The sequence below is a fragment of the Nocardioides montaniterrae genome (assembly GCF_054782655.1).
The window spans coordinates 112,476-166,464 of record NZ_BAAGSB010000005.1; the positions used below are offsets into that span (position 1 = coordinate 112,476).

The 53,989-nt window shown below is 70.7% G+C and carries 55 protein-coding genes (2 of these 55 only partly in view); 34 read left to right on the forward strand and 21 right to left on the reverse strand.

All coding sequences use genetic code 11. The features are described from left to right. Positions 1-1,082: the 3' portion of an ATP-binding protein gene (locus ACYVJ3_RS10125; RefSeq protein WP_460852837.1), read on the forward strand. It extends 655 nt beyond the left edge of the window; the window shows 1,082 of its 1,737 coding nt (coding positions 656-1,737); its start codon lies beyond the left edge, outside the window; its stop codon occupies positions 1,080-1,082. Further along, the gene (locus ACYVJ3_RS10130; protein ID WP_460852838.1) at positions 1,079-1,294 is read left to right on the forward strand and encodes a KTSC domain-containing protein; all 216 of its coding nucleotides are present in this window, start codon (positions 1,079-1,081) and stop codon (positions 1,292-1,294) included. The genes ACYVJ3_RS10125 and ACYVJ3_RS10130 overlap by 4 nt, the downstream gene beginning before the upstream one ends. 541 nt (positions 1,295-1,835) lie before the next feature. On the opposite strand, the gene ACYVJ3_RS10135 is transcribed toward ACYVJ3_RS10130, so the two are convergent. Beyond that, on the reverse strand, positions 1,836-2,987 hold the full coding sequence (locus ACYVJ3_RS10135; RefSeq protein ID WP_460852839.1) for a DUF4238 domain-containing protein: 1,152 nt from the start codon (positions 2,985-2,987) through the stop codon (positions 1,836-1,838). Between the two features lie 324 nt (positions 2,988-3,311). Here ACYVJ3_RS10135 and ACYVJ3_RS10140 point away from each other — a divergent pair, with 324 nt between their 5' ends. Further along, a complete protein-coding gene (locus ACYVJ3_RS10140; protein WP_460852840.1) occupies positions 3,312-3,605 on the forward strand; it encodes a DUF1330 domain-containing protein in 294 nt (97 codons plus the stop codon). 5 nt (positions 3,606-3,610) lie between these two features. After that, positions 3,611-4,477, forward strand: a complete 867-nt coding sequence (locus ACYVJ3_RS10145) for a DUF4262 domain-containing protein (RefSeq protein ID WP_460852841.1) — start codon at positions 3,611-3,613, stop codon at positions 4,475-4,477. A 22-nt stretch (positions 4,478-4,499) separates the two neighbouring features. Here the strand turns inward: ACYVJ3_RS10145 and ACYVJ3_RS10150 are convergent, their stop codons facing one another. Continuing rightward, positions 4,500-4,982 (reverse strand): MarR family winged helix-turn-helix transcriptional regulator, encoded by a 483-nt coding sequence (locus ACYVJ3_RS10150; protein ID WP_460852842.1) that lies wholly within the window; start codon positions 4,980-4,982, stop codon positions 4,500-4,502. 85 nt (positions 4,983-5,067) lie between these two features. Between ACYVJ3_RS10150 and ACYVJ3_RS10155 the strand changes: the two genes are divergently transcribed. Next, entirely contained in the window at positions 5,068-5,439 is a 372-nt protein-coding gene (locus ACYVJ3_RS10155; RefSeq protein ID WP_460852843.1) for a DoxX family protein, read from the forward strand. Position 5,440: 1 nt separating this feature from the next. Next, on the forward strand, positions 5,441-6,304 hold the full coding sequence (locus ACYVJ3_RS10160) for a DODA-type extradiol aromatic ring-opening family dioxygenase (RefSeq protein ID WP_460852844.1): 864 nt from the start codon (positions 5,441-5,443) through the stop codon (positions 6,302-6,304). A gap of 9 nt (positions 6,305-6,313) precedes the next feature. Here ACYVJ3_RS10160 and ACYVJ3_RS10165 read toward each other — a convergent pair whose 3' ends face one another. Then, complete coding sequence (locus ACYVJ3_RS10165) at positions 6,314-7,387, reverse strand: class I SAM-dependent methyltransferase (protein WP_460852845.1); 1,074 nt, start codon at positions 7,385-7,387, stop codon at positions 6,314-6,316. Between the two features lie 20 nt (positions 7,388-7,407). Beyond that, entirely contained in the window at positions 7,408-7,638 is a 231-nt protein-coding gene (locus ACYVJ3_RS10170) for a hypothetical protein (RefSeq protein WP_460852846.1), read from the reverse strand. Between the two features lie 65 nt (positions 7,639-7,703). Here ACYVJ3_RS10170 and ACYVJ3_RS10175 point away from each other — a divergent pair, with 65 nt between their 5' ends. After that, a complete protein-coding gene (locus ACYVJ3_RS10175; protein WP_460852847.1) occupies positions 7,704-8,102 on the forward strand; it encodes a hypothetical protein in 399 nt (132 codons plus the stop codon). Positions 8,103-8,148: 46 nt separating this feature from the next. Here ACYVJ3_RS10175 and ACYVJ3_RS10180 read toward each other — a convergent pair whose 3' ends face one another. Genes ACYVJ3_RS10180 through ACYVJ3_RS10200 form a run of 5 tightly spaced genes read right to left on the reverse strand, consistent with a single transcriptional unit; the run spans position 8,149 to position 12,487 of the window. Continuing rightward, positions 8,149-8,892, reverse strand: a complete 744-nt coding sequence (locus tag ACYVJ3_RS10180; protein ID WP_460852848.1) for a hypothetical protein — start codon at positions 8,890-8,892, stop codon at positions 8,149-8,151. A gap of 1 nt (position 8,893) precedes the next feature. Continuing rightward, positions 8,894-9,793, reverse strand: coding sequence for an alpha/beta hydrolase (locus tag ACYVJ3_RS10185; protein ID WP_460852849.1), 900 nt, complete (start codon positions 9,791-9,793; stop codon positions 8,894-8,896). Continuing rightward, positions 9,790-10,761, reverse strand: coding sequence for an enoyl-CoA hydratase/isomerase family protein (locus ACYVJ3_RS10190; RefSeq protein ID WP_460852850.1), 972 nt, complete (start codon positions 10,759-10,761; stop codon positions 9,790-9,792). Before ACYVJ3_RS10190 ends, ACYVJ3_RS10185 begins: the two co-directional genes overlap by 4 nt. Further along, on the reverse strand, positions 10,758-11,588 hold the full coding sequence (locus ACYVJ3_RS10195; protein WP_460852851.1) for an alpha/beta fold hydrolase: 831 nt from the start codon (positions 11,586-11,588) through the stop codon (positions 10,758-10,760). Before ACYVJ3_RS10195 ends, ACYVJ3_RS10190 begins: the two co-directional genes overlap by 4 nt. Next, positions 11,585-12,487 (reverse strand): SDR family NAD(P)-dependent oxidoreductase, encoded by a 903-nt coding sequence (locus ACYVJ3_RS10200; RefSeq protein WP_460852852.1) that lies wholly within the window; start codon positions 12,485-12,487, stop codon positions 11,585-11,587. Before ACYVJ3_RS10200 ends, ACYVJ3_RS10195 begins: the two co-directional genes overlap by 4 nt. 91 nt (positions 12,488-12,578) lie before the next feature. Here ACYVJ3_RS10200 and ACYVJ3_RS10205 point away from each other — a divergent pair, with 91 nt between their 5' ends. From ACYVJ3_RS10205 to ACYVJ3_RS10215, 3 genes are all read left to right on the forward strand, one after another. Further along, positions 12,579-13,175, forward strand: coding sequence for a TetR/AcrR family transcriptional regulator (locus ACYVJ3_RS10205; protein ID WP_460852853.1), 597 nt, complete (start codon positions 12,579-12,581; stop codon positions 13,173-13,175). Next, complete coding sequence (locus tag ACYVJ3_RS10210) at positions 13,172-14,176, forward strand: NADP-dependent oxidoreductase (protein ID WP_460852854.1); 1,005 nt, start codon at positions 13,172-13,174, stop codon at positions 14,174-14,176. Before ACYVJ3_RS10205 ends, ACYVJ3_RS10210 begins: the two co-directional genes overlap by 4 nt. Positions 14,177-14,265: 89 nt before the next feature. After that, complete coding sequence (locus tag ACYVJ3_RS10215; protein WP_460852855.1) at positions 14,266-15,429, forward strand: N(5)-(carboxyethyl)ornithine synthase; 1,164 nt, start codon at positions 14,266-14,268, stop codon at positions 15,427-15,429. A gap of 52 nt (positions 15,430-15,481) precedes the next feature. Here ACYVJ3_RS10215 and ACYVJ3_RS10220 read toward each other — a convergent pair whose 3' ends face one another. Then, positions 15,482-15,895, reverse strand: a complete 414-nt coding sequence (locus ACYVJ3_RS10220; RefSeq protein WP_460852856.1) for a hypothetical protein — start codon at positions 15,893-15,895, stop codon at positions 15,482-15,484. 77 nt (positions 15,896-15,972) lie between these two features. On the opposite strand from ACYVJ3_RS10220, the gene ACYVJ3_RS10225 reads away from it, so the two are divergent. Next, on the forward strand, positions 15,973-16,626 hold the full coding sequence (locus ACYVJ3_RS10225) for an RNA polymerase sigma factor (protein ID WP_460852857.1): 654 nt from the start codon (positions 15,973-15,975) through the stop codon (positions 16,624-16,626). Beyond that, positions 16,623-16,841, forward strand: a complete 219-nt coding sequence (locus tag ACYVJ3_RS10230; protein WP_460852858.1) for a hypothetical protein — start codon at positions 16,623-16,625, stop codon at positions 16,839-16,841. Before ACYVJ3_RS10225 ends, ACYVJ3_RS10230 begins: the two co-directional genes overlap by 4 nt. Positions 16,842-16,849: 8 nt before the next feature. On the opposite strand, the gene ACYVJ3_RS10235 is transcribed toward ACYVJ3_RS10230, so the two are convergent. Continuing rightward, positions 16,850-17,149 carry a hypothetical protein gene (locus ACYVJ3_RS10235; protein WP_460852860.1) on the reverse strand — a complete coding sequence of 100 codons (300 nt, stop codon included), beginning with the start codon at positions 17,147-17,149 and terminating at the stop codon, positions 16,850-16,852. 100 nt (positions 17,150-17,249) lie between these two features. Between ACYVJ3_RS10235 and ACYVJ3_RS10240 the strand changes: the two genes are divergently transcribed. Beyond that, the gene (locus ACYVJ3_RS10240) at positions 17,250-18,023 is read left to right on the forward strand and encodes an SGNH/GDSL hydrolase family protein (RefSeq protein ID WP_460852861.1); all 774 of its coding nucleotides are present in this window, start codon (positions 17,250-17,252) and stop codon (positions 18,021-18,023) included. 3 nt (positions 18,024-18,026) lie between these two features. Here ACYVJ3_RS10240 and ACYVJ3_RS10245 read toward each other — a convergent pair whose 3' ends face one another. Continuing rightward, on the reverse strand, positions 18,027-18,827 hold the full coding sequence (locus ACYVJ3_RS10245) for a class I SAM-dependent methyltransferase (protein WP_460852862.1): 801 nt from the start codon (positions 18,825-18,827) through the stop codon (positions 18,027-18,029). Positions 18,828-18,986: 159 nt separating this feature from the next. Between ACYVJ3_RS10245 and ACYVJ3_RS10250 the strand changes: the two genes are divergently transcribed. Then, positions 18,987-19,766 (forward strand): helix-turn-helix transcriptional regulator, encoded by a 780-nt coding sequence (locus ACYVJ3_RS10250; RefSeq protein WP_460852863.1) that lies wholly within the window; start codon positions 18,987-18,989, stop codon positions 19,764-19,766. Between the two features lie 33 nt (positions 19,767-19,799). Here the strand turns inward: ACYVJ3_RS10250 and ACYVJ3_RS10255 are convergent, their stop codons facing one another. Beyond that, the gene (locus ACYVJ3_RS10255) at positions 19,800-20,498 is read right to left on the reverse strand and encodes a TetR/AcrR family transcriptional regulator (protein ID WP_460852864.1); all 699 of its coding nucleotides are present in this window, start codon (positions 20,496-20,498) and stop codon (positions 19,800-19,802) included. Between the two features lie 116 nt (positions 20,499-20,614). Here ACYVJ3_RS10255 and ACYVJ3_RS10260 point away from each other — a divergent pair, with 116 nt between their 5' ends. The 8 genes from ACYVJ3_RS10260 to ACYVJ3_RS10295 all read left to right on the forward strand — a co-directional run bounded on the left by ACYVJ3_RS10260 (position 20,615) and on the right by ACYVJ3_RS10295 (position 30,189). After that, positions 20,615-21,817 carry a lipid-transfer protein gene (locus ACYVJ3_RS10260; protein WP_460852865.1) on the forward strand — a complete coding sequence of 401 codons (1,203 nt, stop codon included), beginning with the start codon at positions 20,615-20,617 and terminating at the stop codon, positions 21,815-21,817. A gap of 55 nt (positions 21,818-21,872) precedes the next feature. Further along, positions 21,873-22,307, forward strand: a complete 435-nt coding sequence (locus ACYVJ3_RS10265) for a type II toxin-antitoxin system Rv0910 family toxin (protein WP_460852866.1) — start codon at positions 21,873-21,875, stop codon at positions 22,305-22,307. A 14-nt stretch (positions 22,308-22,321) separates the two neighbouring features. Beyond that, a complete protein-coding gene (locus ACYVJ3_RS10270; protein ID WP_460852867.1) occupies positions 22,322-23,194 on the forward strand; it encodes a MaoC/PaaZ C-terminal domain-containing protein in 873 nt (290 codons plus the stop codon). Positions 23,195-23,346: 152 nt separating this feature from the next. Continuing rightward, positions 23,347-24,216 carry an SDR family oxidoreductase gene (locus ACYVJ3_RS10275; protein WP_460852868.1) on the forward strand — a complete coding sequence of 290 codons (870 nt, stop codon included), beginning with the start codon at positions 23,347-23,349 and terminating at the stop codon, positions 24,214-24,216. 11 nt (positions 24,217-24,227) lie between these two features. After that, on the forward strand, positions 24,228-25,523 hold the full coding sequence (locus ACYVJ3_RS10280) for an acyl-CoA dehydrogenase family protein (protein ID WP_460852869.1): 1,296 nt from the start codon (positions 24,228-24,230) through the stop codon (positions 25,521-25,523). 42 nt (positions 25,524-25,565) lie between these two features. Further along, the gene (locus ACYVJ3_RS10285) at positions 25,566-27,788 is read left to right on the forward strand and encodes an acyl-CoA dehydrogenase (RefSeq protein ID WP_460852870.1); all 2,223 of its coding nucleotides are present in this window, start codon (positions 25,566-25,568) and stop codon (positions 27,786-27,788) included. Then, positions 27,788-28,588 carry an alpha/beta fold hydrolase gene (locus ACYVJ3_RS10290; RefSeq protein ID WP_460852871.1) on the forward strand — a complete coding sequence of 267 codons (801 nt, stop codon included), beginning with the start codon at positions 27,788-27,790 and terminating at the stop codon, positions 28,586-28,588. Before ACYVJ3_RS10285 ends, ACYVJ3_RS10290 begins: the two co-directional genes overlap by 1 nt. Then, complete coding sequence (locus tag ACYVJ3_RS10295; protein WP_460852872.1) at positions 28,585-30,189, forward strand: AMP-binding protein; 1,605 nt, start codon at positions 28,585-28,587, stop codon at positions 30,187-30,189. Before ACYVJ3_RS10290 ends, ACYVJ3_RS10295 begins: the two co-directional genes overlap by 4 nt. Before the next feature lie 60 nt (positions 30,190-30,249). Here the strand turns inward: ACYVJ3_RS10295 and ACYVJ3_RS10300 are convergent, their stop codons facing one another. Beyond that, positions 30,250-31,356, reverse strand: a complete 1,107-nt coding sequence (locus ACYVJ3_RS10300; protein ID WP_460852873.1) for an alcohol dehydrogenase catalytic domain-containing protein — start codon at positions 31,354-31,356, stop codon at positions 30,250-30,252. A gap of 4 nt (positions 31,357-31,360) precedes the next feature. Continuing rightward, on the reverse strand, positions 31,361-32,875 hold the full coding sequence (locus tag ACYVJ3_RS10305) for an adenylate/guanylate cyclase domain-containing protein (RefSeq protein WP_460852874.1): 1,515 nt from the start codon (positions 32,873-32,875) through the stop codon (positions 31,361-31,363). A 141-nt stretch (positions 32,876-33,016) separates the two neighbouring features. Between ACYVJ3_RS10305 and ACYVJ3_RS10310 the strand changes: the two genes are divergently transcribed. From ACYVJ3_RS10310 to ACYVJ3_RS10325, 4 genes are read left to right on the forward strand one after another with little or no spacing between them, the layout of a single operon-like run. Further along, complete coding sequence (locus ACYVJ3_RS10310; protein ID WP_460852875.1) at positions 33,017-33,604, forward strand: TetR/AcrR family transcriptional regulator; 588 nt, start codon at positions 33,017-33,019, stop codon at positions 33,602-33,604. Between the two features lie 15 nt (positions 33,605-33,619). Continuing rightward, positions 33,620-34,288 (forward strand): enoyl-CoA hydratase/isomerase family protein, encoded by a 669-nt coding sequence (locus tag ACYVJ3_RS10315; RefSeq protein WP_460852877.1) that lies wholly within the window; start codon positions 33,620-33,622, stop codon positions 34,286-34,288. Further along, entirely contained in the window at positions 34,285-34,692 is a 408-nt protein-coding gene (locus tag ACYVJ3_RS10320) for a CBS domain-containing protein (protein ID WP_460852879.1), read from the forward strand. Before ACYVJ3_RS10315 ends, ACYVJ3_RS10320 begins: the two co-directional genes overlap by 4 nt. Continuing rightward, entirely contained in the window at positions 34,689-35,456 is a 768-nt protein-coding gene (locus ACYVJ3_RS10325) for an alpha/beta fold hydrolase (RefSeq protein WP_460852880.1), read from the forward strand. Before ACYVJ3_RS10320 ends, ACYVJ3_RS10325 begins: the two co-directional genes overlap by 4 nt. A 3-nt stretch (positions 35,457-35,459) precedes the next feature. On the opposite strand, the gene ACYVJ3_RS10330 is transcribed toward ACYVJ3_RS10325, so the two are convergent. The 3 genes from ACYVJ3_RS10330 to ACYVJ3_RS10340 are packed head-to-tail and all read right to left on the reverse strand — an operon-like array spanning position 35,460 to position 37,607. After that, a complete protein-coding gene (locus tag ACYVJ3_RS10330; protein WP_460852881.1) occupies positions 35,460-35,705 on the reverse strand; it encodes a hypothetical protein in 246 nt (81 codons plus the stop codon). Positions 35,706-35,725: 20 nt separating this feature from the next. After that, positions 35,726-36,781, reverse strand: coding sequence for an oxygenase MpaB family protein (locus ACYVJ3_RS10335; RefSeq protein WP_460852882.1), 1,056 nt, complete (start codon positions 36,779-36,781; stop codon positions 35,726-35,728). Positions 36,782-36,794: 13 nt separating this feature from the next. After that, on the reverse strand, positions 36,795-37,607 hold the full coding sequence (locus ACYVJ3_RS10340) for an SDR family NAD(P)-dependent oxidoreductase (protein WP_460852883.1): 813 nt from the start codon (positions 37,605-37,607) through the stop codon (positions 36,795-36,797). 107 nt (positions 37,608-37,714) lie between these two features. Here ACYVJ3_RS10340 and ACYVJ3_RS10345 point away from each other — a divergent pair, with 107 nt between their 5' ends. Next, positions 37,715-38,353: a TetR/AcrR family transcriptional regulator gene (locus ACYVJ3_RS10345; protein ID WP_460852884.1), complete on the forward strand. Its 639-nt coding sequence runs from the start codon at positions 37,715-37,717 to the stop codon at positions 38,351-38,353. A 10-nt stretch (positions 38,354-38,363) separates the two neighbouring features. Here the strand turns inward: ACYVJ3_RS10345 and ACYVJ3_RS10350 are convergent, their stop codons facing one another. Further along, a complete protein-coding gene (locus tag ACYVJ3_RS10350; protein WP_460852885.1) occupies positions 38,364-39,083 on the reverse strand; it encodes a lysophospholipid acyltransferase family protein in 720 nt (239 codons plus the stop codon). A 190-nt stretch (positions 39,084-39,273) separates the two neighbouring features. Between ACYVJ3_RS10350 and ACYVJ3_RS10355 the strand changes: the two genes are divergently transcribed. Beyond that, positions 39,274-40,746, forward strand: coding sequence for a DEAD/DEAH box helicase (locus tag ACYVJ3_RS10355; protein WP_460852886.1), 1,473 nt, complete (start codon positions 39,274-39,276; stop codon positions 40,744-40,746). A 49-nt stretch (positions 40,747-40,795) separates the two neighbouring features. After that, entirely contained in the window at positions 40,796-41,887 is a 1,092-nt protein-coding gene (nemA, locus tag ACYVJ3_RS10360; protein WP_460852887.1) for an N-ethylmaleimide reductase, read from the forward strand. Here nemA and ACYVJ3_RS10365 read toward each other — a convergent pair. Further along, positions 41,884-43,326 carry a flavin-containing monooxygenase gene (locus ACYVJ3_RS10365; protein ID WP_460852889.1) on the reverse strand — a complete coding sequence of 481 codons (1,443 nt, stop codon included), beginning with the start codon at positions 43,324-43,326 and terminating at the stop codon, positions 41,884-41,886. The two genes, nemA and ACYVJ3_RS10365, sit on opposite strands and share 4 nt — an antisense overlap. A gap of 148 nt (positions 43,327-43,474) precedes the next feature. Here ACYVJ3_RS10365 and ACYVJ3_RS10370 point away from each other — a divergent pair, with 148 nt between their 5' ends. The 5 genes from ACYVJ3_RS10370 to ACYVJ3_RS10390 all read left to right on the forward strand — a co-directional run bounded on the left by ACYVJ3_RS10370 (position 43,475) and on the right by ACYVJ3_RS10390 (position 50,783). Beyond that, complete coding sequence (locus ACYVJ3_RS10370) at positions 43,475-45,391, forward strand: hypothetical protein (protein ID WP_460852890.1); 1,917 nt, start codon at positions 43,475-43,477, stop codon at positions 45,389-45,391. Between the two features lie 118 nt (positions 45,392-45,509). Next, on the forward strand, positions 45,510-46,994 hold the full coding sequence (locus ACYVJ3_RS10375; protein WP_460852891.1) for a malate:quinone oxidoreductase: 1,485 nt from the start codon (positions 45,510-45,512) through the stop codon (positions 46,992-46,994). Between the two features lie 145 nt (positions 46,995-47,139). Continuing rightward, positions 47,140-48,414, forward strand: coding sequence for a choice-of-anchor P family protein (locus ACYVJ3_RS10380; protein WP_460852892.1), 1,275 nt, complete (start codon positions 47,140-47,142; stop codon positions 48,412-48,414). 134 nt (positions 48,415-48,548) lie between these two features. After that, the gene (locus ACYVJ3_RS10385) at positions 48,549-49,820 is read left to right on the forward strand and encodes a choice-of-anchor P family protein (RefSeq protein ID WP_460852893.1); all 1,272 of its coding nucleotides are present in this window, start codon (positions 48,549-48,551) and stop codon (positions 49,818-49,820) included. 78 nt (positions 49,821-49,898) lie between these two features. Beyond that, a complete protein-coding gene (locus ACYVJ3_RS10390; protein WP_460852894.1) occupies positions 49,899-50,783 on the forward strand; it encodes an SDR family oxidoreductase in 885 nt (294 codons plus the stop codon). On the opposite strand, the gene ACYVJ3_RS10395 is transcribed toward ACYVJ3_RS10390, so the two are convergent. After that, a protein-coding gene (locus ACYVJ3_RS10395; RefSeq protein ID WP_460852895.1) for an ATP-binding protein crosses the window boundary here: on the reverse strand, positions 50,773-53,989 show its 3' portion. 248 nt of this gene lie beyond the right edge of the window; only the last 3,217 of its 3,465 coding nucleotides appear in the window; the start codon falls outside the window, past its right edge — the gene reads right to left on this strand; it ends in the stop codon at positions 50,773-50,775. The genes ACYVJ3_RS10390 and ACYVJ3_RS10395 overlap by 11 nt on opposite strands.

Below are 53,989 nucleotides of genomic sequence, written 5' to 3' on the forward strand. Positions count from 1 at the left end.
AACTGTCCCCTCAAAATTCTGCGGACATCCGAGACATGGTGAGGCGACGTCGTCAGGACGCCGCCACGCACCTCACCACTGCACCGGCCCCCCGGTACATCACGGCGGACACCCCGATTCCGTTCAGCGCCAAGGGCTTGTGGTTCGACCTCAACGACTTCGAGATTCGCACGTACGGCGACATGATGCTCACGATCCCCGCCGTGGTATCGACCGGCGACCCGGAGACCCTCACTCCGAGCGAGTACCTGCCATACGAGCCTGGCAGCAAGGCACCATTCAAGGGCACCTCACGAATGATTGCGCGCCAGCTCGACATGATGCGGCACCGGCTTCGGGACACCCGTTTCGCGTTCCTTCTCGACCCGGGTACCGACTACACCCCCGACGCCGACGGACGAACCGACTCAGACCTTGACGACCTACTGCGTAGTTGGGTCGGCCATGACAAACCCGTCACCGTCCTCGATCTCTCCGGCGCCGCTGCAGACACACTCCCCCTAGTCATCGGCACCGTGCTCCGACTCGTTTCCGATGCCCTGTACTGGGCAGGGAACCTCCCCGTGGGAAGCCGCGAGCAGCCACTTCTGATCGTCCTCGAGGAAGCTCATCTGTTCGTCAGGGAGGGCGCCTCTTCAGCGGCACACCGTGCGGTGGACCAAATCGCGAAAGAAGGCCGCAAGCACGGCGTGGGCCTGATGCTCGTTACCCAACGGCCCACCGACCTCGACTCCGCCGCGCTAAGCCAGTGCGGGACGATGATTGCGCTCCGGCTGACCAACCAGGCCGACCGCAGCCGCGTCGCTGCGGCCCTCCCGGACGAATTGACCGACCTCGTATCCCTCCTGCCGGGCCTCCGTACCGGCGAGGCCATCGTGACCGGCGAAGCTATGAAGGTGCCTTCGAGGTTCCGGATCCGGGAAGCGCGCCACAAGCCGGTCGGGTCAGACCCGGACCTCGCAGTCGGGTGGCGTAAGGACCCGCGCCCCAACCCGGCGCATTACACGTCGGCGGTCGACGCCTGGCGGACATCGACAACGGCGGCCGCGGTAGCCGACGAACAGGAGGGACCAGTCTCGTGATTCCTGAGATGCAGTACGTGGAGTCGTCGGCCATCGAGATGCTCGGTTACGACGCGACCAACATGGCCCTGGCCGTCATGTTCAAAGGAGGCGCAACCTATCTCTACCCGGGAGTGCCCCAGCACCTCTACAGCCAACTCATGGTCGCTGACTCGAAGGGCTCCTTCGTGAACAAGTACATCAAGCCGAACTTTCCGCCGGTAGCGCTGTAACGTGCCTGCAAGCCTTTCAACCATGATCGGGGGCGCCCACGGTCTCGTGAAACATCCAGGGGCCCTGGCGCGTTGCCAGCCGACGCGTGAATGCCAGCTGACGTTTCCGAGAAGTGGTCCGTCAATCGCAGTGCGCGCCGCTCGGAGTTCGCTCGCGGTACACCGCCGCGACCGCGGCTCGTGAGGTGTCGTCTCTGTCCGGCCACAGGTGGCCGTATGCGTCGAGAGTCGTCTTCGCCGAAGCAAGCAGGGGAAGCCCGCAGAGTTGCTGGTCGCAGAAGGCGTTCGCCTCCTCGATGGCGTCGCCGACGACAGCCAGCGCCTCGACAGCGATGCCCTCACCCTGCTGATCGAGGACGCCGATTAGCCCTTGCTGGGGATCGAGTGGGCCAGACCGGCGTACCGCAATATGGCATGGCGACGCCCGGCGCCCATGACGGTCACCCAAGTCTTCTGAGCAGGTCGAGATCGTCTTGGGCTGAGCAAAGCAACACAACCTCGGAACGCCGGATCCGTGAGGCCCCGAGACCCTCGGCGAGCGTCACGTCGGCTCGGGCGTTTCGGGGCGGGAGGTCTTGTCGAGCCGAACTGGCTTGCGGCGGTCGGTTCTATGAACGTTCTGGCTCAGGCGGGTGCCGCCATCAAAGATGACCAGCGGTGGCGGCTGATTCGGCAGGCGCATGCGCCCTAGCGTCGGATGATCCAAGTGGCCTGCAATCCAGTCGACTGCTTGTTCAATGACAATGCCCGACACCTCGTTTGCGAAGTGCTCAGCGTCCAGACCGTCGAGTCGTAGGTGGGCCACTGGCCCGAGTGAACCTGGACGGTCGTAGGCGATGGCATGCCGCGGACCGACTGGCATGACGATTTCCTCGGCGTTCGCGAACCCCACGCCACCCCCAGCGAATTGAATGACGTCTTCGCGCGACACGGGCCTGCCGTCGACGAGGACGTCACGCGGATAGTCGCGCATCTGCTTTCGGGTCGGACGCACATAGTCGTCGGGCCTTTCCAAGCACACGGGCTCGTCGCTGATGACCAGCAGCGGTTCGTCGAGGGTGACCAGGAATGCAGCTCGCGACGCAAATTGCTCCTCGATCTGCGGCAGGACGCGAGCCAAAGCCTCGAGATGGTGGTTTTGATGCGGCCTGAACTCCAGGTTGTCCAGATCGTCGACGGAGAGCTTGTCCTGGTTAACGAGCTTGATTCCGTAGTCGGCTACGAGTTCCATGACGCGGCGCTTCGCGGGACCGCGGATCGACTGAAGAGCGACGAACGAGTCGATTACATGCTTCTCGACCGGGTTGAACGGCCTTGGCCTGGCGAACTGGTTATCAAGGTGTTGGCGAAGGATGCTGTCGGTTGCGCTCTCGATGTGTCCCCAGATCTGCTCGTACGAGGCATTGAGCTCTCCAGCAGTGTCTATGAAGGTGTAGAAGTCGGTGACGGCAAGGTCCCCCGTATTGCTGATGCGTTTGGCACCCGTGGCCCGATTGCGAACGAGGACCTGATCCTTGCGATTGGCGAACCGTCTGAGGATGAACCGCGGAACGATGTGGTGCTTCGAGCCGACGTATCGTTTCGGGTCGAGGGTCGCCATGAACTCCTCAGCTTGGCGGGCCACCTCGCGATCGGTCGTCCAAGGCGGCAGGGCACGCTCACGGCCCTTAAGGTCATCGGCTGCCTGGCTCACGGTCTCATCACAGCAGGCGCTGCCGACACATTCGCGTCCAGCAGCTTTCCGGCTCCCGGAAACCTCCCTTCTCGATTGCGTTCCAGGCGCTCCTGCGTCACGCTCGACGCCTCGCCTAGCCCCTGGGGCGGACGGGCTCCGCGGGGACTCCCGTGCTGCGACCGTGATCCGTAAACAGTGGTCCGACCACATCGGCAGGGGCTCTTGGGTGGGAGTCGGCCATTGGCCGGCTCCCACTCTCGTTCAGGAGCCACGCTCTAGCCTCAGACCGAAGGCAGGACCCGGCGATCGCGCCGAGCCCTCACCACAACCAAGGAGGGCTCCATGACCAAGGGCTACTGGGTCAGCGTCTACCGCACGATCAACGACGCCGAGAGGCTCGGCGAGTACGACAAGCTGGCCGGCCCGGCAGTGGGGGCTGGGGGTGGGCGGCTGCTGTCGCGCGGCAGCCGGGTCGTCGCGCACCAGGACGGCAACACCGAGCGCGTGATCCTGATCGAGTTCGACAGCTTCGAGGACGCCGTGGCGGCGTACGAGAGCGAGGCCTACCAGCAGGCGCTGGCGGTGCTCGGCGACGCCGTGGTGCGCGACTTCCGCATCATCGAGGGGCTCGGCTGACCGTGATGTCCGAGCACGACGAACCCTGGATGGGCCGGTTCCCGGCGGCGCCGGGGTGCGACTGCCACGTGTGCCGGCCCGAGGAGTCGTACGACGAGCAGGACCGCCGCGCCATCGAGACCGTCCTCAAGCACGGCTGGCAGGTGATGCTCGTGGCCGATCGCGCCGACCACGAGCATGACTCCATGCCGGCCTTCGCCTACACGATCGGCCTCGGACATCGCGCTGGCCATCCCGAGTTGCTGATGGCGGGCCTGGACCGCCGCCTGATGCACCGCTGCCTCAACCGCATCGCGCAGCGGATCATCGACGGGCTCCGCCTCACACCCGGCGACGCGATCGAGGACGTCCTTGCGGGCGTCCCGGTGGCTGTTGAGCAGATCGCGGACACGGCCCTCGCCGAGACCGTCACGTGGTCCGGCTGGTTCCACCGCCGCAAGCCGGAGGCGCTCATGATCGTCTGGCCCGACCGCAATGGCGTCTTCGGGTGGCAGCCGGGTGCGCCGGCCATCCTCGACGAACTCCAGCCGCGGGAGTGGCGGATTCCCCTCGAGCACAACGGCGGGCTGGCCGTCGATCCCACCTGGGCCTTCCCCGTTCCACCCGACTACAGGGCCTTCTCCTGCACCCACGTAGTGGACGACGGCGACGCCGTCCTCTGGGCCGCCCGCCAGACGGGCGGACCGGACGGTGAGGACTGGAGCATCCACTGCGGTGCCGATGGTCACGAGACCGACGACATGCGGCTGGTGCACCTGGCCCACCTTGTTCGCTCCGCCCCTTCCCTGCGTGGCATCGCCGACCTCGGGTTCGAGGAGGAGGCGTGGCGCGACGATCCCGACTCTCCCTGGCAGCGGGCGAGCCTGTCCTAGTCGCCGCGGCGCGACGTCGGCGTCAGGGAAGGTCTCGACCACAGCCTTCGTCGACCTTCGACAAGACCTTCTCCCCCACCTGGGCGAGAGTGGCGAGCTCCGTGGCGGTGAGGCCGTCGATCAGCAGGCGGCGTACCTCCGCGACGTGGCCGGGGGCGGTCGCGACGACCTTGGCGAAGCCGGCGTCGGTGAGAACGGCGACGGTACGCCGGCCCCGGCCGGGCACCTGCTGACGGGTGATGAAGCCCTGCTGCTCGAGGCGTTTGGCGGTGTGCGAGAGACGCGAGAGCGAGCCCGAGGAGAACTCGGCGATGTCGGTCATCTGCATGGTGCGGTCGGGCTGCTCGGCGAGCACCGCGAGCACCATGTACTCGAAGAAGCTCAGCCCGGCATCGGCCTGGAGCTGGCTGTCGAGCGCTGCCGGCAGCTTGGCCATGGTGCCCGCCAGGCCCAGCCACGCCCTCCGCTCGTCGACGGTCAGCCACCGCACGCCCTCGTCCGCCATGGGAGGAGACTAGGCCACGTCACTTGACTGTTCAACAAAGGACTCGTACCTTTTAGTTGAACCATCAAGTGACTTTAGGGGACCCATGAACATCGCGCTCTGGATCATCGCCGGTCTGCTCGCGGCCGCCTTCCTCATGGCCGGCAGCATCAAGCTGACCCGGCCCAAGGACAAGCTCGCCGGCAACATGCCGTGGGTCGAGGACTACTCCCCCGGCCAGGTCAAGGCGATCGGCGCCATCGAGGTCCTCGGCGCACTCGGCCTGATCCTCCCCGCCGCGCTCGACATCGCGCCGATCCTGACCCCGATCGCCGCCACCGGCCTCGCGCTGACCATGGCCGGCGCGGTCGTCGTGCACATCCGACACGGCGAGACGCCGATGGCCGCGCCGTCCGTCGTGCTGCTCGCGCTCGCGGCGTTCGTCGCGATCATGCGCTTCGGCCCGAACGCCTTCTGAGATGAGCGACCCCTTCAGCCCGACCCGGCCCGCCGGTGCGTACGACGACCTCCTCGCCGAGGTCCTGTCCCTGGCCGCCGAGCGCCGCGACTGGCAGCCCTCCGACGGACCGCTCCCCTCGCTCTTCGTGAGCCACGGCGCTCCCCCGACCCTCGACGACGCCGACTGGCTGCGCCGCCTCTTCGACTGGGGCCAGACCCTCCCGAAGCCGCGCGGCATCGTGGTCGTCTCGGCGCACTGGGAGAACGCCCCGCTCGCGATCTCCGCCACCGCCGCCGGCACCCCGCTCTATTACGACTTCGGCGGCTTCCACCCGCGCTACTACACGCTGCAGTACGCCACCCCCGACGCCACCGAGCTCGGCCAGCGCGTCGTCGGCGCCCTCGCGGACACCACCCCGATGCACCAGTACGTCGGCCGAGGGCTCGACCACGGCGCGTTCATCCCGCTGATGGCGATGTTCCCCGCCGCCGACGTACCGGTGATCCAGGTCAGCATGCCCAGCCTCGATCCCGAGGCCCTGCTCACGCTCGGCCGCCTCCGCGGCCTGCGCGAGGAGGGCTACCTCGTCATCGGCTCCGGCTTCATGACGCACAGCTTCGCCGTGATGCGGCGCCCCGAGCTGGTCACCCACAACATCGAGTTCGACGCCTGGGCCAACGAGGCCATCGGCCGCGGCGACGTCGACGCGCTCGTCGACTACGCCCGCAAGGGACCCGGCGCCGCAATCGCGCACCCGACCGCCGACCACTTCGTGCCGCTGCTCCTGTCGATCGGAGCCGGCGACGAGCCCGGCACCGGGGTCACCAGCGCGATCGACCGGCTGGCGATGGGCAACTCGATCCGCTCGTTGCAGTTCGCCTGACCGCTCCCCTCAGGAGGAGCGGGTCGCGACGTAGAAGTAGTTCATCGGATCGGTGCGGATCTCCAGCACGTCGACGTGCGCGAAGCCGGCCTCGCCGAGCATGCGCTCGGCGGTCTGCCGGCCCCACACCGTGCCCAGGCCCATGCCGCCCTCCTGCGCGAGGGACACGGGCATGCAGTGCATCAGGCTCAGCGTGTAGAGGTACGCCGCCCACGGCAGCGTCAGGTTCTTCTCGACCCCTGACTGCGCCTTGATGTCCACCATCAGGAAGGCGCCGCCGGGACGCAGCGCCTCCGCCACCCCGGCGAGCACCCGGTCGGGGAAGGCCTGGTCGTGGATGGCATCGAACGCCGTGACGACGTCGTACGCCGCCACCTCGCCCAGTGCCGCGACGTCGCGGATCTCGAAGCGGGCGTTCGTCAGCCCCCACGCGGTCGCCTCGGCCCTCGCGGCCTCGATCGCGGTCTCGCCCAGGTCGTAGCCCACGAAGGTGCTCGCGGGATACGCACGTGCCAGCAGGTTGATGGCGTGGCCGGACCCGCAACCGATGTCGGCGACGGCGCCCCCTGCAGCCAGCCGCTCGTGCAGCCCCGGCACCGCCGGCACCACGACATCGAGGAGGCCGGCGTCGTGGGTGGCGGCTGCGTCCTCGGCCATCAGTGCGTGGAAGCGCGGATAGTGGTCGTAGTCGAGCCCGCCGCCGTGGCGGAACCGCTCCTGCAGGTCGGGTGCGACGCCGGCGAGCATGGTGAGCATCTTCAGGCTGCGCGCGATGTTGACCGGGCCGTCGTCCGGGGTGAGGCAGGCAGCGCGCTCCGCCGGCAGCGCGTAAGTCCGCGTCGCCGGGTCATAGGTGGCGACGTCGCCGGCCACGATCCCGTCCAGCCACTCCCGCAGGTAGCGCTCGTCGACGCCGCACTCGGCGGCAAGGGCGCTCGACCCCGCGGGGCCACACCGAGCCAGAGCAGAAAGCAGCCCGAGCTCGTCACCGATGCCCAGCAGGATGCCGAGGGCGGAGTCGTTCATGACCCCGACCATCCGCTTCTGGAATGCCTTGGCCGCGTCCTTGTCGAATGCCGTCACCAGGCCAGTCTGGCGGTGACTCAGGAGTAGCGGTGGCTCTTGGCGCTGTGGCCGCGCTCGCGGGTGCAGGTGCGACCGCTCATGTTGCGGTGGCCGCAGAGGTCGTCCGTCGCCGGCTCGGCCGTGGGCTCCGCAGCCGCGGCGGCCTTGGTCGCCAGCGGCTTGGGACGCCGGGCAACGGGTGCCGTGGTGGCCGCCTGCTGCGCGTAACGCGCCTCGCGCATCGCCCTGAGGGCGTCAACCTTGCTCATCGTCGCTTCACCCTGCGGACACTATCGGCCACCGCCGACACTGAGGCAGTTGGCATGCTGTGCCCATGAGGCTCACCGAGCACGAGATGACGGCGGCGATGACCGGCGTCGCGCAGCGCACCGTGGCAGCGCGCGACAAGCGGGTCCGCAAGGGGCAGCTGACCGCGGCCGAGCTGTGGCAGTCGATGGGGCGCCACGAGCGGTACCTCGTCCTCAGCGCCCTCGGCGACCAGGTCCTGCCCGTCCTCGTCGCGCTGCCCGACGTCGAGGTCGCGCCCGGCGAACGGCCGACCTTCACCGATGCACAGGTCGTCGCGGCGGTCGAGCACACGATCGGCGACGAGGTCGGCCGCCTGCGCCGCAAGGCGCTCGTGGCCACCCGGGTCGTGCTGATGAGGTCGGCCCTCGCGGCGCTGCCGCCGCGGCAGGATCCCGACGCCCTGATCGTGCCCGATCACCTCTGAGCCGGGAGTCGCACCGGTCACCGGCACTGGGCGGACTGAGCGCGCGCTAGAGGCCTCCGCGGTCGGCCGGCGGCAGCTCCGGGAACGGCGGTACGTCGAGCCCGAGCGTCCCGGTCGCCGCCAGCGGCCGCACCTGGAGGAAGATGCCGACGCGATGAGTCTTCTCCTTCAGCGCGTGCTTCATCCCGGCCGCGTGGCCGCCTGGCTTGTAGGCGAAGTCCTGCGCGAGCCCATAGGTCTTCCAGAGGCTGATCGAGGTGTGCTCGAACGGCAGCTGCGAGGAGATGTCGATGCTGCCGCGGTGACCGGGGTGGTGCGCCGCGCGGCTGGCGGCGTGCACGTTGTTGCGCACGAACTCCAGCAGGCGACCGCGCTTGAGGATCCCGTGCACGATCGCCACCATCGGCTCGTCCTTGTCGAGCGGCTCGGCGTCACCGGCCCGCGGCTCCCAGCCATGCCAGCTGTCCCGCTCGGACTCCGAGTCGATCCGCACGCGGGCGACCTCTCCGTCCAGGCTGAACCGCCCCGGCCCGTCGATCGACGACCGCAGCCGACCGCCGAAGGCAGCTCGGGCCGCCTCCGGCGACTCCCAGGCCGCGACGAGCGCCACTCCCCCGGGCAGCAGGCCCGGTACGACGGAGTGGGTGCCGTTGTTGGCGTGGTTGACGCTCACTCCGCGCAGACCCGGTACGCCGGCCCGCAGCTCGGCGTTCAGCCGACGCCACCAGCGGATGCGCCCGCCCAGCGGCCGGTCGAACGCGTCGATGGTCAGGAAGTCGGGGGTGGTCATCTCAGGGCTCCAGGTGGCGGGTCAGGAACTCGATCTGGTCAGCGACGGCCGCCTCGAACTGCTCGCCGACGTAGATGTCGAAGTGGCTGGCCGGGTAGGTCTTGATCTCGCCCCTCGGCGCCTTGCGGGCGTAGCGCAGCGTGGGCTTCGGGGGCGTGACGGTGTCGCGCTCGCAGACGCAGAACAGGATCGGCGCCGCGATCTTGCGGGCGGCGCGACCGGGGTGGCTGAGCGCGATGGTGGGCACGATCCGCGCGGCGGCCTCGTTGCGGAAGGTCTCCCCCGCGGGCATCAGCGACTGGCAGTCGGCGAGGACCCCTGGACCCGCCATCAGCGCCTTCGCACCCGTCTCGCCGGCCAGCGGCACGAGAACCGGGGCGGTGCCGCGGGCCTGGGCCACTAGGTCGGCGACGACGGCGGGCAGCAGCTTGGCGCTGCTCACCGGTCCGAGCGCGAGCGAGGTCGCCGTACCGCTGGTGAAGGGACACTGCGCGACGGCCGCGGCGAGCTCGGGGTGCCGCGACGCGACGAGGATCGCGTTGCCGCCGCCCAGGGACGAGCCCCAGACCGCGACGCGTGACCCGTCGAGGTCGGGGTGGGTACTCACATAGCTGAGTGCCGACTCCCAGTCCTCGAGCTGGTCCTTGATCGACACGACCTGGCGCAGTGCGCCACCCGACGTACCGAAGTTGCGGTGGGTGAAGGCGAGGGCGGCGATCCCGGCGGCGGCGAAGCGCTCGGCGAAGGCGTCCACGCGCATCTCGCGGGTGGCCCCCAGCCCGTGGCCGAGCACGACGACCGGTGGCCGATCCACGCCCTCGGGCAGGTAGAGCCAGGCGGCGCAGCTGTCGCCGTCGACGTCGAAGCTGACGTCGTGCCGTACGACGTCCGGGCCGGTCATCGGACCGCTCCCGCTCCACGGGTGGTGCCGCGCTCGAGGACCTCGTCGAAGACACCCGGCTGGTAGAGCGGCAGCTCGCCGCTCGCGTCGGTGTTGGCCATGTAGTCGAGCATCAGCTCCTGCCCGATCCCGGACAGCGCGGTCGCGAGGAACTCCGCGCGCTCGATGTGCAGCCCCTCCGCGAGACCGGCCGAGCCGCCGAGGTAGACCGACCGCTTGATCGCGGCCCGCGACGACTTCGGGCGGTTGCCGAAATGAGTGGCGAGCTCGATGGCCCGCTCCAGCACGAGATCCGGAGCCACCACGTCGTCGACCGCCCCGATCTCCAGTGCCTGCGCGGGCGTGAACGGCTCGCCGGAGAGGATGGCCAGCAGCGCGCGATGGTTGCCGATCAACCGCGGCAGCCGCTGGCTGCCGCCGCCGCCGGGCATGATGCCGAGCAGGACCTCCGGCTGGCCGAGCACGTGATCGCCCGAGGCCATCACCCGCAGGTCGTTCGCCCAGCAGAACTCCGCGCCCAGGCCGAGCGCCGACCCGTTCAGCGCGGCGATGAAGATGACGCCGCTGCGGTTCATCTTGAGGAACGTCTGGTGCACCCGCTCGAGCTGGACGGCCGGCCAGAGCGGCGTACGGCCGAGCACGGCCTTGAGGCCGCCGGCGCGGTTGACGCCGCGCGCGGTATGGGCGAGCGCCGACGCACCTCGTACGCCGACCGACGGGACCGTCGCGCCGCCCTCCTGCAGCCACCGCACCTCGGCGTGCGAGACGAAGCGGTCCGGGTGCGTGCCCGTGAAGACGACCGCCTGGATCGCGGGATCGGCGTCCGCCCGGTCGACGAGCGCGTCGAGCTGCTCGGCGATGTCGTTGCCGAACAGGCCGAGCGGGCCGCCGTCGATGCGGGCCACGAGCACCGCGCCGCGGTCCTCGACCTCGATGCTGCCGCGCACCTCCTGCCTCGAGGCGGTCATGACAGGAAGTCCAGGAGCTCGGGGACGAACTCCTCGTGGTGCTGGAAGATGCCGCCGTGCCCGGAGCGCGGGTAGATCCGCAGCCGCGAGTCCGGGAGGCGCCTGGCCATGTCGGCGGAGTGGTCGCTGGCAACCATCAGGTCGTTGTCGCCGTTGGCGACGAGCACCGGGACCTTGATCACGGACAGGTCGTCGGCCGCGTGCATCCCCGCGGTGGTGATCGCGCGCAGCTGGGCGTTGCGCGCCTGGCTGGAGATCGGCTGGTCGCGGTCGGTGGTCCGCTCGGCCAGACGGGCGAAGTAGGCGTTCGCCGCCTTCTTGCCCTCGGCCGTGCGCGGGAAGAAGAGGAAGTGCCGCGGGTCCTTCCGCAGCAGGAAGGCCTTCGTGTACGCACCGCCCACGATGAACGGCATCTTCCAGATGCCGCCGCCACCGCGCGGCCCGGTGCCGGTGAGCACCAGGCGGCGTACGAGATCGGGCGCCTGCAGCGCGACCATCTGCGCGACCGCGCCACCGAGCGAGAAGCCGAGCAGGTCGACCTCGTCGTAGCCCAGCGCGCGGATGAAGGCGATCGCGTCGGCCCCCATGTCCTCGATGTCGGCCGGGACCTTGCCGCCGGTCGCGCCGACGCCGCGGTTGTCGAAGGCGATGACGTGGTGGTGGGCGGCCACGCCGTCGATGATGCGCGGGTCCCAGTCGTCGAGGACGGCGGTGAAGTGGTGGCAGAAGACGACGGGTACGCCGCCGCGCGGGCCGAGCTCGCGGTAGGCGTACGAGGTGCCACCGACGTCGATGGTCTTCGTGGGGGTGTTCTTCCAGGTGGTCATGCCAGGTCCTTCTCTCGGGTGGTCTGCGGGGCGAGCGGGGTGCGGGCGTCGAGGCGCGCGAGGACGTCGAGGATCCGCCGGTCGGAGGCGAAGCGGGCGTCGAGCGCGGGGTTGAGCAACCCGCGCAGCGCGGAGACGGGCCGCCAGAGGGCGGGCCTGACGACACGCGTCGAGCGCGTCTCGAGGCCGTCGGCGATGGCGGTCGCGGCGACCGCGGGAGTGATCCGCTTCAGCATCGGCTTGGGGAGCGTGCCGAGCAGCTCGAGGACCACCGGGTCCTCGTCGACGCCGCGGGCGATCATCTCGGTCTGGACCAGCGAGAAGTACGCCGTCAGCACCGACACCCCGCGATCGGCGAGCTCGACCCGCAGCCCGCGTCCGAGCTGCTCGACCGCGGCCTTGCTCATCGCGTAGGGGATCGTCCCCATGCCGTTGATGAAGGCGAACACGGAGCTGATCACGACGACCTGACCCCCGTGCACGCTCACCTGGTCGAGCCCGGCGGCGACCGTGTTGGCGACGCCGGTGACGTTGACCGCGAACGTCGCCTCGAGGTCGGCGACCGGGGTGTTGCGCAGCGTGGCCGCCTTGGCCAGCAGGCCGGCGTTGGCGATGACGACGTCGAGGCGACCGAAGCGCTCGACAGTGCGTGCGACCGCGGCGTCGAGCGACGCGCGATCCCGTACGTCGGCCACGCACCCGAGCGCGTTCGCTCCGAGCGAGGCGGCCCGGGCCGGCGTGTCCGGCGCGAGGTCGGCGACGGTGACGCGCGCTCCCCTGGCGAGCAGCTCACGCGCCGTGGCACCACCGATGCCGCCGTTGCCGCCGGTGATCAGGACGACCTTGTCGGTGAGGTCGTACTTCTGCGAGGCCATGGGCGTCTCTCTCTGCTCACTCATGCATTGGCTTACGTTCGTAATATTATGACCGTAATGCTATGGTGGGCACCAGCGCAAGTGAGCCGCACGACACGACCAGGAGGCCGAGGACATGCCCCGCTACAGCCCCGAGCACAAGGACGCGACGCGGCGTCGGATGATCGAGAGCGCCGGCCGACGCTTCAAGAGCGACGGCTTCGACGGCTCGGGGATCGCCACCCTCGTCGCCGACGCCGGCCTGACCAACGGCGCCTTCTACGGCCACTTCGACTCCAAGGACAACCTTTTCGCCGCCGTCGTCGCCGACCAGCTGACCAGCCAGGTCGCGCACCTCGACACGCTGCCGGCCGGGCTCGACTCGGTCGCGAGCTTCCTGGAGGAGTACGTCTCCCCCGCCCACCGCGACGACCTCGCCAACGGCTGCCCGTCGGCCGCGCTGCTCGACGAGATCGCCCGGTCCAGCCCGCAGGCGCGGGCGGCGTACACCGAAGGGTCGCGCTCGATGATCGACGCGATCGTCCGTCACCTCACCGCCGACGGCGCCCTCGACGAGGCGGACGCCCGCGTGCGCGCCCTGGGCCTCTTCACGATGCTCGTCGCCTCGCTCCAGCTCGCCCGCGCGGTCGACGACCCCGAGCTGTCCGACCAGATCCTCGCCGCCGCCCACGCCAACGCGATCACCCTCGCCACCCGACAGGAATCCCGATGAAGGCCTACGCCGTCACCCGCTACGCCCCCGACGGTCTCGCGCTCGCCGATCTCCCCGACCCCAGCGTCGGCCCGCACGACGTGCTCGTCGAGGTCCGCGCGGCCAGCATCAACCCGCTCGACAAGATGGTCCGCAACGGCGAGTTCAAGCAGCTCATCAAGTACCCGCGACCGTTCGTCCTCGGTCACGACGTGGCCGGCGTGGTCACCCGGGTCGGCACGGCGGTCACCGCGTTCCGCGTCGGCGACGAGGTGTTCTCGCGACCACGCGACGGACGCATCGGCACCTTCGCCGAGCGGATCGCCATCCACGAGGACGACGTCGCCCGCAAGCCGGCATCACTGACCTTCGAGGAGGCGGCGGCCGTGCCCCTCGTCGCGCTCGCGGCCTGGCAGGCACTCGTCGAGGTGGCGCAGGTACGACCCGGACAGAAGGTGCTGGTCCACGCAGGCGCCGGCGGCCTCGGGTCCACGGTCATCCAGGTCGCCAAGCACCTCGGTGCGTACGTCGCCACCACCGCCGGCACGCCCGACGTGCAGAAGGTCGAGGCGCTCGGCGCCGACGAGGTCGTCGACTACCGCACCACCGACTTCGCCGAGGTCCTGCACGGCTACGACGTCGTCATCGACTCCCTCGGCGGCGAGAACCTCGACAAGTCACTCACGGTGCTCAAGCCGGGCGGCCTGGCGATCAGCGTCGTCGGCCCGCCCGACCCGGCCTTCGCCGTCCAGCTCGGCAAGCCCGTCATGAAGCCGGTCATGGCACTGCTGCGCCGCAAGGTCGCCCGCCGCGCGAAGCGCCTCGGCGTCCGCTACGCGTTCTTCTTCATGCACGCCGACGGCAACCGCCTCGCCGAGCTCGCGAAGCTCTACGACGACGGCACCCTGCGCCCGGTCCTCGACCGGACCTTCGGGTTCGACCAGACCCTCGAGGCGATGGCGTACGTCGAAGCGGGCAAGGCCAAGGGGAAGATCGTCGTCTCGCGCCCCGGCGGCCGCTGAGGGCGACGGCGCCGATGACCGGCGCCGTCGGATCGCGCCGTACTGTCGACAGGCGGAGCCATTCAGGCTCCCTCTCTGAGAGAACCCACATGAGCGACACGTCGCCGCAAGGACAAGGGCCGCTCTCGACGCTCGGTGTCATCGGATCCTCCGCCAAGGAGAACGAGCACCGGCTGCCGATCCACCCCGATCACCTCCCCCATCTCGATGCCGACCTCCGGGCACGGATCACCCTCGAGCACGGGTACGCCGCCAAGTTCGGCGTCACCGACGCCGCGCTCGCGCCGTACGTCGCCGGGTTCGCCTCGCGCGAGCAGCTGCTCACCGGGTCGGACGTCGTGCTCCTGCCCAAGCCCCAGCTCTCCGACGTCGCGGCGATGCGCCGCGGCCAGGTGCTGTGGGGCTGGCCGCACTGCGTCCAGGACACCGAGCTCACCCAGGCGGCGATCGACAACGGCCTGACCCTGATCGCCTTCGAGGCGATGAACCACTGGACGCGCGACGGCGCCGTCGGGCTGCACGTCTTCCACAAGAACAACGAGCTCGCCGGCTACTGCTCGGTGATCCACGCCCTCGAGCTGGCCGGCCTCACCGGCGACTACGGGCGCCGCCTGAGCGCGGTCGTCATCGGCTTCGGCGCGACGGCGCGCGGCGCGGTGACGGCGCTCAACGCGCACGGCGTGCACGAGGTCGCCGTGCTCACCAACCGCGACGTGGCGGCCGTCGGGTCACCCATCCACTCGGTGCGGATCCGGCAGTTCGAGCACGACCCGGTCAACGGCAGCGACGTCATCACCGAGCGGGGACGTGAGCCGCTGCCGGCGTACCTCGCCGAGAACGACATCGTCGTCAACTGCACGTTCCAGGACACCGCGAACCCGCTGGTCTACATGGGCGAGGAGCACCTCGCGGCGTTCCGGCCCGGGAGCCTGCTGGTCGACGTCTCGTGCGACGAGGGCATGGGCTTCAGCTTCGCCCGCCCGACGAGCTTCGAGGAGCCCACCTTCGTGGTCGGCGACAACGTCCTCTACTACGGCGTCGACCACTCGCCGTCGTACCTCTGGAACTCCGCGACCTGGGAGAACAGCAACGCGCTGCTGCCGTTCCTGCGCCGCGTGCTCGAGGGCGGAGCGTCCTGGGACACCGACGAGACGCTCGCCCGCGCGATCGAGATCCGCGACGGCCAGGTCGTCAACCCGGCGATCCTGGCGTTCCAGGGCCGCGAGGCCGAGCCGCCGTACCGCATCGCCTGAGGCGACACCGAGGGGTCCGAGCCGCGCGGCTCGGACCCCTCGGGCAGGTCGGTCAGTCGTGGGTCCGCAGCGGCTTCCGCTCGAACGCCAGCAGGGCGAGGGCCAGCGCCGCGCCCAGGAGCCCGAAGTCACGCAGCGCCACGTCGCCGTACCCCCCGAGCGTGACCAGGTCGACGATGATCCCCACGAGCCACACGGCCACGAGCAGGGCACCGAACCGCGCGTCGACGGCCACCACGATGCCGGCGACGACCTCGATCACGCCCACGACGAGCATCGCGGTGTGCGCGCTGCCGGGCACGATGTCGTTGATCCACGGGGCCAGGTACTTCTCCCAGTCATCGGTGAGGATGCCGGCGAACTTGTCGAGCCCGAAGGCGATCGGCGCCACGGTGAAGATGGTCCGCAGCAGGAGGTAGGCGCGGTCGGATCCGCGCTCGGTCAGGGTGTCGATGAAGGTGCTCATGCCTCCTTGGTGTCGATCCGTCGAAGGTTCTTACCGGTCACCGGTAAGAACCTCCTGCCGAACGGCACCAACGAAGCATGACCGATGGCACGCTGGCGGACGTGGTGCACTCCCCTGTCCATCCCGACGCCGCCTGGCACGCGGCCCTCACGGCCGAGGGCCCCGAGAGCGACGTGGCGATGGCTCGTCTCCGCGAGGTGCTGCTCCACGCGACGCGGCGCCAGGTGTGGCGACTGCGCGACCAGCTGCCGGGCGCGAGCAACGGCGAGCTGGAGGACCTCGCCCAGCAGGCGGCCAACGACGCGCTGCTCGCGCTGCTCAGGCAGCTGGAGACCTTCGAGGGACGCAGCCGGTTCACCACCTGGGCCTGGAAGTTCGGGGTGCTCCAGGCAGGTGCGGCCGTACGCCGTCAGGCCTGGCGGCACCGCGAGGTGGCGCTCCCCGACTCGCTCCCGCTGACCGACCCGACGCCCACGCCCGAGTCCGTCAGCGAGGCCGGCCAGCTGCGGCAGGCCGTCGAGGCCGCCATCGCGCGGGACCTGACCCCGCACCAGCGCACCGTCGCGCTCGCCCTGATCGTCGAGGGCGTGCCGATCGACGTGCTCGCGGAGCGCACCGGCAGCAGCCGCAACGCCCTCTACAAGACCCTTCACGACGCCCGCCGGCGCCTGCGCGCCAGCCTGGTCGCGAACGGTCACCTCGAACCGACGACCGACCGGAGAGTCCGATGACCGAACCGACGCCCCTGCCTCCCGAGGCCGTGGAGGCGCTGCTGACCGACACCTCGCCGTACCTCTCGTGCGACGACTGCTTCGCCACGATCGACGTGTACGTCGAGCGACTGGCCGCCGATCCCGGTTACCGGGACGTCCCGATGGAGACCCACCTCGCCGGGTGCGGAGCCTGCGCCGAGGAGGCCCGGACCCTGCTCGAGCTGCTGGGCTGAGCCGGAGGTCAGCTGCCGCGACGCTCGCCGCGACGCGCGCGGGCCGAGTCGGCGTACGCCAGGCAGGGCGCCACGGCGCCGGCGTGCCTGTCGACCAGGTGCAGGATCCAGCGGTCCATGACCGCCAGGTAGCCGTTGTCCTCGCCGCGCCGCCACGACGTCCACGCGGCGCCCGCGTCGTCCGCGCACTCGCGGCAACGGATCGTGTAGCGGAACTGATCGTCCTGCGCGACGGCGATGCTGACGTGGGCCAGCGGGCCCGCCTCGGCGCGGGCCTTGCGTTCACGGGCGGATCGGGTCGCCACCATGTCGTCCTCCTCGGTCCGGAAGCTCGAGCCTACGGCGCCCCGACCTGCGGCGGCACCGCGGCCGAGCAGGAGCGTTGGCGCGGCGTTCCATAATGACGAGGTGACGTTCCATCGCTACGTCGCCATCGGTGACTCCCAGACCGAGGGCATGAACGATCTCGACGCCCATGGGGGCATCCGCGGGTGGGCGGACCGGTTCGCGGCGTACGTCGCGGAGAGCAGCCCCGACCTGCTCTACGCCAACCTCGCGATCCGCGGCCGGCGCACCGACCGGATCAGGGCCGACCAGCTCGAGCCCGCGCTCGCGCTCAACCCCGACCTGGTCAGCGTGATGGCCGGCGCCAACGACGTGCTCGGCGCGTTCGACCTCGACCACACGATGGCCGACCTCGAGGCGATGTACGCCGCGCTGCGCGACATCGGCGCCACCGTCGTCGGCTGCACCTTCCCCGATCCGGGTGCCGCCTTCTCGATCGCGCGGCGGCTGACACCACGCGTCCGCGAGCTGAATGCCGCGATCCGTGAGGCGGCCGAGCGCCACGGCGTGATCCTGGTCGACTTCGAGGCCTACCCGGCGGTCAACGACCCGCGCTGGTGGAGCCACGACCGCCTGCACCTCAACACCGCCGGCCACCGGCGCCTCGCGACCGCGTTCGCCGACGTGCTCGGCGTACGACCCGACACGAGCTGGCAGGACCCGCTGCCGCCGCTGTCCCCGCGCGCCTGGTGGCGCAGCCGGGTCGAGGACGGCGAGTGGGTCGCGCGCTACTGGGCGCCCTGGCTCTACCGCCACCTGACCGGTCGGTCCACCGGCGACGACCGGCTGCCCAAGCGCCCGACCCTCGAGCCGGTCTCCCCCATCCCCGAGACCTGACCGTCAGGATCCCGGTACGCGACAGACGACCTCGCCGTGCAGGATCGAGAACCAGCCGTCGTCGGCCTCGGTCCACCGGCGCCAACCCGCGCTGATCCGCTGCAGGTCCGCGGGTGTCGCCAGGCCGTTGTCGACGACCTGCCGGGCCATCGCCGACTCGACGATGCGGTCGGTCCACATGCCGCCCCACCAGTCCCGGTCCTCGGGGGTCGCGAAGCACCAGGTGCTCGAGGTCGCAATGACGTCCGTCAGCCCGGCCCGTCTCGCCCACGAGAGCAGCCGCCTCCCTGCATCGGGCTCGCCGCCGTTGGCGCGGGCCGCGGACTGGTAGAGCGCCATCCACTCATCCAGCTCGGGCAGCCGTGGCCACCAGCACATCGCCGCATAGTCGCTGTCGCGCGCTGCCACGAGTCCACCCGGCCTGGTCACCCGCGCAATCTCGCGCAGCGCCTGGACCGGATCGCCGACGTGCTGCAGCACCTGGTGGGCGTGGGTGACGTCGAAGGTGCCGTCCTCGATGTCGAGGGCGTGGACGTCGGCCACGCGGAAGTCGATGTTCGCGACGCCGCGCTGCGCCGCGGTGGCTCGCGAGAGCTCCAGCTCGTCGGCACCGACCTCGGTCGCGGTCACCCTGTCCACCCGCGCGGCCAGGTCCGCGGTGATCGTCCCCGGGCCCGCCCCGACGTCGAGCAGCGACTGGCCGGGACGCAGGTGCGGCAGAAGGTACGCCGCGGAGTTCTCGGCCGTGCGCCAGCGGTGCGAGCGCAGCACCGACTCGTGGTGGCCGTGGGTGTACGTCGCCATCACACCCACCCCCGGCCTCGTCGTACGTCCTGCTCTGCCATCGTCTTCCCCTCGCGTCGGTTGCTCGTCTCGTGGGCAAGGCTGGTCGAGCGGCGAGAGGGGCGGAAGACCGTAATCTTCCTAGGAGTCCGGCACCCACCCTGGTCACGAAGGAGCGCCATGTCGAACGAGCTCGGCGCCTTCCTGCGGGCCCGCCGGGTCGACGCGCGGCTGGAGCCACCGCCCCACGGCACGCTCGTACGCCGGCGCGTGACCGGCCTGCGTCGCGAGGAGGTCGCGACGGCCTCGGGGATCAGCGTCGACTACTACACGCGGCTCGAGCAGGGGCGTGAGGCCAACCCGAGCGATGCCGTCATGGATGCGCTCGCCCGCACCCTGCAGCTGGAGCCCGACGCCGTCGACCACCTCTACGCGCTGCGCTCGACCCACTCGTCGCCGGCCCGGTCGCAGGCTCAGCACGACCAGGACCTCGTGGCCCGGATGACGACGCTGGTCGAGGCGGTGCGGCCGAACCCGGCGTACGTGCTGGACCGGTTCAGCAACGTGGTCGCGAGCAACGCCGAGGGCCTTGCCCTGTTCGACGGGCTCGCCGAGCGGCCGCCCCACGAGCGCAACACCTGTCGCTACCTGCTCACGCACCCGCGCGCTCGCGAGATCTTCCTCGACTGGGAGGACCTCGCCCGCGGAGCGGTCGCACACCTGCGAGCGGCGAACGCCGACAACCTCGACGACGAGCAGCTGGTCGCGCTGGTCGACGAGCTGCACCGGCAGAGCGCGGACTTCGGCGACTGGTGGAACGGTCACCTCGTGCAGCGCCGTCGCTCGGCGACCAAGCGGATGAACACGGCCGACGGCGTGATCACCCAGCGCTACGAGGTGCTGCACCTGCCTGAGGAGCGCCTGCGGATGACGTTCTGGCTGCCGATCACCGAGAGCTGAGCACCAGCCGGAGGATCGGCTCCGAGGCGCGGGTCAGCCGCCGAAGCGCTGGTCGACGTCGAGCTCGCCGCCGACGAGGGCGACCGTCGCGCAGATGACGCCGCAGGCGGCGTCGGTGAGGAACCTGCTCAGGTTGCGCGCCGAGGTGCGGTTGCCCGGACCGGCCAGCAGCCACCGGTTGACCGTGGCGTCGACGAGACCGACCAGCGCGTAGGCCAGGTCGGCGGAGGCACCCCTCGGCAGCTTGCCGGTGACGACCATCGGCAGCAGCGAGTCGGCCAGCGCCTGCACGTCCTGGGCGAACGCCGACTTGCCGCCCGTCACGACGCGTGAGCCCTGGCTCGGTCGCGTGGCCGATCCCGTGCCCATGAAGCGGTGCAGGTTGCCGTGCGCCCCGACCCACTTCACGTACGTGTCGACCGCACGTCGGACCATCTCGCGCACCGAGCCGCGCAGGACCAGCGTCGGCGCCAGCGCCTCGTTCATCGCCTCGACGATCCGGCCACGGATCTGGTCGTCGAGGTCCTCCCGGTCACGGAACAGCTTGTAGACGACCGACCGCGGGATGCCGGCCTCGGCCGCGATCGCCGGGACGCTCACCCCGGCGCCGTCGCGGTCGATCATCGCCATCGCGGTCTCGAGCAGGCGCTCGCGCCGCGCCTGCCGATGGTCGTCCCAGCGGGTGGCACGACCGTCGACGGCGTTGCTCTCGACCTGCGTCGTCTGGCTCATCGGCGAGACTCTAGTGGAGATCCTTGACTGGACACGCTGTCCAATCTAGTTTTGCAACCGACAGCTTGTCCAGGGTAGTTGCGCCATGCGCCGCCCGTGATCGAAAGGCCTCTCCGGTGGGCAACAACAAGGTGTACGTCGTCGGCGTCGGCATGACGAAGTTCGAGAAGCCCGGCTCCAAGGAGTGGGACTACCCCGACATGGCCCGTGAGGCGGGCACGAAGGCCCTCGAGGACGCGGGCATCGCCTACGACGCGATCCAGCAGGTCCACGTCGGCTACGTGTACGGCGACTCGACCTCCGGCCAGCGGGCCGTCTACGAGCTCGGCAAGACCGGTGTCCCGATCACCAACGTCAACAACAACTGCTCGACCGGCTCGACCGCGCTCTACCTCGCGGCCCAGGCGATCAAGGGCGGTCTCTACGACTGCACGCTCGCGCTCGGCTTCGAGAAGATGCAGCCGGGCTCGCTGATGTCGCAGTTCGACGACCGCACCAACCCGATGATGGACCACCTGATGGCGCTCGCGGAGCTCCAGGAGTTCGCGATGCCGCCGGCGCCGTACATGTTCGGTGCGGCCGGCCGCGAGCACATGGAGCGCTACGGCTCGACGCCCGAGCAGTTCGCCAAGATCGGCTACAAGAACCACAAGCACTCGGTGAACAACCCGTACGCGCAGTTCCAGAAGGAGTACACGCTCCAGGAGATCCTGGACGCGCCGACCATCTACAGCCCGCTCACCAAGCTGCAGTGCTCCCCCACCTCCGACGGCTCCGGCGCGGTCGTGCTGGCGAGCGAGAAGTTCGTCGAGGAGCACGGCCTGTGGGACCAGGCGGTCGAGATCATCGGCCAGGCCATGGTCACCGACATGGAGAGCACCTTCACCGACCAGTCGGCCCAGAGCCTGGTCGGCAAGGAGATGTCCCGCGAGGCCGCGCGCCAGGTCTACGCCCAGGCCGGCATCACGCCCGACGACGTCTCCGTCATCGAGCTGCACGACTGCTTCTCGGCCAACGAGCTCATCACCTACGAGGCGCTCGGCCTGTGCGCCGACGGCGAGGGCGGCAAGCTCATCGACAACGACGACACGACGTACGGCGGCCGCTGGGTCGTCAACCCGTCCGGCGGCCTCATCTCCAAGGGCCACCCCCTCGGCGCCACCGGCCTGGCCCAGTGCTCCGAGCTCACCTGGCAGCTGCGCGGCACCGCCGACAAGCGCCAGGTCGAGCGCGCCGCCCAGCCCGGCGGCGTCGCGCTGCAGCACAACATCGGCCTCGGCGGCGCCGTCGTCGTGACGGCGTACCGCAAGGCCCGCTGAAGCAACCCCTGATCCACCTCCCACCACCCGCACCACCACTCACCAAGGAGCCATCATGGCCAGCGTTTCCGTCACCCAGACCCTCCCCGTCGACGCCCAGACCGCGTGGGACAACCTCCTCGACCTCGCCAGCTGGGAGAAGTGGCTGACCATCCACCAGGGCTGGAAGTCCGAGCTCCCGACCGACGTCACCGTCGGCACCCGCATCACCGAGGTCGTCTCCGTCATGGGCATGGCCAACAAGATCGAGTGGGACGTCACCTCGGTCGAGGCCCCCACCTCCGTCGCGATCGAGGGCGCCGGCATGGCCGGCGTCAAGGTCAAGTTCGCCATGGAGATCGCCCCGGCCGACGCCGGCTCCACCATCACCATGGACGCCGAGTTCAACGGCACCATGATCGTGGGCCCGATCGGCAAGGCCGTCGCCAAGAACACCCAGGCCGACCTCGAGGCTTCGCTCGCGAAGTTCGCCGAGCTCGTCAACGCCTGATCGGGGACGAGCAGATGACGCAGGCAGTGACCTTCGAGGACAGCGGCCTTGGCCAGTGGGGTGAGGAAGACGTCGTCTTCGAGGTCACTGCCGAGCGCATCGCCGAGTACGCCGCGGCGACCAACGACCCGATCGAGGCCCACCTCGAGGGCGAGGTGGCCTCGCCGGTGTTCGCCGTGGTGCCGACCTTCTTCTCGATGGCCCCCGCGGCCCTCGAGGTCGCCCCGATCGAGCTCCTCATGAAGCTCGTCCACGGCGAGCAGGACTTCCACTTCCACCGGCCGATCAAGCCGGGCGACGTGCTGACCTGCCGCTCCAAGGCGACCGGCTACGCCCACCTCTCCACCGGCTCGACCGTGGTGGTCTACGCCGAGACGCGCGACTCCGACGGTGAGCTGGTCAACGAGCAGTGGATCACCGCGTTCTTCCGCGGCGTCGACGCGGGCAAGACGATCGGCGAGCTGGCTCCCGGTCACGCCCTCGACCCGGCCGCGATCACCGGCACCCCGGACGCCGTCGTGACGCAGCACGTCGACGACGACCAGACGTTCCGCTACTCCCCCGCCTCGGGCGACCCGATGCCGATCCACCTCGACGACGAGATCGCCCAGATGTCCGGGCTGCCCGGCATCATCAACCACGGTCTCTGCACCATGGCGTTCACCTCGTGGGCGGCCCTGCAGGAGTTCGGTGGCGGCGACGTCTCGCGGCTCAAGCGCTTCGCGGTCCGCTTCGCCAAGCCGGTCCTGCCCGGCCAGGACATGACCACCAGCTTCTGGAAGCTCGACGACGCCACCGTCGAGAGCGGTACGACGGCGTACGGCTTCCGCACCGAGGTCGACTCCGACCTCGTGCTCACCGACGGCCTGGCCGTCTTCACCGACTGAATCTCGATACACCGCCGCTCGTACCTCACGGCGGCACTCGATCACCGACTCGATACACCGCCGCTCGTACCTCACGGCGGCACTCGATCACCGACTCGATACACCGCCGCTCGTACCTCACGGCGGCACTCGATCACCGAAAGGCACCTTTCATGGGAACCCTCGACGGACGCGTCGCCATCGTCACCGGAGCAGGACGGGGCATCGGTCGCGAGCACGCGCTGCTGCTGGCCAAGGAGGGCGCCAAGGTCCTCGTCAACGACATCGGTGGCGCCAACGACGGCACCGGGAGCGACACCACCCCGGCGCAGAGCGTCGTCGACGAGATCGTCGCCGCGGGCGGCGCGGGTGCGGCCAACTACGACAACGTCGCGACCTGGGACGGCGCGGAGCGGATGGTCAAGCAGGCCATCGACGAGCTCGGCGGCCTGGACATCCTGGTCAACAACGCCGGCATCCTGCGCGACGCGTTCATCCCGAACGTGACCGAGGACCAGTGGGACGCGGTCGTCGCGGTCGTGCTCAAGGGCACCGCCGGCCCGATGCACCACGCCGCGGCGTACTGGAAGGAGCAGACGAAGGCCGGTGTCGAGGTCAACGCCTCGATCATCAACACCGCCTCCGCGTCGGGCACCTTCATGCCGAACGCCGGCCAGGCCAACTACGGCTCGGCCAAGGCCGCCGTCGCGGCGCTGACGCTGGTCGCCGCGGACGAGCTCGACCGGTACGGCGTACGCAGCAACGTGATCGCCCCGATCGCCCGGACGCGCCTCACCCTGGCCACGCCCGGCATGGGCGCGATCTTCGCCGAGGAGGTCGAGGACGGCGAGTTCGACGCCTTCCACCCCTCGAACATCTCGCCGCTCGTCGCCCGCCTCGCCGCGGCCGACTGCAAGCTGAACGGCAAGTTCTTCGCCGTCCAGGGCGGTGTCATCCAGGAGATGCAGGGCTGGCACGAGGTGTCCGCCATCGAGTCGGACGGCCCCTGGGCCGTCGACGACCTCGCCAACCGGCTCGGCTGAGGAGCACCGCGATGCACGCATGGTCCGACATGGACGAGGCCATCCGCGAGGGTGTCCGGGACTGGATCGAGAAGAACTTCACCCCGGTCCGCGACCAGGTGGAGACGGGCGAGCTCCCGCCGTTCGACCTGGCCCGCCAGCTCTTCGCCGACTTCGGTCTCGACGTGATGGCGGCGGACGCCGTCGACAAGCTCCTCGCCTCGGAGCGCAAGCGAGCCGAGCGCACACCCGAGGAGAAGGCCGCCCGTGCGGCCGAGAAGGCGGCGAAGCCCAAGGGTGGGTCCGGCAACCCGCTGGCAGCCATGGAGGGCGCCGACTCGATGGGCGCCGTGCTGCTCAGCGAACTGGCCGGCGTCTCCTTGGGCACCGTCGTCTCGATGGGTGTCTCGCTCGGCCTGGGCGCCGGCACCATCGCCACGAAGGGCACGCTCGAGCAGAAGGAGCGCTGGCTGAAGAAGATCGTCACCGCCGAGCACATCGCGGCCTGGGCGATCACCGAGCCGGAGTCCGGCTCGGACGCCTTCGGCGGCATGAAGACCTCCGTCAAGCGCGACGGCGACGAGTTCATCCTCAACGGCCACAAGACCTTCACGACCAGCGGCCCGTACGCCGACGTCATCGTCGTCTACGCCAAGCTCGACGAGGGCGACGGTACGCCGATCCGCGACCGCCAGGTGCTCACGTTCGTCCTCGAGAAGGGCGACCCCGGCCTGATGCAGAGCAAGCCATTCAAGAAGATGGGCATCATGTCCTCGCCCACCGGCGAGCTCACCTTCGACAACGTGCGCCTCGGCATGGACCGACTGCTGGGCGGACCCAAGGCCCTCGACCGGTCCGACCGGGCCAACGACGGCCGCGAGAGCGCGCGGGCCAACTTCGTCGTCGAGCGCATCGGCTGCGCGATCCTGTCGCTGGGCATCATCAACCAGTGCCACCGGCTCTCGGTCGACTACGCCAAGACCCGTGAGCTCTGGGGCAAGCCGATCGGTGACTACCAGCTGATCCAGCTCAAGCTGGCGAAGATGGAGGTCGCCCGCCTCAACTGCCAGAACATGGTCTTCAACGCGCTCTCGCAGCTGCGCGCCGGCAAGATCCCGACGCTGGCCGAGGCCTCGGCGATGAAGCTCTACTCCACCGAGGCGGCCACCGACGTCGCCATGGACGCGGTCCAGCTCTTCGGCGGCAACGGCTACATGGCCGAGTACCGCGTCGAGCAGCTCGCCCGCGACGCCAAGTCGCTGATGATCTACGCCGGCTCGAACGAGATCCAGGTGACCCACGTCGCCAAGGGCCTCCTCGGCGCCTGACCGGATCGTCCCCACCCACCCCCTCCCAGGAGTAGTCACGCCATGGCACGCCAGCCCTACGAGCTCGGTCTCGGCATCACCGAGGAGCACATCGACCTCGCCAACGCGGTCGCCGACCTCGCCGAGAGCGTCCTGTCCACCGACGCGATCCGCTCGATCGTCGACGCCAAGGCGACGGAGAAGTTCCCACCGTTCTGGAAGGCGCTGGTCGACTACGAGCTCCTCGGGCTGCACATCTCCGAGGAGCTCGGCGGGTCGGGCGGCGGCCTGACCACCCTCGCGGTCGCCCTCGAGGCGCTGGGTCGCCACGCGATCCCGGGAGCCTTCACCCCGACCGTGCACGCCTCCGCGCTCATCCAGGCGGCCGGCGGCACGGTGACGTCGTACCTCGCCGGGCTCGTCGACGGTACGTCCATCGCGGCCGTCGCGCCCGAGGCGGCCGTCCTGCCGACCGCCTCGGCCGACGGCTCCGGCCTGACGGTCAGCGGCACCTGGGACGGCATCGCCGCGGGTGACGTCGCCGACCTGTTCGTCCTGCCGGTCAGCCTCGACGGCGCGGTCCGCTGGGTGGTCGCCCAGGCAGACGAGCTCACCGTGACAACACAGGACAGCGCCGACGTGCTCCGCGGAGCGGCGCGGGTGACGGCCGCCGACCTGGTGGTCCCGGCCGACCGCGTCCTGGACGGCCTCACCGCCGAGCGGGCCCGTTCGATCTCGGCGGTCGTCCTGGGTGCCGAGGCGACGGGCGTCATCGCCTGGTGCGTCGCGGCCGCGTCGGAGTACGCCAAGATCCGCGTCCAGTTCGGCCGCCCGATCGGCCAGTTCCAGGGCATCAAGCACAAGTGCGCGTGGATGGGCATCGCCCTCGAGCAGTCGCGTGCCGCCGTCTGGGACGCCGCGACCGCGATCGACAAGGGTGACGACACCGCCGACTACGCCGGTGACGTCGCCGCCGTCGTCGTACCGGATCTCGCCGTGAAGGTCGCGCAGGACTGCATCCAGGCCCACGGCGGCATCGGCTTCACCTGGGAGCACGACGCCCACCTGTACTACCGACGGGCGCTCGCGCTCCGTGCCGCGCTGGGCACCCGTGAGGCCCGCGCGCTGCGGGTCGCCGCCTCGGCCCTCGCCGGGCACGTGCGTACCCTCGACATCGAGCTCCCGCCCGAGGCCGAGGCCATCCGGGCGGAGGTCCGTGCCGCCCTCGACGAGATCAAGACGATCCAGGACGAGGACGAGCGGCTCGCCGCACTCGGCGACGGCGGCTGGGTGCTGCCCTACTTCCCGAAGCCCTACGGCCGCGCCGCCGGCCCCCTGGAGCAGATAGTCATCGCCCAGGAGCTCAAGGCGACCGGCATCGACGTCCCGAGCCTGCTGATGGGCATCTGGGCGCTCGCCTCGATCGTCGGCTACGGCTCCGAGGAGCTCAAGGAGGAGTTCGGCCTCCCGACGCTGCGCGGTGACGTGATGTGGTGCCAGCTGTTCTCCGAGCCGGGCTCGGGCTCCGACCTCGCGTCGCTGCAGACGAAGGCGACCAAGGTCGAGGGCGGCTGGAGGATCAACGGCCAGAAGATCTGGACCTCGATGGCGCAGTTCTCCGACTGGGGCATCCTCATCGCACGCACCGACCCGACGGCCCCCAAGCACCAGGGCATCACCTACTTCCTGCTCGACATGAGCAAGGAGGGTGTCGACGTACGCCCCCTCAAGGAGATGACCGGCTCGGCGCTCTTCAACGAGGTCTTCTTCGACGACGTCTTCATCGAGGACAAGTACGTCGTCGGCGAGGTCAACGACGGCTGGAAGGTCACCCGTACGGCACTCGCCAGCGAGCGGGTCGCGCTGTCGGGGAAGATGGCGGCGTACGCCAACGACGGCGACCTGCTCCGCTTCGCGAAGGGCCAGGAGCTCTCCACGGTGGCGCGCTTCCAGGTAGGCGAGCTGCTCGCGGAGTCACAGGCGATCGACGTGATGAGCAACCGGATCGTGCTCAAGCAGCTGCTCGGTGCCGACAGCGGCACGACCGCCAGCGTCAACAAGCTGCTCGCGATGAGCATCAGCCAGAAGATCGCCGAGTTCATCACCGCGGAGCTCGACGTCGCCGGCGCCTTCTCGGTCCCGGGCGCCCGGACCGACCACGCCCTCGAGCAGCTGCTCGGCGGTCGCGCGACCACGATCTACGGCGGCACCACCGAGGTGCAGCTCAACCTGATCGGTGAGCGGATGCTCGGGCTGCCGCGCGATGCCGAACCGAAGGGGGCCTGATGCTCGCCCACGAGGTCCACGGCTCCGGCGAGCCGCTGGTCCTGGTCCACGGGCTCACCCACCGCCGCCAGGCGTGGTACCCGTTGCTCGACCACCTGACCGCGCACCGCACGGTCGTGCTGTTCGACCTGCCCGGGCACGGCGAGTCGCCCGACCTCGTCGTACGCAACGGCGACGTGCAGGCAACCCTCCGCGAGGACCTGACCGAGGCGATGGACGCGCTCGGGCTCGATCGCCCCCACATCGCGGGCAACTCCCTCGGCGGGCGGATCGCGCTCGAGGCGGCCGCCGACAACCTGGTGCGCAGCGCCACGACGCTCTCGCCCGCCGCCTTCTGGCACGGCAGCTACGACTTCGCCTACATCCGTGGCCTGTTCACCTGGCTGACCGCCAGCGCGCAGCTGCTCGCGCCGATCGCGCCGCGCATCGCCCGGTACGACGCCGGCCGCCGCGTGATGGGCGCCGTCGTCTCGGCCCACCCCGAGCGCATCCCGGCCGACGAGTTCCTCGGCGACCTGGACGGCATGCGTCGCGCCATCCCTGCCATGAAGCAGATCTTCCCGGCAGCCGAGGTGTTCGACCGGCCGATCCCCGACGACATCCCGGTCACCATCGCCTGGGGCGCCCGCGACCTGATCCTGCTTCCCTATCAGGCACGCCTCGCCGAGAAGCGGCTCCCACGGGCGACGCACGTCCGCCTCGCCGGGTGCGGGCACGTCCCGATGGCCGATGATCCGCGTCTCGTCGCGCGTGTCCTGCTGGACGGGAGCAGCGCCGGCGAGCAGGCTGATGCCTCGTGATCCAGAAGTTCCTCCACCGCGCGTCCCTCGAGGCGCGATCGCTGGCAGCCATGGGCCGCGCCGGCGTGCTCCCGCTGACCGCGCCGCACACGTTCCCGCGCGTCGTCCTCTCGATGCAGAAGTACGGCCCGTTCGGCGGTGCCGTCCGGGCCGCGGCGGCGCACCACGGCCCCTACCCGGCCATCGCCGACGAGCGCGGCGAGATCACCTACGCCGACCTCGAGGAGCAGGTCTGCCGGCTGGCGAACGCCCTCCGGTCGACGTACCGACCGGGACAGACCGTGGGCATGCTCTGCCGCAACCACCGTGGCCCGCTGGTCGCGGCGTTCGCGGCCTCCCGCGCCGGACTCAACACGGTGTGGCTGAACACCGCCTTCTCCGCCAACCAGGCGCGCGAGGTGATCGAGCGCGAGGGCATCGACCTGCTCGTGTGCGACGTCGACCTCGGCGCAGCCGCGGAGGGCCTGGAGCTTCCCGTCCTCTGGACCGACATCACCCAGCCCGAGGACGACCTGACCCGGCTCGCGGCCACGGCCCCGGCCGACGTACCTCCCGCACCGGCGAAGCCGGGCCGCATCGTCCTGCTCACCAGCGGCACCACCGGTACGCCGAAGGGCGCTCCCCGCACGGAGCCCAAGGGCTACACGCTGCCCGGGGCACTGCTCGACCGGATGCCTCTGCGCTCGCGCGGCGCGACGGTCATCGGTCCGCCGCTCTTCCACGGCACGGGCCTGATCATGACCATGCTGACCTTCGGCCTCGGCTCCAAGGTCGTGCTGCGCCGCTCGTTCGACCCCGAGGGCTTCCTGGCCGACATCGAGAAGCACCAGGCGACCGGCGCCTGCGTCGTGCCCGTCCTCCTGCAGCGCGTGATCGCGCTCCCGCGCGAGGTCACCGAGCGCTACGACACCTCCTCGCTGGTCGCGGCGTTCTGCAGCGGATCGGCCCTGCCCGCGGCGGTGTCGAAGGAGTTCCAGGACCGCTTCGGCGACGTCATCTACAACCTCTACGGCTCGACCGAGGTCTCCCTGGCCACCATGGCCAACCCCGACGTCGTGCGCTCCCACCCCACGTCCGTCGGTACGCCGATGCTGGCCGCCCGGGTCGCGCTGCTCGACGACAAGGACCAGCCGGTCGCCCACGGCGAGCGCGGGCGCGTCTTCGTCGGCACGGTCACGCCGTTCGAGGGCTACACCGGCGGCGGCCACAAGCAGATCGTCGACGGCATGCTCGCCACCGGCGACGTCGGCCACTTCGAGGGCGACCTGCTCTACATCGACGGACGCGACGACGACATGATCGTCTCCGGCGGTGAGAACGTCTTCCCGCTGGAGGTCGAGGAGCTGCTGATCTCCCACGACGCGGTCCGCGAGGTCTGTGTCCTCGGCGTCGACGACGAGCAGTTCGGCAGCCGCCTGCGCGCGTTCGTGGTGCTGAACGACGGCGCCTCGCTGTCCGCCGACGAGGTCCGCGAGCACGTCAGGGAGCACCTCGCCCGCTACAAGGTCCCGCGCGACGTGATCTTCCTGCCCGAGCTTCCGCGCAACCCCACCGGCAAGGTGCTCAAGCGCGAGCTGGTGACCTGGAGCGCGCCCGCCTGAGGGTTCCGGGCACCACCACCGGGACGTCCGGCCAGCTCGACGTCCGGCTCGACAGCGCGGTCAGTCGAACCGGATGAGCTGGCGCAGCGCCCGTCCGTCGGCGAGCTCGTCCAGCGCGACGTTGATGTCGTCGAGGGTGATCCGCGAGGACACCAGCTCCTCGAGCGGAAGTCGCCCGGCGCGCCACATCTCCACGAACCGCGGGATGTCGCGCTCGGGCACGGCCGAGCCGAGGTAGCTCCCGATGAGGGTGCGCCCCTCGGCCACCAGCGCGAGCGGTGAGATCTCCAGCCGGGCGTCGGGCGCCGGCAGGCCGACCGTGACGGTCCGACCGCCGGGCGCGGTCAGCGCGATGGCCGTCTCCAGGGCGGCGGGGTGCCCGGCCGCCTCGATCACCACCCGGGCCTTGAGGCCGCTGTCGGCGACCTCCGCCGGAGTCAGCGCATGGGTCGCGCCGAGCCGGATCGCGGTGGCGAGCTTCTCGGCGTTGAAGTCGACGGCGACGGCCTCCACGCCGTCCAGGGCCAGCGCGGTCAGCAACGCGGCCATGCCGACGCCGCCCAGACCGACGACCGCGACGGTGTCGCCCGCGACCGGACGGCCGGCGTTGAGGACCGCGCCTCCCCCGGTCAGCACGGCGCAGCCGAGAACGGTCGCGATCTCGGGAGGTACGCCGGCGTCGACCGCCACCACGGAGCGCCGGTCGACCACGGCGTGCGTGGCGAAGGCCGAGACGCCGAGGTGGTGCAGGACCGGACCGCCGGGGCCGGTCAGGCGACCACCACCGCCGAGCAGCTCTCCCGCGCCGTTCGCGGCGCTGCCCGGGCCGCACGGGGCCAGCCCGTCCAGCCCGCACGGGTCGCAGTGGCCGCAGCGCGGCAGGAACGTCATCACGACGCGGGTACCGACCGGGAGGTCGGTGACGCCGTCCCCGACCTGCTCGACGACGCCGGCGGCCTCGTGCCCGAGCAGCATCGGCGTCGGGCGGACCCGGTTGCCGTCGACGACGGACAAGTCGGAGTGGCACAGGCCGGCGGCCTCGATCCGGACCAGCACCTCGCCCGCGCGCGGGGGCGCGAGGTCGAGCTCGACGACCTTCAACGGCAGCGTGTCGGCGTACGGCCGGGCCAGGCCGATGGTCTCCAGGACGGCACCACGGATCTTCATGGGTTCAGTGTGCCGCGCCCCGCACGCCGAAGAGGGCAGCCGCCTCCGACTTGCCCTTGAGCGCGATGCCGGCCCGCTCGACCAGGTCGACCTCCGAGAGCGTGGCCGGCGTCATCAGCTCGCGGGTGCGCGCCGAGATCAGCACGGTGTCGCCCGTCTGCCGCGTCGCGGACTCGATCCGGGCGGCCACGTTGACCGGGTCGCCGATCACCGAGAACTCGAAGCGCCCGGCCCCACCGACGTTCCCGGCCACGACGACGCCGGTGTTCACGCCGATCCCGACCGAGAGGTCGCTCCCGAACTCGTCCTCGGTCGCGGCCGCGATCTGGAGCGCCGCCCGCACCGCACGGTCGGCGTGGTCCGGCGTACGACGCGGCGCGCCGAACACGGCCAGCAGGCCGTCGCCGACGAACTTGTCGACGTGACCGCCGTTGTCGCGGATCAGCGGGACCGCGCGCTCGAAGAGCCGGTTGATGGTGGCCACGACCTCGGCGGCCGCGGTCCGCTCGGCGAATCCGGTGAAGTTGCGGATGTCGATGAACATCACCGACACCTCGATCTCCTCGCCGGCGAGGTTGGTGCCCTCGCGCAGGATGTGCTCGGCCACCGCCGGATCGACGTACGTGCCGAACGCCTCGCGGATCTGCTCGCGTTCGGCGAGTCCGGCCACCATCTCGTTGAAGCCCGCCTGGAGCCGGCCGATCTCGGTGCCGTCGTAGACGGGGACGCGGGTGTCGAACCGGCCGGCGCCGACCGCGACCATCGCGCGAGCGACCCCGACGACCGGGTCCGCGGTCGCCCGCGCCGCCAGGAAGACCGTCTGCAGGCCGATGACCAGACCGGTGCCGGCAAGCACGACGACGGCGATCGCGAGCTGGTGCAGCGTCACCTCGGACGGCGCCAGGGTGCGTACGCCGAGCACGACCGCGCCGATGAGCGGGATGCCGCTGCCCAGCGCCCACGCGGCCAGGCTGCGTACGGCGACGCCCTGGCCCTTGCGCAGCTCCGCCGGCGGGATGCCGGCCAGCGCGCGACGTGCCAGCGGGCGGGCCAGGCGCTCGGTGAACAGGTAGGCCGAGGCGGCGGTGACAGCGCCGGTCAGGAAGACGATGACGAACACCCACAACCCGCGCTCGACGTTCCGCACGGCCTCGAAGATCGCGAACGCCGTGGCACCGCCTGCCCAGAGCAGCACCTGCAACCAGAACAGGCGCAGCGGCAGGCCCAGGACGTAGCGGCGCGTGCGGGCGTCGGCCGGCGCGCCGCTCCTGAGCCACGCCATCAGCTTGCGGTGGCGCCGCAGCCCGACGAACAGGCCGATCGGCACGGCGACGAGCAGGTACGCCGCGGCCGCGGCGACGTGCGCCCACCACGGCACCTCGTGGTCCCTGGGCAACGGGATGACGACCAGCGTCAGCACGAGCACGACGGCGGTGCCGATCACGTTGACACCCACGACCACGGTGGCGATGACGAGGCGGAGCACCCGACCGATCGCACTGTCCGACATCTTCGCCATGGCGCGGATCCTTCCATCAACCCGCGTCCCGAGCCGCAGGACACCTCGACGACCTTCCTGATCGTCGGTGAATCCGCTGACCGGGCCGGAGCGCGCCCTCAGCAACCAGTGCCAGAGGCCACTGCTGAGTACCCTCAGCCAGTGACCGTCTCCCCCGCGAAGCTCCCGCGCGACCAGCGCGAGTCGCTGTTGCTCGACGCGGCGCGCGAGGAGCTCGGAGCGAAGGGCTTCGCCGGTGCCTCGCTGGGAGCGATCGCGGCGCGCGCCGACGTCAGCAAGGCGCTGGTGCTGAGCTACTTCGGCTCCAAGGACGGCCTGTACGCCGCGTGCGTGCAACGTGCCGGCGACACCCTCGCGCCGCGGATCGAGGAGGTCATCAACCGTCCCTCGCCGCCGGGCGAGATGGCGCTGGCGACGCTGACCGCGATCTTCACCGGGCTGGAGGGCCGCCAGCAGGACTGGAACGTGCTCAACGACCGCACCGTCCCGACCACCGGCGACGGCGCGAGGGCCGGCCGGGCCCAGCGGCGCCTGATCGCCGACCAGGCCGCCCGGGGCATCGCCGCGCTGAGCGACTTCGCCGAGCTCGAGGACGACGACCGTGACCTCCTCACGGCAGTCTGGATGGGAACGGTGACCGCCGTGGTGAACTGGTGGCTGCGCCACCCCGACCGCACACCCGGCGAGATGGCCGTGCGCTGCGAGCGAGTTCTCGGGAGGATCTTGTGAACGAAGGGAATCCGGATGCCCCAGCTGAGCACGCGTGACGGCGTACACCTCCTCGACCTGACCGCCGACGAGACCAACCCCGAGAACCGCTTCACCGAGCAGTGGATCGTCGACGTCGGCACGGCGCTCGACGCCGTCGAGGCGGCACCGGCCCCACTCGTCGCGCACGCGACGGGGAAGTTCTTCTCCAACGGCCTGGACGTCGCGTGGGTGATGGCCAACCCCGACGGCCTCCCGGCGTACGCCGGACGCGCGGAGGCCCTCTTCGCACGCTTCCTCACCCTCGGGGTACCGACGGTGGCGGCGCTGAACGGGCACGCGTTCGGCGCGGGCGCCCTGCTCGCGCTGTGCTTCGACTGGCGTGTGCAGCGCGAGGACCGTGGCTTCTTCTGCCTGCCCGAGGTCGACATCAAGATGCCGTTCACCGCCGGCATGTCGGCGCTGTGCCAGGCCAAGCTGAGTCCCCGCACGGCCGTCGACGCGATGACGACGGGCGCCCGCTTCGGCGGCGCCGACGCCCTCGCTGCCGGCATCGCCGACGGCGTCGCCGGCGAGGACGACCTGCTCGACGCCGCGGTCGCGAAGGTCGCGCACCTGCAGGGCAAGGACCCCGCCACGCTGCACACCATCAAGTCCACGATGTACGCCGACGCCGTCCGCGCCCTGACCTCCGCGGGCCAGTGACGACCACCGTCGGCGAGGCGATGCTGCACCACCCCACGGTGCATCCTGCCGACCTGAGCGTCGCCGCGGCGCGGGCCACGTTCGACGCCCGCACCAAGACACACCTGCTGCTGCTGGTCGAGGACGACGTCCTGGTGACGACGCTGACCCGCGACGACCTGCTGGCCGAGGTCGACCCGACCTCGCCGGCCGCACGCCTCGGCACGCTCGAGGGCCGGACCGTCACCGCCGACCGACCGGTCGAGGACCTCCGGGCGTCGATGGCCGCGACCGGCCTCCGACGCGCCGCGGTCGTCGACGAGGACCTGCACCTGCTGGGCCTGCTGTGCCTGAAGAAGACCCGCCAGGGCTTCTGCACCGACGAGGGCGTCGCCGCCTGGCGCGCCGACAGGGAGCGATCATGACCATCTCCTACGACCGCCGCGGTCGCGGTTCACCCATCGTCCTGGTCCACGGCATCGGCAGCCGCTGGCAGGTGTTCGAGCCGGTCCTGGACCTGCTCGCCGAGCAGCACGACGTCATCGCGGTCGACCTGCCCGGCTTCGGCGCGAGCCCGATGGTCGCCGGCGTCGTGCCCGGCGCGCAGGGGTACGCCGAGTGGCTGGCCGGATGGCTCCCGACCATCGGCGTCGACCGGCCGCACGTCGTCGGCAACTCGATGGGCGGAGGAGTCGCGCTGGAGATGGCGAAGGCCGGCACCGCCGCGCGCGCGACGGCGTTCTCCCCCATCGGCTTCTGGGGCCGCAGCGGCACGCTCTGGGCCCAGGGGTTCGTCACCACGATCCGCGGTCTGGCGAAGGTCGGCGGCGCTCCGCTCGACCGGGCGACCGAGATCGCCCCGCTCCGCAGCGCCCTGGCCGGCGGCCTGTACGGCCGACCGGGTCGACTCCCTGCCGAGGTCCTGCGCGGCGACCTCGCCGGGGTCAAGGGTGCGACCGCGTTCGCGGAGGCGCGGGCCAGCTTCACCGGCTACGCGTTCACCGGCCCGGTGCAGGCGCCGGTGACGATCGCCTGGGGCACCCGCGACGTGCTGCTGACCCATCGCACGCAGAGCCGGCGGGCACGTGCCGCGCTGCCGGAGGCCAACCACGTCGACCTGCCCGGCTGCGGGCACCTGCCGTTCAACGACGACCCGGAGCTGTGCGCGCGGACCGTCCTCGAGGCCTGAGCGCTACTTCATCACCATCATCAGCGGCCAGCCCAGGACCTGGCTGCCCCAGGCCACCAGTCCGTTGAAGCCGGTGATGCCGGCGCGGTCGAGCACGTGCGCGGCCGCGTAGGAGATGCCGATCGCGGCGTACGCCACGAAGCCGACGACCACCAGGACCACGACGGCGAGCTCGCGCGTCGACGGCTCCCTCCGATCGCGTTGGGACGACATGGTGTGCGGGTCCTCCGTGTTGGTCTGCATGGACATGACCGTCTCCTTTCGAGTGCTCACAACGAACCGAGGATCTTCTGGGACTCGAGCAGGCCTTCGTCGCTCGGTGCGCGGCCCGCGCCGAACACCCGCTCGTGCTGCTTGGCCCGCCACGCGAGGTGCGCCTCGGCGGGCGCGTCGAGGCCGTAGCGCTCGCGGGCCTGCCCGGGGGTCAGGACCTCCGGGCTCAGCGGGGCCACCCCGTGCAGCACCGGCGCGACGATCGGCACCGTGCCCTTGGAGATCCCGGCGAGGAAGAACAGCTGGGCGACGACGCTCAGGCGTGAGAGCCGGAACGCCGTCCACAGCACCGGCCGGACCGCCGCGTCGACGTACGCCGGCTGGCGGATGCCCGCCATCTCCCGCATCCACCGCGGCATCGTGCCGATCACGCCCGCACGCAGCACCTTGTTCATCGCCCACGAGACGGGGAGCATCCAGCGCGGGAGCGGCGTGACGAGCTGTCCACCGTTGAGCAGGTGCCGCATCGCCTCGATGGCGATGGGCGAGGCCGAGAGCTGCGGTCGCATCTGCTCGAAGTACGCCGCGACGCCCTCGCGGGTGCGCGGCACGTCGGCCGGGTCGCAGGTCTGCAGCTCCGCGGCGACCGCGCACTCGGCCCAGTACTGCTCCTCCTCGGCTGCGCTGAGGCGGCCGGGGCCGTAGCGCTCGTAGGAGTAGAGGATCGAGTGCCAGGCAGTGAGGTGGATCCAGAGCTGCGAGTGCGGTGCATTGGCGTCGTAGGTCCCACCGGCGTACGGCTCCGTGCCGATCGCCTTGGAGTGGATCTTGACCAGGACGTCGGCGGCCCGGGCGGTCTCCTCCGAGCCGCCGAACGCGACCATCGAGAAGTAGCGCAACGTGCGGTCGTAGCGGGTCCGCGGGCGCTTGTAGATGTCCCGCGTCTTGTCGACCGCCGCCACCAGGTCGGGGTCGAGCTCCTCGACGACGACCGCGCGGATGAAGCCGACGGTGAGCGAGGTCGGATAGCTCCAGACCTTCCAGGTCACCGAGTCCGGGCCGAAGAAGCCGTAGTCGGCGGCCGGCCGGGCGTCGCTGCGCTTGAGTCCCATGAGTGGTCCCTTCTCAGGCGGTGGCACGCGGACGCATCGCGCGCCGCAGCACCGGGGTCTTGATGAGGGCCGGCGTCACGCCGTTGCCGAGGGCCATCAGTCGTACGGCGGCACCGGGCACGACCACGCGCCTGCCGCGCTCGAGCCCGCGGATGCCGGCATCGGCGACGGCGCCGACCTCGACCCACAAGGCCCGCGGCATCGCCTGCTTGATCGGCTGCTCGCCCGCGACCTTCCAGAAGTCGGTGCGGATCGGGCCGGGGCACAGCGCGGTCACGGTGACCCCACGCGGGGCGACCTCGGCGCGCAGCGCACTGCTGAAGGTGATCGTGTGGGCCTTGGCCGCCGAGTAGCCCGTGGAGTAGGGCAGGGCCTGCATGCCGGCGGTCGAGGCCACGTTGAGGACCGCGCCCCGGCCGCGCTCGACCATCGACGGCAGCACCGCCGAGGTCAGGTCGACGACGGCCTCGACGAGCACCCGGACCTGCTCGACCTCGCGGCCGCGGTCGGTGCCGCTGAAGTGGCCGCCCGTCGCGAAGCCGGCGTTGTTCACCAGCACCGAGACCTCCAGGCCCCAGCCGGCGACAGCGGCCAGCAGGCGCGCTCTGCTCGCGGCGTCGGCCAGGTCGGCGCCGACGGCGATCACCCGGACCCCGTGGTCCCTCTCCAACCGCTGCGCGACCTCGCCGAGGAGGTCCTCGCGCCGGGCGGTGATGACCAGGTCGTGGCCGCGGGCGGCCAGGCGGTCGGCCAGCTCGACGCCGAGTCCGGTCGAGGCGCCGGTGACCAGCGCGACCTCTCCGGTGCGGGGCTTCGGGATCGTCATCGGATTCCTTCTCTATCAATTCCTACGGTTGCGTAGTAATTTTCTACCTGCCCGTAGCAATCGCGTCAAGAGGAGGCCCGGAAATGGCTTCGGTTAACCTCGCCGCCATGACCAAGGCGGCCACGGCACCCCGCAAGCGGCGCGCCTACGCGCCCCGGGTGCCGATCGAGGAGCGACGTACCCAGCTCCTCGACGCCGCGCTGCGCCTCATCGCGCGCGACGGCTACACCGGCCTGACCGTCGAGGCGATCGCCGCCGAGGCGGGCGTGACCAAGCCGGTCGTGTACGGCGCGTACGCCAACCTGCCGCTGCTCCTCGGCGAGCTGCTCGACCGCACCCAGGGCGACGCGCTGGCACAGCTGCTCGCCGCACTCCCCCAGGACGGCGCGGACTCCCCGCACCTCACCGCCGACGTGACCCGCGCGTGGGCCCGCGCCGTGCGCGACAACCCGACGACCTGGGCGCCGATCCTGTTCACCGGACCGCAGTCGCCCGAGGTCGTGCGCACGCGGTACGACGCCGGGCGCGAGCAGGTGCGCAAGGGACTCGTCCACGCGATCGCCGGCGGCGCCACGCTCGACGCGCGCTCGCGCCAGAAGCTGGACATGGCCGGCCACGCGATCATCGCCGCCGCCGAGCACTTCGGTCGCGCGATGCTGGTCGAGCCGGACGCTGTCGACGACGAGACCCTGGCCGAGCTGTTCCAGGACATCGTGCGGGGCATCGCACCCCGGCGACGCCGCTGACGGACCGGCGCTACTTCCGGAGGCGGCGCCGGACCAGCCAGCCGACACCCATCGCCGCCGCGCCGGCCGCGATCACGCCAGGCCGGTTCTGCCAGCTGGTGTACTCCTCCGAGACCTGCGGCCAGGCGCGCCCGATCGCCTCGGCGGCGTCCTCCGGGGTCGCCTCGAGGTCCGCGACCGACACGGCCTCGCCGAAGGTCAGCGTGACCTTGCGCGGCAGCGGCCAGCGCCGCTTCTCGGTGCCGGTGATGGTCGCCGGCACGAGCGGCGCGCCGGCCTCGATGGCCAGGCGTGCCGCGCCACGCTTGGGGGCGCCGAGCGCGTCGCCACGGACCCGGGTGCCCTCAGGGAACAGCGCCAGCGCATCGCCGCGCGCCAGGATCGCCCGGGCCGTCTCCAGCGCCTCCGCGTCGGACTCGCCGCGGCGCACCGGGAAGTAGCCGAGCGCCAGGAAGGCCTTGGCGAAGCGGCCCTCGGCGTACTCCGCCTTGCCCATGAAGTGGACCGGCCGGCGCAGCACGAGCGCGACGAAGAACGGGTCCCAGAAGCTCTTGTGGTTGGGCACGATCACGATCGGGCCCTTCTTCGGGACGTTCTCCTTACCCCGCACGGTGAAGCCGCAGAGCAGGCGGAAGGTGAGCCCGACCAGGTTCTTGACGATGAAGTAGAACGGGCCACTCACCCCCTCCTCGCGAGCGATGCGGTGTGCCTCGGCATTCGTCATCCACATGGCCGCGATCCTCGCGGATTCACCCCGCTCACCGCTAGGGCGATAGCCTGTGCGAAGTCGACTCGTCGAGATCCCACCGCGAGTTGCCCGTACGTCGAGCAGAACCTGTGCTCCGAACGGGGTCGCCCGCCAACCTGGCGGATCATGCGATCGCAGGTGGGACGACAACCAGATAGCGACGTACTTCCCTGTGTCTACCCAGACCTCTGCCCTGACCTTCCCTGCCCTGGGCCTCCCGGACGACCTGACCGAGGTCCTCGCGGGCCTCGGCATCACCGAGCCGACGCCCATCCAGGCCGCCACCCTTCCCGACTCCCTCGCGGGTCGCGACGTGCTCGGCCGCGGCCGCACCGGCTCCGGCAAGACCTTCGCGTTCCTGCTGCCGCTGGTCACCCGCCTCTCCGGCGGCCCGCACGCCCGCTCCACCATGCCCCGCGCGCTGATCATGGCGCCGACGCGTGAGCTCGTCGGCCAGATCGAGGAGTCCCTGACACCGCTCGCGAAGGCCCACCGCCTCTCCGTCCGCACCGTCTTCGGCGGTGTCGGCCAGAACCCGCAGGTCCACGCGCTGCGCAAGGGCGTCGACATCGTCATCGCCTGCCCCGGTCGCCTCGAGGACCTGATGGGCCAGGGCCACTGCGACCTGAGCGCCGTCGAGATCACCATCCTCGACGAGGCCGACCACATGGCCGACCTGGGCTTCCTGCCCGTCGTACGCCGGATCCTGGCCAAGACCCCGAAGAGCGGCCAGCGCCTGTTCTTCTCGGCCACGCTGGACAAGGCCGTCGACGCGCTCACCAAGCAGTTCCTGACCAACCCCGTGACCCACGAGGCCGACTCGGCCCAGTCCCCGGTCGCGACGATGACCCACCACGTGCTGCACGTCGAGCGCGAGCAGCGCCTGCCGGTGCTCTCCGACCTGGTCAGCGCGCCGGGCCGCACGGTCGTCTTCACCCGCACCAAGCACGGCGCGAAGGGCCTGGCCCGCCAGCTCAACAGCAACGGCATCCCGGCCGTCGACCTGCACGGCAACCTCAGCCAGAACGCCCGCACGCGCAACATGGACGCCTTCCACGAGGGTCGCGCGACCGTCCTGGTCGCCACCGACATCGCCGCGCGCGGCATCCACGTCGACAACGTGACGCTGGTCGTCCACGCCGACCCGCCGGCCGAGCACAAGGCCTACCTGCACCGCTCGGGCCGTACCGCCCGCGCGGGCAACGAGGGTGTCGTCGTCACGCTGATGACCAGCGCCCAGAAGGGCGACGTACGCACCCTGACCAAGGCTGCCGGCATCACCCCCAAGATCACCACGGTCCGCGACACCGCGCACCCGATCCTCGAGGACATCGCCCCGGGCGAGCGGGTCAAGCTCGGCGCCTACCTGCCGCCGGTCGACCCCAACCACGGCGGTACGCCGAAGGCCGGCGCGCGCAGCGGCCAGCCGCGCCGCAAGCAGTCCGGCCAGGCCAGCCAGCCGGGCGGCGGCCGGCCCAAGTCCGGTGGCAAGCCGGCGACCCAGTCCGCCATCGGCGCCAAGCAGGGTGGCGGCCAGAGCCGCAACCGCCGGCGTACGTCGGGCGGCACGGCCGGCACGTCCGGCCAGGGCAGCAGCAGCCACAGCGCCGCGTCGTTCAGCGGTGGCGGCCGCCGCTCCCGCTGACCGGAGCACCGACGGGAACATCGGGAGCCGGCCGGGGGTTGACGCCCCCGTGCCTACGCTCTTCGATCCCCTGACCCTCGGCGCGACCGCGCTCCGCAACCGCGTCCTGATGGCGCCGCTGACCCGGATGCGGGCGACCAGCCCCGGCGACGTGCCCAACGCGCTGATGGCCGACTACTACCGCCAGCGCGCCGGGGCCGGCCTGATCGTCTCCGAGGGGACCCAGATCTCGCCGCAGGGCAAGGGCTACATGGACACCCCGGGCATCCACTCCCCCGAGCAGGTCGCGGGCTGGCGGGTCGTCACCGGCGGCGTCCACGAGGTGGGCGGCCGCATCGCCGCGCAGCTGTGGCACGTCGGCCGCGTCTCGCACGAGAGCTTCCACGACGGCGACCTGCCGGTCAGCGCCTCCGCTCTCCCCTACCGCAACCGCACGACGGTCCGCGGCGAGGACGGTACGCCGACCCGCGTCGACTGCCCGACGCCCCGCGCCCTCACCACCGACGAGATCGCGGACGTCGTCGAGGACTACCGCCGAGCGACGCGCAACGCCCGCGAGGCCGGCTTCGACCTGGTCGAGATCCACGCGGCGCACGGCTACCTCCTGCACCAGTTCCAGAGCGCGAGCAGCAACGAGCGCACCGACCAGTACGGCGGCTCCCTCGAGAACCGGGTGCGCCTGACCCTCGAGGTCCTCGACGCCGTCATCGAGGAGTGGGACGCCGAGCACGTCGGCATCCGCATCTCCCCCGTCGGCTCCTTCAACGGGCTCGAGGACGCCGACGGCGCCACCACGGGCCTGCACCTCGCCGCCGAGATCGGCAAGAGGGGGGTCGCGTTCCTGCACCTCTCCGAGCCCGACTGGGCCGGCGGTCCGGCGCTCACCGACGAGTTCCGCCGCGAGCTGCGGATCGCACACCCCGGCCCGATCGTCGCGGCCGGCGCCTACACCGCCGAGAAGGCCCAGCGTCTGCTCGACGCCGGCCTGATCGACGCGGCCGCGTTCGGCCGCCCGTTCCTGGCCAACCCCGACCTGCCGCGCCGCCTCGCCGAGGACCTGCCGCTCAACGAGCCCGACCTCTCCACGTTCTACGGCGGGGGCGGCACGGGCTACACCGACTACCCGGAGTGGAGCGCCTAGAGCACCCGGTAGTCCTCGGCGGCGAACACGGCCTGCTTGCGGTAGTCGCGGCCCAGCCGCGGCCAGTTGGTGGTGATCCGGCCGGACGCGTTGCGGTACCACGACGCGCACTGGCTCCAGACCGATCCCCCGAGCTCCGCCTGCACCTCCCGGTCGAAGGCGGCCTCGACCTCGGGAAGCACGTCGAGCGGGCGGCCGACCTCGGCGAGGCAGCGTACGAAGTCACCGAGGTAGCGGGCCTGGGTCTCCAGGAAGTAGATGATCGACCCGCCGCCGGTGTTGGTGTTCGGGCCGTACATCATCAGGAAGCTCGGGAACCCCGGCACGGTCAGGCCGTAGTAGGCGTGCGCGCCGCCGGCCCACACGTCCTGCAGGCGTACGCCGCCCACGCCGGTCACCTCGATCTCGTCGAGGAAGTCGCTCGCGCGGAACCCGGTGCCCCAGATGATCACGTCCGCCGGGTGCTCGACGCCGCCGGCGGTCTCCACGCCGGTCGGGGTGATCCGCGAGATCGGCTCGGTGACCAGGTCGACGTTCGGCTGCGTCAGCGCCGGGACGTAGTCGTTGGTGAAGAGGACCCGCTTGCAGCCGAGCGGGTAGTCCGGCCAGATCTTCTCGAACAGCCCCGGCTCGGCCTTCGCGGCCTTGCGCATGTGGCGCCGCGCCATCGCGGTGAAGCCCTTCTGCAGCGTCGGCGAGTGCACCAGCGCGATCGACAGGGACTCCGAGACGCCGTACCAGAACCCGCGCTCGGCGAGCTGGGTCAACGGCGCATGCTCGAAGACCTTGTGGTGCAGCCCGGAGAACGAGCGGTCCCAGCGCGGCGCGAGGTGCGCGGGTGTGCGCTGGAAGATGGTCATCCGCCCGACGGTCGGCTGCAGCTCCGGCACGAACTGGATCGCGCTGGCGCCGGTGCCGATCACCGCCACGCGACGGCCGGCCAGGTCGAGGTCGTGACGCCACTGCGCGGAGTGGAACTGCTCCCCGGCGAACTCGTCGCGGCCCGGGATGTCGGCGATGGCCGGGCGGCTCAGCTGCCCGACCGCGCTGACCAGGACGTCGCACTCCAGCCGCTCGCCGCCGGCGACCTCGACGCTCCACCGGCCGGTGGCGTCGTCGTACGTCGCCGCGACGACCTCGGCCTCGCACCGGACATGCCGGCGTACGTCGTACTTGTCGACGACGTGGTGGATGTAGTCGAGGATCGCGGGCTGGCGCGAGTAGCGGTGCGGCCAGCGAGGGTTCGGCTCGAAGGAGTAGGAGTAGAAGGGCGACGGCACGTCGACCGCGGCGCCCGGATAGGTGTTCTCCCGCCACACACCTCCGACGTCGGCGGCCTTCTCGAGCACGACGACGTCGTCGATGCCGAGCCGCTTGAGCTCGATGGCGGCGGCGATGCCGCCGAAGCCGGAACCGATGATCACGACGCTGGGGGCCACGATCGCCATGCTGCCAGTCGGCACGAGATCAAGGCCACGAAATCTTCGCCGTCCAAGATCGCCCGGCGAAGTTCCAGGAACGCTAGTGTGCGACGCGGTGTAGCACCTGGGGGTTCCGATCGGTGCAGCAGAGTGAGAGGGGCTTTCCATGATCCATCTGTTCGCCAAGAACTTCGCTCCAACTGCCGGCGGCGCGCGCCTCGGTGACATCCTCATCGGCGGCGGTATCGCCTCGGCGTACTTCCTCGTCACCGGGTGGCTGCTGTTCCGCGAGCTCGGCGGCAAGCCGACGCTGCTGGGCCGGCTGTTCGAGCGCCTCGGTGCGATCATCGGGCTGCCCCGCTGGGCGGCCGGCGCGTTCGTCGCGGTGCCGATCATGTCGTTCGTCGAGGGCTTCGGCGTCTACTGGGACGTCCCCACCCACATGCAGCGCGGCCGTGACGCGGGCGCGTTCACCAACCCCGGCCACTGGCCGATCTACTTCGGCCTGCTGGCGCTGCTCAACTTCGCCATCGTCATCATGGCGATGGCCAAGGACCCGCTGCCCTCGCGCACGCTGCGGCTGACCCGCACCTGGCGGGTGCCCTACAGCGCCGTCGTCCTGTTCTTCGCCGGCTTCATCGCCGTGCTCGGCTTCCCGCTCGACGACCTCTGGCACCGCACGTTCGGCCAGGACGTGACCGAGTGGGGCCCGACCCACGTGATGATGATCGGCGGCGCGATCACCGCCCCGCTGTGCCTGCCGTTCCTGCTCGCCGAGTCCCGCCAGGTCGGCGCCAAGCTGATGACCGGCCCGTGGGCCCGCTGGGCGATGCTGCTCGCCATCGGCGTCTGCATGGTGCCGTTCGCGTTCCTGATGGAGTTCGACCTCGGCGTACCCCAGTTCCCGGCGGCGACCCAGGGCATCATCTTCTGCTTCGTGATGACCTGGATCCTGCTGACCGGCCGGCTCTGGTTCGGCCGCGGCGGCGCGCTGCTCCTCGGCGCGTTCTGGTGGATCACCCACGTCTTCCTCTACCTCGTCATCGCGGCGCTGCCCGACGTCCTCACCATCCAGTTCCTGCTGGCGATCCCGTCCGCGGTGATCATCGAGGTCCTCGCGTTCCTGTGGAAGCCCGAGCGTCGCCCCGCGACGGTCCTGCCGTTCGCCGTGGTCTCGGGTGCGCTCGTCGGCTCGCTCGGCTACTACTGCGAGTGGCTGTGGTCGCACGGCCACATGCCGCCGCCGCAGCCCTTCAACGCCCACGCGCTGCCGTTCCTGCTCGCGGTCAGCACCGTCGCCGGAATCGGCGGCGGCCTCCTGGCGGTCTGGCACGTACGCCGGCTCCAGCAGATCGGCGACGACGCGACCGACCAGTCGGCGCTGCCCGTCCTCGAGCGCCCGTACCGCCGCGTCGGCCTCGCCGGCCTGCTCACCTTCCTCGGCCTGATGGTGGTCTTCGCGCCGCCGGTGTCCGGCAACCTCCCGACCGCCACCGTCCACCTCTCGAACGTCTCGACCGGCGGCAAGAGCTGCACCTCCGCCACGGTCCAGTGCCTGGCCACCGTGACCGTCACGTTCAACGGCAAGGACCCGGTCAAGAACGCGGTCTGGTTCTACGGGCTGGCCTGGCAGGGCTACTCCAACCACTCCACGGAACCGGTCTCGGTGATCCCCAAGGACCCGACCGGTCACGTCCCCGGCATCATCCGCACGACGTTCGTCGCGACCGGCAAGCCGGGCGAGTACCGCTCGAAGGATCCTCTGCCGTTCTACGGCACGTGGAAGACGCTGATCCGCGTGCACCAGCTGCCCAACACGATGATGTCCTACGCGCTCTACATGCCGAACGACCCCGCGATCTCCAGTGCCCGCGGTCGCGAGCTGCAGGTCAAGGACGGCGACGTCATCAAGCCCGGCTACGAGCCGAAGGTCCTCCAGCGCGAGCGCAAGGACTCCATCCCGGAGTGGTTCTACGCCGCCGGCAACTTCATCGTGATGGGGTTGTGGGTCGTGATCCTGTTCCTGTTCGGATGGTCCTACAACAGCGCCGCGGGCACCGCCCGCCGCAGGCTCCGGCCCTGAGCTCGCACCCGGCCGAGCGCCGTTCCCCGGGTTGACAGAAGTCACACCCGGAAACGGCCGCGTCGATGCTTGTGAAAGAATGCACATGCGGGATAACTGAAGGGTGGAAGATTCGCGCGTGGACACGACGGACGTACTTCTGATCGGTGGCGGCATCATGAGCGCCACGCTGGCCTCGCTCCTCTCCGAGCTCGAGCCCAGCTGGAACATCCGCGTGCTCGAGCGGCTCGACCGCCCGGCACGCGAGAGCTCGGGTCCGTGGAACAACGCGGGCACCGGCCACTCGGCCCTCTGCGAGCTGAACTACACGCCGCAGGCCGAGGACGGAACCGTCGACATCTCGAAGGCCGTCGTGGTCAACGAGCAGTTCCAGATCTCGCGCCAGCTCTGGGCGTTCCTGGTCGAGTCGGGTCGCATCCCGGACCCGGACGGATTCATCCACGCCACCCCGCACATGAGCTTCGTCTGGGGCAAGGAGAACGTCGCCTACCTCAAGGAGCGCCACCGCCTCCTCTCGCAGCACCCGCTCTTCGCGGGCATGGAGTACTCCGAGGACCGCGCCCAGATCGCGAAGTGGGCGCCCCTGCTCGTCGAGGACCGGGACACCGACCAGCCGATCGCGGCGACGTACTCCCGCGAGGGCACCGACGTCGACTTCGGCGCGCTGACCAAGCTGATGCTCGACTCCGTCGCCGACCGCGGCGCGCAGATCGACTACAACGCCGAGGTCAAGCAGGTCCACCGCACGATGGACGGCACCTGGCACGTCATGGGCAAGCAGCAGGGCGAGAAGTTCCACCACACCGCGAACTTCATCTTCGTCGGTGCCGGCGGCCAGGCGCTGACGCTGCTGCAGAAGGCCCGGATCCCCGAGATCAAGGGCTTCGGCGGCTTCCCGGTCAGCGGCGAGTTCCTCCGTACGACGAACCCCAAGATCGTCGAGCGCCACCACGCCAAGGTCTACGGCAAGGCCGCTGTGGGCGCTCCCCCGATGTCGGTGCCCCACCTGGACACCCGCGTCGTGGACGGCAAGACCAGCCTGATGTTCGGCCCGTACGCCGGCTTCAGCCCGCGCTACCTCAAGCACGGCTCGCTGCTGGACATGTTCCTCTCGCTGCGCACCCACAACCTGCTGCCGATGATCAAGGGCGGCCTGGCGAACATCCCGCTGACCATCTACCTGATCAGCCAGCTCATCGCGCGGCCCGCGACGAAGTTCAAGGACCTCCTGGACTTCTTCGGCGACGCCGACCCCAAGGACTGGGAGAAGATCACCGCGGGCCAGCGCGTCCAGGTGATCCGACCCGACGGCGTGCTCCAGTTCGGCACCGAGGTGATCACCCACAAGGACGGCACGATCGCCGGCCTGCTCGGTGCCTCGCCGGGCGCCTCGACCGCCGCACCGATCATGTTCGAGCTGCTCGAGCGCTGCTTCCCGACCCAGTGGCAGGGCTGGCAGCCGCGCCTGAAGGAGATCGTGCCCAGCATCGGCACGGCCCTCTCCGACGACCGGGCGATGGCCGAGCAGGTGCACACGCGCACCTCCCGCATCCTCGGCCTCGAGGCCGACGCGAAGGCGGCCGAGGCGGTCCCCGCTCGCTGACCGACGCCGAACCGGCGCGAAGCACATCATCGCGTCGATAAGGGGTACGGTTGATACGCCGTCTCGGGTGCATCTCGGGACCGCGCCTTCTGGGGGGAAGAACATCAGTCCTGCACGCCTTCCCTCACCCTGAGGTACCTCCCCCATGAAGCACAAGCTCATCTCGGCCACCGCTGCCGTCGTCACCGCCGTCAGCCTCGGCCTCGCCGCCCCCGCGCACGCGGTGAACCCGAAGTACGGCTACATCGACCACGCGGGCGCGACCCAGGTCAACGCCCTCGGTCTGATGGTCCAGTCGAACCCGACGGCCAACTCCGACATCTACGGCAGCACGAGCAAGTCCGACTCCGCGCACATCGCCTCGGCGAACGCCGGAACCGGCCTGCTCGATGCCGGCGCCGCGACCACGTCGACCACCGCGACCACGAACTCCGCCGGTGGTGTCAAGGTCGTCGCCCACGCCAAGACGGCCGGCATCTCGCTGCTCGGCGGCCTGATCAAGGCCGACGCCATCGACACGGTCAGCACCATCAACGCCGACGGCGTGCACAACCCGACCACCGCGATGACGACCTCGCTGCTGGGCCTGACCATCAACGGGAAGTCCTACCCGGCGTCGTTCGCCCCGAACAAGGGCATCCTCATCCCCGGCGTCGTGAGCATCGGCATCAACACCCAGGCCACCGGCACGACCACGAACACGGCGTCGGTCCAGGGCGCGGGCCTCAAGATCACGCTGCTGGCGAAGCGCAACGGCGCGGACGCCGGCGCGACCGTCATGGTCAACCCGATCTCGCAGCTCCTGGCTCCTGCCCAGAACCCGGACCAGCCGGGCTACGCCCTGGGCGGCCGGGCCTATGGCTCCTACGTCCACGCGGCCATCCCCAACGCGGCCGACATCAGCAGCACCCGCACGGCACAGGTCATGATGCCGACCTCCGGCACCTGGGGGAAGGTCAAGGCCAACAACGTCGCGCGCGCGACCGTCTCGGGCGTGCTGAACATCGGCGCGGTCCACAGCGAGGAGGTCGGCAGCCGTACGACGGCGGCCTCGAAGTCCTTCGAGAAGTCCACCGTCGGCTCCGTCAACCTGTTCAACGGACTGATCAAGGCCGGTGCCGTCGGTACGTCGTCACGCGTCAAGGCGACCTCGAGCGGCGTCAGCATGAGCGGCGCGATGACGTTCGTGAGCCTGACCGTCGCCGGCAAGACGATCCCGCTGGACGTCAAGCCGAACACCACCATCAACGTCCTGGGCCTCGGCACGGTGACGCTCAACGAGCGTAAGCGAGTCACCACCGGTGGCCAGCACTCGATCCAGACCACCGCGCTGCACATCGTTCTCGACACCGCCAGGGCCGGTCTTCCGGTCGGCGCCGAGGTGCAGCTCGCTGTGTCGAAGGCGATCGTCTACAAGTGATCCGCCACCCCTGAAGGGGTCACTGACGGCAGTTTCCGGGAGCCACTGACAGCCGACCCCTTCAGGAGTTGAATGTCAGTGGCTCCCGCTCTCTCTTTCGGACGGGTGCCTTCCCACCCCCTAGGGAGCTCCCCATGAAGTCACGCCTCCTGTCCGCCGCTGCCGTCGCGATCGTGGCCTCGGCCGTCGCGGCGCCGGCCCACGCCACCGTCACGCCCAAGTACGGCTACATCGACTTCGCCGGCGCGACGCAGGTCAACGCGCTCGGCCTGGCGGTGCAGTCCAACCCCACCGCGAACTCCGCGATCATCGGCACCGCCTCGCAGTCCAAGAGCGCCAACATCGCCTCGGCCCAGGTCGGCAGCCTCCTCGGCGCCGGCGTGGCGACCACCGACACCTCGGCGGTCGTCAACGACAACGGCGGCGTCACCGTCGTCGCCCACGCCAAGACGGCGGGCGTCTCCCTGCTGGGCGGCCTGATCAAGGCCGACGCCGTCGAGAGCACTGCCACCATCACCGCCGACGGCACCAACGCCCCGACGACGCTGATGACCACCAAGCTGCTCGGCCTGACCATCGGCGGGAAGGCCTACCCCGCCGACTTCGCTCCCAACAGCGGCATCCTGCTGCCGGGCGTGGTGAGCATCGGCCTGAACACCCAGGCCACCGGTACCACCGCGGACGAGGCGTCGATCCAGGGCGCGGGCCTCAAGATCACCCTCCTGGCCGCGCGCAACGGTGCCGACGCCGGCGCCACCGTCATGATCAACCCGCTCTCGCAGCTCCTCGAGCCGGCGCCGGACCCCAACGTTCCCGGCTCGCCGCTGGGCGGGACGGCGTACGGCTCCTACATCCACGCCGCGGTCACCGGGGTGGCCAACGTCGAGACGACGCACAGCGCGCAGGTCACGATGATTCCGACCGGCACCAACGGCGTGGTCAAGGCCAACAACCTCGCGCGAGTGACCGTCTCGGGGCTGCTCAACCTCGGCACCGTCCACAGCGAGCAGAGCGGTGTGCGTGACGACACCATCTCCAAGGTCAGCGAGAAGTCGACGATCGCGTCGCTGAGCCTGCTCAACGGCCTCATCACCGCCACCGCGCTGAGCACCACGTCGCAGGCCCAGGCCACCGCCGCGGGTGCGGTGACGACCGGAGGCAGCATGACCTTCCTCGGCCTGCACGTCGCGGGCAAGGCCATCCCGGTCAACGTCGCCCCGAACACCACGATCCACGTGCTGAACCTGGGCGAGGTCACGCTGAACGAGCGCAAGGTGATCAACCAGGCAGGCCTGCACTCCTACCGGACGACCGCGCTGCACATCGTGCTCGACACCGCCCGCGCTGGGCTGCCGATCGGTGCCGAGATCGAGCTCGGCGTCTCCGAGGCGAGGGTGTACCGCTGATCCTCAGCACCGCATCGATCGCGACGGGCCCGACCACACCGATGGTCGGGCCCGTCGTGGCTCTGCAAGACTGCGGACATGGACCAGGTCGTACTCATCACCGGTGGCGCCCGTGGCGTCGGAGCAGCCGTCGCCACCGAGCTCGCAGCCCGCGAGGCCAAGGTCGTGCTCACCGATCTCGACCGGGGAGCGCTGGACGAGACCGTCGCCGCGATCGGTGAGGACAACGCCCTCGGCATCGTCGCCGACGTGTGCGACGTCGAGGCAATGAAGCGCGCCGTCGCAGACGCCGTCGCCCGCTTCGGCCGGCTCGACGCGGTGCTCGCCAACGCCGGCATCGCGTCGTACGGCAGCGTCATGAACACCGACCCCAAGGCGTTCAAGCGGGTCGTCGACATCAACATCACCGGTGTCTTCAACACCGCCCACGCGGCGCTGCCCGCGCTCATCGAGTCGAAGGGCTACTTCCTGGTCGTCTCGTCGCTGGCCGCCTTCGTGGCCGCACCGGGCCTGTCGGCGTACCACGCCAGCAAGGCAGGGGTGGAGCACTTCGCCAACAGCCTGCGGCTCGAGGTCAAGCACCTCGGCGTCGACGTCGGCTGCGCGCACATGTCATGGATCGACACCCCGCTGGTGCAGGACGCCAAGGCGGACCTGCCGGCGTTCCAGAAGCTGCTCAAGAAGCTGCCGCCGCCGCTCGGCAGGACCACCGACGTCGAGTCGTGCGTCAAGGCGTTCGTCAAGGGCATCGACAAGCGCTCACGCCTGGTCTTCTGCCCCGGCTGGGTGCGCGGCATCGGCCTCAACCGGGTCACCATCAACTCCGCCGTCGGCAACCTGCCGGTGCTCCGGCTCGTGCCGGAGATCCTGCCCGAGCTCGACGCCGACGTGGCCCGCCTCGGGCGCTTCACCAGCGCCCGCAACGTGACCAACGACCACGCCGAGGAAGCCGTCAGCGACTGACGGTCTCCGCCGGCGTCGGCTCGGCGTCGCGGATCGGCGTGATCCAGGCCTGGTGCGTCGCCGGGTTCTTCGTGATCGCCAGGAGGTCGTCCATGTGCGACTCCAAGCCGGTCACCTTGTCGAGGGGAACGCCGACGATGAGCTGGAAGCCCAGACCCTTCCAGGCCTGGACGGCGCGGCCGGCGAACTCGGCGTCCGCCTTGACGAAGCCCTCGTCGAGGAACACCGGCGCAAAGCGCGGCCGCGACCGCATCTCGTCGCCCAGCCGGAACCGGAGGGCCGAGCCGACGATGAACGCGACCAGCTCCTGCGACTCGCCACCGGACTTCTCCCCCAGCGTCCGGTACGTCGCGCGCAGCTCGCCGGTCAGGTGGTCGTAGCGCTCGGCGCTGATCTCCACGTGCCGGCGTACGTCGAGCAGGCGGTCGCGGTCGCTGCCGCCCTCGGGCAGGTGGGCGCTCGGCCGCAGCTGGGTCATGAACCGGCTCAGGTCGGCGAACCGCTGGTCGAGGTCCTCCTCGCCGCGGGTCTCGGCGGTGCTGCTCGAGAGCGTCCGCAGGTCCTTGAGGAACAGCTGCACGTGCGCCGGCGCGAGGCGGCGCAGACGGATCCGCAGGCGGTCGCCGGTGGCACCGAACTCCAGTCGGCGCAGGATGTCGTTGATCGGCACCAGCCGCTCCTCGATCTCCTCGATCGAGGAGGCCATGGCGCCGAGCAGCGGGACCAGGTCCTGGCCGCTCCACTCGGTCAGGCGGCGGCGCCACTCGGTGCGCCGCTCGGCCAGGCCCTTGCTGCGGATGTCGTCGAGGATCCGGGCGTAGTCGGGATAGGAGTCGGGGCCGGCGCCGAGGTTCGGTGAGTCCCACTGGAGCTTGTAGGACCGGAAGATCCGGGCGAGCTCCTCGTCGACGCGCTGCACCTCCACCTCGCACTCGGCGACCGCCCCGCGCAGCCGCTCCTGCAGGCGCTGGGAGTGCTCGTGGAACCGGTCGAGGTCCTCGGGGTCACTCGGCGCGACCGCCGCGGCCAGCTCCGTGGCGAGGGCCGTCTCCTGCTCCGGGGTGAGCCCCACCCGGCCCGCGGACTCGACGGCGTCGAGCTGGTCGCCGACCAGGTCCTCGGAGTCGACGAGCTCACCGTGCGCAGCGTTGACCTCGCGCTGGCGCCGCTCGAGCTCGAAGCGCTGCTGGCGGGCCTCCTCGAGCCGGACCGTGAGGTCGTCGATCTGCACCTGGAGCACGCGCAGCTGGTCGTCGGAGCCGAGGATGTCGCTGCGGCGCGACTCCAGGTCGGCGATGCGTCGCTCGCTGCCCACCACGTCGACGTCGTCGAAGCGGACCATCGCGATGGCGTCGTACGCCGCACGCTGCTGGTCGAGGACCGCGGACCGGCGGTCGAGCTCGGCGAGCCGGGCGTCGATCGCCTGCAGCTCGCCCTCGACCCGGTCGAGCTCGGCATCGAGGTCGGTGATGGCGTCGTCGTTGGAGAACCCGATGATGCTGCGGGTGTCGTTGCGGCCGTGGGCGCCGCGGTTGCCGCTGCGGGTCTGGCCGGCCAGCGTGACCCGGTTGCCCCGGCCGTCGAGCTCGGCGGCGGTCTCGACGCACAGCGCGTTGCGCGCGTCGTCGGAGACGTGCGCCTCGACCCAGCCGGTGAACGGCGAGTCCTTGAACAACAGCTTGCCGGCGATCCGCTCCGGGTCGCCCGGACCGCTGCTCGGCAGGTGGGTCGGCACACCTTCGAAGGTCAGCCGGCCGCGCAGCTGCACGCCGTCGATCGCGGTCGAGAAGTCGCGCAGCCGGTCGATCGGGACCAGCAGCAGACGGGCGGAGCCGCCCAGGACGGTCTCGACGGCCGTGCGCCAGCGGGCCTCCTCGGGCGCCACGTCGATCAGCTCCGCCAGGAACGGCAGGTCCTCGGGGGTCATCCCCGCGGCCTCGGCGACCTGGGTCCGCAGGTCGTGGAGGTACGCCGGCACGCGGCCTGCGCGGCTCTCCAACGAGGCGCGCTCGGCCCGGAGCGCACGCTGCTGGTCCTTGAGCGGGACCATGCCGTCACGGACGGTGTCGCGCTCGGCGCGCAGGCGCGCCTGCTCCTTGGTTCCGCCGGCGACCCGGCCACGCGCGTGGTCCTGGAGGACCGCGAACGCCTCGACCGAGTCGAGCGCGGTGTCGAGCTCGGGAACATCGGCGTCGGTCAGCCCGACCAGCGGGTAGATCCGCTCCTCGAGCTCGGCCAGCCGCGCCGCCCGCTCCTCGCGGACCATCCGCTCGGACTCGATGTTCGCGGCGAGCGCCTGCAGGTCGCCGCCGCCCGCGGCCCGGTGGGCCTCCTTGGCGGCGTCGAGGTCGCCGGCCAGCTGGGCCTCGACGGTGCGGACCGAGCCGAGCGCCTCGACCGTGCGGACGTGGTCGTTGCGGTTGGCCACGACGGCCTCGCCCAGCAGACGCTGGTGGGTGCGCATCAGCCAGAGCCGCAACGGGGTGTCACCGGCCAGCGTGACGCCGAACGCGTCGAGCTCGTCGGACCGTTTGAGGGCCAGCTCCTTGCGCCGCTGCAGGTCGCGGATCGGCTCGAGCACCTCGAGCTTCTGCTGCTCCGTACGCATCGCGGTGTGGGCGGCATCGAGCGCGTCGAAGTGCTCGACGGCGCGGTCGGCGGCGGCGTACGTCGAGGGTCGTTCGAGGACCATGTCCTTGTAGAGCTCGTCGACGCTGCGCACCTGGTTGCCGGCCTGGATGCGGGCCAGCAGCCGCAGCGCCTTGCCGCCGTCGCCGTTGGCGCCGATGCCGAGCCGTGCGTGCAGGACGGCGGCGAGCTCGGCGTACGTGCGGTGGACGCGGATGCCGGGGAACAGCTTCTTGAGGGTGTTGGCGTGGAAGCGGTCGGGGACCGCGGCCTCGAGCATGCCCAGGTCGACCGGTCCGTCGAGGGTCAGCAGCGTCATCGCCACGTCGCTGGAGCGGGTCGCCCGGCGCGGGACGTAGTAGGTCCGCAGGGCGGTGAAGCTGCCACCGCGGTCGTTGACGAACGTCATCGCCAGCGCGCCCCAGGTGTCGCCACCTCGGCCACGCAGCAGCTGCTCGACCGGACGGCCGGTGCGCGGGTCGTCGACGACGTCGACGGCGCCGCGGAGGTAGGACAGCAGGTTGCGCTGACCCGCGCTGCGGGCCCGGCCGGCGACAGCGTCGTTGGAGGCGCCGTTG

Excerpts from the sequence above, each read along its gene's own strand:
- ACYVJ3_RS10255 (WP_460852864.1), bottom strand. The coding sequence starts at position 20,498 with ATGAGCCAGACGACGCAGGTCGAGAGCAACGCCGTCGACGGTCGTGCC.
- ACYVJ3_RS10275 (WP_460852868.1), top strand. The coding sequence starts at position 23,347 with ATGGGAACCCTCGACGGACGCGTCGCCATCGTCACCGGAGCAGGACGG.
- ACYVJ3_RS10340 (WP_460852883.1), bottom strand. The coding sequence starts at position 37,607 with ATGACGATCCCGAAGCCCCGCACCGGAGAGGTCGCGCTGGTCACCGGC.
- ACYVJ3_RS10270 (WP_460852867.1), top strand. The coding sequence starts at position 22,322 with ATGACGCAGGCAGTGACCTTCGAGGACAGCGGCCTTGGCCAGTGGGGT.
- ACYVJ3_RS10220 (WP_460852856.1), bottom strand. The coding sequence starts at position 15,895 with ATGAGCACCTTCATCGACACCCTGACCGAGCGCGGATCCGACCGCGCC.
- ACYVJ3_RS10235 (WP_460852860.1), bottom strand. The coding sequence starts at position 17,149 with ATGGTGGCGACCCGATCCGCCCGTGAACGCAAGGCCCGCGCCGAGGCG.
- ACYVJ3_RS10370 (WP_460852890.1), top strand. The coding sequence starts at position 43,475 with ATGATCCATCTGTTCGCCAAGAACTTCGCTCCAACTGCCGGCGGCGCG.
- ACYVJ3_RS10330 (WP_460852881.1), bottom strand. The coding sequence starts at position 35,705 with ATGTCCATGCAGACCAACACGGAGGACCCGCACACCATGTCGTCCCAA.
- ACYVJ3_RS10315 (WP_460852877.1), top strand. The coding sequence starts at position 33,620 with ATGCCCCAGCTGAGCACGCGTGACGGCGTACACCTCCTCGACCTGACC.
- ACYVJ3_RS10335 (WP_460852882.1), bottom strand. The coding sequence starts at position 36,781 with ATGGGACTCAAGCGCAGCGACGCCCGGCCGGCCGCCGACTACGGCTTC.
- ACYVJ3_RS10250 (WP_460852863.1), top strand. The coding sequence starts at position 18,987 with ATGTCGAACGAGCTCGGCGCCTTCCTGCGGGCCCGCCGGGTCGACGCG.
- ACYVJ3_RS10190 (WP_460852850.1), bottom strand. The coding sequence starts at position 10,761 with ATGACCGCCTCGAGGCAGGAGGTGCGCGGCAGCATCGAGGTCGAGGAC.
- ACYVJ3_RS10140 (WP_460852840.1), top strand. The coding sequence starts at position 3,312 with ATGACCAAGGGCTACTGGGTCAGCGTCTACCGCACGATCAACGACGCC.
- ACYVJ3_RS10225 (WP_460852857.1), top strand. The coding sequence starts at position 15,973 with ATGACCGATGGCACGCTGGCGGACGTGGTGCACTCCCCTGTCCATCCC.
- ACYVJ3_RS10300 (WP_460852873.1), bottom strand. The coding sequence starts at position 31,356 with ATGAAGATCCGTGGTGCCGTCCTGGAGACCATCGGCCTGGCCCGGCCG.
- ACYVJ3_RS10155 (WP_460852843.1), top strand. The coding sequence starts at position 5,068 with ATGAACATCGCGCTCTGGATCATCGCCGGTCTGCTCGCGGCCGCCTTC.
- ACYVJ3_RS10390 (WP_460852894.1), top strand. The coding sequence starts at position 49,899 with ATGGACCAGGTCGTACTCATCACCGGTGGCGCCCGTGGCGTCGGAGCA.
- ACYVJ3_RS10150 (WP_460852842.1), bottom strand. The coding sequence starts at position 4,982 with ATGGCGGACGAGGGCGTGCGGTGGCTGACCGTCGACGAGCGGAGGGCG.
- ACYVJ3_RS10200 (WP_460852852.1), bottom strand. The coding sequence starts at position 12,487 with ATGAGTGAGCAGAGAGAGACGCCCATGGCCTCGCAGAAGTACGACCTC.
- ACYVJ3_RS10180 (WP_460852848.1), bottom strand. The coding sequence starts at position 8,892 with ATGACCACCCCCGACTTCCTGACCATCGACGCGTTCGACCGGCCGCTG.
- ACYVJ3_RS10385 (WP_460852893.1), top strand. The coding sequence starts at position 48,549 with ATGAAGTCACGCCTCCTGTCCGCCGCTGCCGTCGCGATCGTGGCCTCG.
- ACYVJ3_RS10175 (WP_460852847.1), top strand. The coding sequence starts at position 7,704 with ATGAGGCTCACCGAGCACGAGATGACGGCGGCGATGACCGGCGTCGCG.
- ACYVJ3_RS10145 (WP_460852841.1), top strand. The coding sequence starts at position 3,611 with ATGTCCGAGCACGACGAACCCTGGATGGGCCGGTTCCCGGCGGCGCCG.
- ACYVJ3_RS10210 (WP_460852854.1), top strand. The coding sequence starts at position 13,172 with ATGAAGGCCTACGCCGTCACCCGCTACGCCCCCGACGGTCTCGCGCTC.
- ACYVJ3_RS10195 (WP_460852851.1), bottom strand. The coding sequence starts at position 11,588 with ATGACCACCTGGAAGAACACCCCCACGAAGACCATCGACGTCGGTGGC.
- ACYVJ3_RS10325 (WP_460852880.1), top strand. The coding sequence starts at position 34,689 with ATGACCATCTCCTACGACCGCCGCGGTCGCGGTTCACCCATCGTCCTG.
- ACYVJ3_RS10350 (WP_460852885.1), bottom strand. The coding sequence starts at position 39,083 with ATGTGGATGACGAATGCCGAGGCACACCGCATCGCTCGCGAGGAGGGG.
- ACYVJ3_RS10380 (WP_460852892.1), top strand. The coding sequence starts at position 47,140 with ATGAAGCACAAGCTCATCTCGGCCACCGCTGCCGTCGTCACCGCCGTC.
- ACYVJ3_RS10290 (WP_460852871.1), top strand. The coding sequence starts at position 27,788 with ATGCTCGCCCACGAGGTCCACGGCTCCGGCGAGCCGCTGGTCCTGGTC.
- ACYVJ3_RS10280 (WP_460852869.1), top strand. The coding sequence starts at position 24,228 with ATGCACGCATGGTCCGACATGGACGAGGCCATCCGCGAGGGTGTCCGG.
- ACYVJ3_RS10265 (WP_460852866.1), top strand. The coding sequence starts at position 21,873 with ATGGCCAGCGTTTCCGTCACCCAGACCCTCCCCGTCGACGCCCAGACC.
- ACYVJ3_RS10205 (WP_460852853.1), top strand. The coding sequence starts at position 12,579 with ATGCCCCGCTACAGCCCCGAGCACAAGGACGCGACGCGGCGTCGGATG.
- ACYVJ3_RS10170 (WP_460852846.1), bottom strand. The coding sequence starts at position 7,638 with ATGAGCAAGGTTGACGCCCTCAGGGCGATGCGCGAGGCGCGTTACGCG.
- ACYVJ3_RS10245 (WP_460852862.1), bottom strand. The coding sequence starts at position 18,827 with ATGGCGACGTACACCCACGGCCACCACGAGTCGGTGCTGCGCTCGCAC.
- ACYVJ3_RS10285 (WP_460852870.1), top strand. The coding sequence starts at position 25,566 with ATGGCACGCCAGCCCTACGAGCTCGGTCTCGGCATCACCGAGGAGCAC.
- ACYVJ3_RS10185 (WP_460852849.1), bottom strand. The coding sequence starts at position 9,793 with ATGACCGGCCCGGACGTCGTACGGCACGACGTCAGCTTCGACGTCGAC.
- ACYVJ3_RS10160 (WP_460852844.1), top strand. The coding sequence starts at position 5,441 with ATGAGCGACCCCTTCAGCCCGACCCGGCCCGCCGGTGCGTACGACGAC.
- ACYVJ3_RS10230 (WP_460852858.1), top strand. The coding sequence starts at position 16,623 with ATGACCGAACCGACGCCCCTGCCTCCCGAGGCCGTGGAGGCGCTGCTG.
- ACYVJ3_RS10345 (WP_460852884.1), top strand. The coding sequence starts at position 37,715 with ATGACCAAGGCGGCCACGGCACCCCGCAAGCGGCGCGCCTACGCGCCC.
- ACYVJ3_RS10215 (WP_460852855.1), top strand. The coding sequence starts at position 14,266 with ATGAGCGACACGTCGCCGCAAGGACAAGGGCCGCTCTCGACGCTCGGT.
- ACYVJ3_RS10305 (WP_460852874.1), bottom strand. The coding sequence starts at position 32,875 with ATGGCGAAGATGTCGGACAGTGCGATCGGTCGGGTGCTCCGCCTCGTC.